Source organism: Paenibacillus paridis (assembly GCF_006345825.1).
In the GTDB taxonomy this organism is placed as follows: Bacteria; Bacillota; Bacilli; order Paenibacillales; family Paenibacillaceae; genus Pristimantibacillus; species Pristimantibacillus paridis.
The window spans coordinates 1-57297 of sequence record NZ_VCIX01000038.1; the positions used below are offsets into that span (position 1 = coordinate 1).

The 57297-nt window shown below is 49.8% G+C and carries 55 protein-coding genes (1 of these 55 only partly in view); 14 read left to right on the forward strand and 41 right to left on the reverse strand.

The genetic code is table 11. The features are described from left to right. Positions 1 to 691: 691 nt before the first annotated feature. From FJQ58_RS00490 to FJQ58_RS00525, 8 genes are all read right to left on the reverse strand, one after another. Complete coding sequence (locus FJQ58_RS00490) at positions 692 to 2647, reverse strand: dihydroorotate dehydrogenase (protein WP_139990502.1); 1956 nt, start codon at positions 2645 to 2647, stop codon at positions 692 to 694. A gap of 206 nt (positions 2648 to 2853) precedes the next feature. Further along, positions 2854 to 3096 (reverse strand): YezD family protein, encoded by a 243-nt coding sequence (locus FJQ58_RS00495; protein ID WP_139990503.1) that lies wholly within the window; start codon positions 3094 to 3096, stop codon positions 2854 to 2856. Between the two features lie 28 nt (positions 3097 to 3124). Next, positions 3125 to 4009 carry a sulfate ABC transporter permease subunit CysW gene (gene cysW, locus FJQ58_RS00500; protein ID WP_139990504.1) on the reverse strand — a complete coding sequence of 295 codons (885 nt, stop codon included), beginning with the start codon at positions 4007 to 4009 and terminating at the stop codon, positions 3125 to 3127. Positions 4010 to 4027: 18 nt separating this feature from the next. Beyond that, a complete protein-coding gene (gene cysT / locus FJQ58_RS00505; RefSeq protein WP_139990505.1) occupies positions 4028 to 4861 on the reverse strand; it encodes a sulfate ABC transporter permease subunit CysT in 834 nt (277 codons plus the stop codon). A 34-nt stretch (positions 4862 to 4895) separates the two neighbouring features. Beyond that, entirely contained in the window at positions 4896 to 6014 is a 1119-nt protein-coding gene (locus tag FJQ58_RS00510) for a sulfate ABC transporter substrate-binding protein (RefSeq protein WP_139990506.1), read from the reverse strand. 572 nt (positions 6015 to 6586) lie between these two features. Next, the gene (dnaI, locus tag FJQ58_RS00515) at positions 6587 to 7543 is read right to left on the reverse strand and encodes a primosomal protein DnaI (RefSeq protein WP_139990564.1); all 957 of its coding nucleotides are present in this window, start codon (positions 7541 to 7543) and stop codon (positions 6587 to 6589) included. 22 nt (positions 7544 to 7565) lie between these two features. Beyond that, a complete protein-coding gene (locus FJQ58_RS00520) occupies positions 7566 to 9098 on the reverse strand; it encodes a replication initiation and membrane attachment family protein (RefSeq protein WP_139990507.1) in 1533 nt (510 codons plus the stop codon). 105 nt (positions 9099 to 9203) lie between these two features. After that, a complete protein-coding gene (locus FJQ58_RS00525) occupies positions 9204 to 9494 on the reverse strand; it encodes a YuiB family protein (protein ID WP_139990508.1) in 291 nt (96 codons plus the stop codon). 164 nt (positions 9495 to 9658) lie between these two features. On the opposite strand from FJQ58_RS00525, the gene hemQ reads away from it, so the two are divergent. Further along, positions 9659 to 10405 (forward strand): hydrogen peroxide-dependent heme synthase, encoded by a 747-nt coding sequence (hemQ, locus tag FJQ58_RS00530; protein WP_139990509.1) that lies wholly within the window; start codon positions 9659 to 9661, stop codon positions 10403 to 10405. A 72-nt stretch (positions 10406 to 10477) separates the two neighbouring features. On the opposite strand, the gene FJQ58_RS00535 is transcribed toward hemQ, so the two are convergent. The 7 genes from FJQ58_RS00535 to FJQ58_RS00565 all read right to left on the reverse strand — a co-directional run bounded on the left by FJQ58_RS00535 (position 10478) and on the right by FJQ58_RS00565 (position 18153). Beyond that, complete coding sequence (locus FJQ58_RS00535; RefSeq protein ID WP_338016113.1) at positions 10478 to 11458, reverse strand: phosphotransferase; 981 nt, start codon at positions 11456 to 11458, stop codon at positions 10478 to 10480. A 226-nt stretch (positions 11459 to 11684) separates the two neighbouring features. Next, positions 11685 to 13280, reverse strand: a complete 1596-nt coding sequence (locus tag FJQ58_RS00540) for a helix-turn-helix domain-containing protein (protein ID WP_139990510.1) — start codon at positions 13278 to 13280, stop codon at positions 11685 to 11687. A gap of 159 nt (positions 13281 to 13439) precedes the next feature. Further along, the gene (locus FJQ58_RS00545; protein WP_139990511.1) at positions 13440 to 14435 is read right to left on the reverse strand and encodes a FecCD family ABC transporter permease; all 996 of its coding nucleotides are present in this window, start codon (positions 14433 to 14435) and stop codon (positions 13440 to 13442) included. After that, positions 14432 to 15382 (reverse strand): FecCD family ABC transporter permease, encoded by a 951-nt coding sequence (locus FJQ58_RS00550; RefSeq protein WP_139990566.1) that lies wholly within the window; start codon positions 15380 to 15382, stop codon positions 14432 to 14434. The genes FJQ58_RS00545 and FJQ58_RS00550 overlap by 4 nt, the downstream gene beginning before the upstream one ends. A gap of 121 nt (positions 15383 to 15503) precedes the next feature. Then, positions 15504 to 16493, reverse strand: a complete 990-nt coding sequence (locus FJQ58_RS00555; RefSeq protein WP_162341224.1) for an ABC transporter substrate-binding protein — start codon at positions 16491 to 16493, stop codon at positions 15504 to 15506. Positions 16494 to 16690: 197 nt separating this feature from the next. After that, positions 16691 to 16960 (reverse strand): hypothetical protein, encoded by a 270-nt coding sequence (locus FJQ58_RS00560; protein WP_139990513.1) that lies wholly within the window; start codon positions 16958 to 16960, stop codon positions 16691 to 16693. Beyond that, positions 16960 to 18153, reverse strand: a complete 1194-nt coding sequence (locus FJQ58_RS00565; RefSeq protein ID WP_139990514.1) for an NAD(P)/FAD-dependent oxidoreductase — start codon at positions 18151 to 18153, stop codon at positions 16960 to 16962. Before FJQ58_RS00565 ends, FJQ58_RS00560 begins: the two co-directional genes overlap by 1 nt. Positions 18154 to 18484: 331 nt before the next feature. Between FJQ58_RS00565 and FJQ58_RS00570 the strand changes: the two genes are divergently transcribed. Continuing rightward, complete coding sequence (locus tag FJQ58_RS00570) at positions 18485 to 19486, forward strand: NAD(P)/FAD-dependent oxidoreductase (protein ID WP_139990515.1); 1002 nt, start codon at positions 18485 to 18487, stop codon at positions 19484 to 19486. 394 nt (positions 19487 to 19880) lie between these two features. On the opposite strand, the gene FJQ58_RS00575 is transcribed toward FJQ58_RS00570, so the two are convergent. The 7 genes from FJQ58_RS00575 to FJQ58_RS00605 form a co-directional block, all read right to left on the reverse strand. Further along, a complete protein-coding gene (locus FJQ58_RS00575) occupies positions 19881 to 20024 on the reverse strand; it encodes a sporulation histidine kinase inhibitor Sda (RefSeq protein WP_139990516.1) in 144 nt (47 codons plus the stop codon). Positions 20025 to 20346: 322 nt separating this feature from the next. Continuing rightward, positions 20347 to 21228, reverse strand: a complete 882-nt coding sequence (locus FJQ58_RS00580) for a metallophosphoesterase family protein (RefSeq protein WP_139990517.1) — start codon at positions 21226 to 21228, stop codon at positions 20347 to 20349. Between the two features lie 27 nt (positions 21229 to 21255). Continuing rightward, positions 21256 to 21597 carry a DMT family transporter gene (locus tag FJQ58_RS00585; protein WP_139990518.1) on the reverse strand — a complete coding sequence of 114 codons (342 nt, stop codon included), beginning with the start codon at positions 21595 to 21597 and terminating at the stop codon, positions 21256 to 21258. Beyond that, positions 21587 to 22381, reverse strand: a complete 795-nt coding sequence (locus tag FJQ58_RS00590) for an HAD family hydrolase (protein ID WP_139990519.1) — start codon at positions 22379 to 22381, stop codon at positions 21587 to 21589. Before FJQ58_RS00590 ends, FJQ58_RS00585 begins: the two co-directional genes overlap by 11 nt. 21 nt (positions 22382 to 22402) lie before the next feature. Next, positions 22403 to 23749, reverse strand: coding sequence for an ABC transporter substrate-binding protein (locus tag FJQ58_RS00595; RefSeq protein ID WP_139990520.1), 1347 nt, complete (start codon positions 23747 to 23749; stop codon positions 22403 to 22405). A gap of 57 nt (positions 23750 to 23806) precedes the next feature. Next, entirely contained in the window at positions 23807 to 24649 is an 843-nt protein-coding gene (locus FJQ58_RS00600) for a carbohydrate ABC transporter permease (protein WP_139990521.1), read from the reverse strand. 33 nt (positions 24650 to 24682) lie between these two features. Next, positions 24683 to 25564, reverse strand: a complete 882-nt coding sequence (locus tag FJQ58_RS00605) for a carbohydrate ABC transporter permease (protein WP_139990522.1) — start codon at positions 25562 to 25564, stop codon at positions 24683 to 24685. A gap of 229 nt (positions 25565 to 25793) precedes the next feature. Between FJQ58_RS00605 and FJQ58_RS00610 the strand changes: the two genes are divergently transcribed. Next, entirely contained in the window at positions 25794 to 26375 is a 582-nt protein-coding gene (locus FJQ58_RS00610; RefSeq protein ID WP_139990523.1) for a GbsR/MarR family transcriptional regulator, read from the forward strand. A 239-nt stretch (positions 26376 to 26614) separates the two neighbouring features. Here FJQ58_RS00610 and FJQ58_RS00615 read toward each other — a convergent pair whose 3' ends face one another. Further along, a complete protein-coding gene (locus FJQ58_RS00615; protein ID WP_139990524.1) occupies positions 26615 to 27286 on the reverse strand; it encodes a YheC/YheD family protein in 672 nt (223 codons plus the stop codon). Positions 27287 to 27546: 260 nt separating this feature from the next. Then, a complete protein-coding gene (locus tag FJQ58_RS00620) occupies positions 27547 to 29721 on the reverse strand; it encodes a DNA topoisomerase III (RefSeq protein ID WP_139990525.1) in 2175 nt (724 codons plus the stop codon). A 244-nt stretch (positions 29722 to 29965) separates the two neighbouring features. On the opposite strand from FJQ58_RS00620, the gene FJQ58_RS00625 reads away from it, so the two are divergent. Further along, entirely contained in the window at positions 29966 to 31114 is a 1149-nt protein-coding gene (locus FJQ58_RS00625; RefSeq protein ID WP_139990526.1) for a metallophosphoesterase, read from the forward strand. Positions 31115 to 31275: 161 nt separating this feature from the next. Here FJQ58_RS00625 and FJQ58_RS00630 read toward each other — a convergent pair whose 3' ends face one another. After that, a complete protein-coding gene (locus FJQ58_RS00630; protein WP_139990527.1) occupies positions 31276 to 31740 on the reverse strand; it encodes a YhfM domain-containing protein in 465 nt (154 codons plus the stop codon). Between the two features lie 355 nt (positions 31741 to 32095). Here FJQ58_RS00630 and FJQ58_RS00635 point away from each other — a divergent pair, with 355 nt between their 5' ends. Continuing rightward, on the forward strand, positions 32096 to 32848 hold the full coding sequence (locus FJQ58_RS00635; protein ID WP_139990528.1) for an MBL fold metallo-hydrolase: 753 nt from the start codon (positions 32096 to 32098) through the stop codon (positions 32846 to 32848). Positions 32849 to 32916: 68 nt separating this feature from the next. On the opposite strand, the gene uvrA is transcribed toward FJQ58_RS00635, so the two are convergent. After that, complete coding sequence (uvrA, locus tag FJQ58_RS00640; RefSeq protein ID WP_139990529.1) at positions 32917 to 35433, reverse strand: excinuclease ABC subunit UvrA; 2517 nt, start codon at positions 35431 to 35433, stop codon at positions 32917 to 32919. Positions 35434 to 35646: 213 nt separating this feature from the next. Between uvrA and FJQ58_RS00645 the strand changes: the two genes are divergently transcribed. Next, positions 35647 to 36369 (forward strand): MerR family transcriptional regulator, encoded by a 723-nt coding sequence (locus tag FJQ58_RS00645; RefSeq protein ID WP_139990530.1) that lies wholly within the window; start codon positions 35647 to 35649, stop codon positions 36367 to 36369. Here the strand turns inward: FJQ58_RS00645 and FJQ58_RS00650 are convergent, their stop codons facing one another. From FJQ58_RS00650 to FJQ58_RS32200, 4 genes are all read right to left on the reverse strand, one after another. Next, on the reverse strand, positions 36370 to 36711 hold the full coding sequence (locus FJQ58_RS00650; protein WP_139990531.1) for a low molecular weight protein tyrosine phosphatase family protein: 342 nt from the start codon (positions 36709 to 36711) through the stop codon (positions 36370 to 36372). A gap of 22 nt (positions 36712 to 36733) precedes the next feature. Then, positions 36734 to 37783, reverse strand: coding sequence for a hypothetical protein (locus FJQ58_RS00655; RefSeq protein WP_139990532.1), 1050 nt, complete (start codon positions 37781 to 37783; stop codon positions 36734 to 36736). Positions 37784 to 37863: 80 nt separating this feature from the next. Further along, positions 37864 to 38982, reverse strand: coding sequence for a saccharopine dehydrogenase family protein (locus FJQ58_RS00660; protein ID WP_139990533.1), 1119 nt, complete (start codon positions 38980 to 38982; stop codon positions 37864 to 37866). 43 nt (positions 38983 to 39025) lie between these two features. After that, entirely contained in the window at positions 39026 to 39175 is a 150-nt protein-coding gene (locus tag FJQ58_RS32200; protein ID WP_162341226.1) for a hypothetical protein, read from the reverse strand. A gap of 141 nt (positions 39176 to 39316) precedes the next feature. Between FJQ58_RS32200 and FJQ58_RS00665 the strand changes: the two genes are divergently transcribed. Beyond that, on the forward strand, positions 39317 to 40387 hold the full coding sequence (locus FJQ58_RS00665; protein ID WP_238403656.1) for a helix-turn-helix transcriptional regulator: 1071 nt from the start codon (positions 39317 to 39319) through the stop codon (positions 40385 to 40387). An 85-nt stretch (positions 40388 to 40472) separates the two neighbouring features. Here the strand turns inward: FJQ58_RS00665 and FJQ58_RS00670 are convergent, their stop codons facing one another. Together FJQ58_RS00670 and FJQ58_RS00675 are read right to left on the reverse strand one after the other, a co-directional pair. Further along, complete coding sequence (locus FJQ58_RS00670) at positions 40473 to 40895, reverse strand: VOC family protein (protein ID WP_139990534.1); 423 nt, start codon at positions 40893 to 40895, stop codon at positions 40473 to 40475. A gap of 117 nt (positions 40896 to 41012) precedes the next feature. Continuing rightward, entirely contained in the window at positions 41013 to 41267 is a 255-nt protein-coding gene (locus FJQ58_RS00675) for a DUF7667 family protein (RefSeq protein WP_139990535.1), read from the reverse strand. 155 nt (positions 41268 to 41422) lie between these two features. On the opposite strand from FJQ58_RS00675, the gene FJQ58_RS00680 reads away from it, so the two are divergent. After that, positions 41423 to 41773, forward strand: a complete 351-nt coding sequence (locus FJQ58_RS00680; RefSeq protein ID WP_139990536.1) for a hypothetical protein — start codon at positions 41423 to 41425, stop codon at positions 41771 to 41773. A 117-nt stretch (positions 41774 to 41890) separates the two neighbouring features. Here FJQ58_RS00680 and FJQ58_RS00685 read toward each other — a convergent pair whose 3' ends face one another. The 3 genes from FJQ58_RS00685 to FJQ58_RS00695 form a co-directional block, all read right to left on the reverse strand. Next, positions 41891 to 42478: an NAD(P)H-dependent oxidoreductase gene (locus tag FJQ58_RS00685; RefSeq protein ID WP_139990537.1), complete on the reverse strand. Its 588-nt coding sequence runs from the start codon at positions 42476 to 42478 to the stop codon at positions 41891 to 41893. Between the two features lie 70 nt (positions 42479 to 42548). After that, positions 42549 to 43391 carry an SDR family oxidoreductase gene (locus FJQ58_RS00690; RefSeq protein WP_139990568.1) on the reverse strand — a complete coding sequence of 281 codons (843 nt, stop codon included), beginning with the start codon at positions 43389 to 43391 and terminating at the stop codon, positions 42549 to 42551. Positions 43392 to 43425: 34 nt separating this feature from the next. Then, the gene (locus FJQ58_RS00695; protein WP_139990538.1) at positions 43426 to 44328 is read right to left on the reverse strand and encodes a LysR family transcriptional regulator; all 903 of its coding nucleotides are present in this window, start codon (positions 44326 to 44328) and stop codon (positions 43426 to 43428) included. A 179-nt stretch (positions 44329 to 44507) separates the two neighbouring features. On the opposite strand from FJQ58_RS00695, the gene FJQ58_RS00700 reads away from it, so the two are divergent. The 6 genes from FJQ58_RS00700 to FJQ58_RS00725 all read left to right on the forward strand — a co-directional run bounded on the left by FJQ58_RS00700 (position 44508) and on the right by FJQ58_RS00725 (position 50634). After that, entirely contained in the window at positions 44508 to 45620 is a 1113-nt protein-coding gene (locus FJQ58_RS00700; protein ID WP_202915177.1) for an extracellular solute-binding protein, read from the forward strand. A gap of 15 nt (positions 45621 to 45635) precedes the next feature. Further along, positions 45636 to 47306 (forward strand): ABC transporter permease, encoded by a 1671-nt coding sequence (locus FJQ58_RS00705; protein ID WP_238403657.1) that lies wholly within the window; start codon positions 45636 to 45638, stop codon positions 47304 to 47306. Beyond that, positions 47303 to 48478, forward strand: coding sequence for an ABC transporter ATP-binding protein (locus FJQ58_RS00710; protein WP_139990540.1), 1176 nt, complete (start codon positions 47303 to 47305; stop codon positions 48476 to 48478). The genes FJQ58_RS00705 and FJQ58_RS00710 overlap by 4 nt, the downstream gene beginning before the upstream one ends. Positions 48479 to 48487: 9 nt before the next feature. Next, the gene (locus tag FJQ58_RS00715) at positions 48488 to 49162 is read left to right on the forward strand and encodes a metallophosphoesterase (RefSeq protein WP_162341228.1); all 675 of its coding nucleotides are present in this window, start codon (positions 48488 to 48490) and stop codon (positions 49160 to 49162) included. A 176-nt stretch (positions 49163 to 49338) separates the two neighbouring features. Beyond that, a complete protein-coding gene (locus FJQ58_RS00720; protein ID WP_202915178.1) occupies positions 49339 to 50103 on the forward strand; it encodes a VCBS repeat-containing protein in 765 nt (254 codons plus the stop codon). A 147-nt stretch (positions 50104 to 50250) separates the two neighbouring features. After that, positions 50251 to 50634 (forward strand): hypothetical protein, encoded by a 384-nt coding sequence (locus FJQ58_RS00725; RefSeq protein ID WP_139990542.1) that lies wholly within the window; start codon positions 50251 to 50253, stop codon positions 50632 to 50634. A 298-nt stretch (positions 50635 to 50932) separates the two neighbouring features. Here the strand turns inward: FJQ58_RS00725 and FJQ58_RS00730 are convergent, their stop codons facing one another. From FJQ58_RS00730 to FJQ58_RS00755, 6 genes are all read right to left on the reverse strand, one after another. Continuing rightward, entirely contained in the window at positions 50933 to 52876 is a 1944-nt protein-coding gene (locus FJQ58_RS00730) for an ABC transporter permease (RefSeq protein WP_139990543.1), read from the reverse strand. Further along, positions 52851 to 53627, reverse strand: coding sequence for an ABC transporter ATP-binding protein (locus tag FJQ58_RS00735; protein WP_139990544.1), 777 nt, complete (start codon positions 53625 to 53627; stop codon positions 52851 to 52853). Before FJQ58_RS00735 ends, FJQ58_RS00730 begins: the two co-directional genes overlap by 26 nt. Positions 53628 to 53751: 124 nt before the next feature. Continuing rightward, a complete protein-coding gene (locus FJQ58_RS00740) occupies positions 53752 to 54840 on the reverse strand; it encodes a sensor histidine kinase (protein WP_139990545.1) in 1089 nt (362 codons plus the stop codon). Beyond that, positions 54837 to 55574, reverse strand: coding sequence for a response regulator transcription factor (locus FJQ58_RS00745; protein WP_139990546.1), 738 nt, complete (start codon positions 55572 to 55574; stop codon positions 54837 to 54839). Before FJQ58_RS00745 ends, FJQ58_RS00740 begins: the two co-directional genes overlap by 4 nt. A 23-nt stretch (positions 55575 to 55597) precedes the next feature. Next, a complete protein-coding gene (locus FJQ58_RS00750) occupies positions 55598 to 56620 on the reverse strand; it encodes a PAS domain-containing sensor histidine kinase (protein ID WP_202915181.1) in 1023 nt (340 codons plus the stop codon). Between the two features lie 88 nt (positions 56621 to 56708). Further along, positions 56709 to 57297 carry the 3' portion of a response regulator transcription factor gene (locus FJQ58_RS00755; RefSeq protein WP_139990547.1) on the reverse strand. Its footprint extends 68 nt past the window's final position, so only the last 589 of its 657 coding nucleotides appear in the window; its start codon lies beyond the right edge, outside the window; the stop codon is at positions 56709 to 56711.

Sequence of the window (57297 nt, forward strand, 5' to 3'; positions counted from 1 at the left end):
ATGGCTGCCTACCATGAATGGCGAAACAACCGTTGATATCCATTCCGATAAGCTAGATGAGATTTTACACACAAATTTGGACTTGACCCCAATTAGCCTGGATATAGCTAGGTTTTTGAGAAATAGATCTAATCTAGCGCAGCGGATCCAAATTACCGGAATTTAGCTGAGTTTTGAGAAATAGATCTAATTTTTAGATCTATTCTGGCGTAAATAGCCCAAACTGATGAAATAGGTCTAAAAAATAGATCTAAACTAGCCCAGTCGCTCCAATTAGCCGGGATATGGCTGGTTTTTTGGAAAATAGATCTAATTTTTAGATCTATTCTGGCGTAAATAGCCCAAACTGATGAAATAGATCTAAAAGTAGATCTAAACTAGCCCCCCGCTCCAATTAGCCGGGATATGGCTGGGGTTTGATAGTAAGAGTAAGTTGAATGATAACTATGAAGAATATGCGAAGCGAGCGGATTGTACGGAATGTTCTAGAGATACGAAGTGTTCGCAATAGCAGCCGGATTCTTACCTTTATCTGTTTTAGACAAGCTAAGAATTTGACTGCAACCGCAGCCCCACAGAATGATCCACTCGCGCAGCCACCAAAACGAGAAACTTTAGTACGGCTTAGTATAGTCACATTATTTTCTCAGACTGAAGCTCGGGAAGGTGTCATTCATTTTTTACTTAGGCTTTAAAAATAACTTCCCTTACCGTCCCTCGAGCTTCTCATCAAATAAGGATACAAGAATATAAGGCCAAGCACATAAAGCAGCAGCGCAAAAAATGCCGGCGATAAATGCCAGAAGTCGATATAGCCAATGGAGAGATGAACGCTTAGCCCTGCATAAAAGCCGGGGATGCCGCCAAGCAGCAACGTCCACCATAGCCACCTTGCCCCTTGTTGAATACCCCATAACGCAATGATGAGTATGGCGAGCGCATCGCATAGAAGCGCGCCGCCAAAGCCTGCCCGATCATGGGCAATAAGCGGGATAAGCTTCGTATTGGCGTCATTAAGCTGCGTATGCGAGGTGTCCAAATACACGAGATCTGTCTGTACAAATACATTCGTAATTCCTACCGCCGAAATGGTCACGCCTCCTGCTGCTAACGCAAACCCCAGTACGACTAAGCAAAACTGCCCCCACATCGCACGGCGCCATACGGAATCATTCGTTAGGTTGACAGGCTGCCGAGAGGGCCGATCCGGGTTACTGCGCATCGAGAACAGAAACATCGGAAGCAGCACAGCTGCGGCGACTGCATGCAGCGGATCAAAATACCCGTAACCGAGATATAAGAAAAAACTTAAAAAACCGACGATGCCGGAAGTAAGCAGCGCGGTCCTTGCCCAGTGCAGACCAAGCCTTAGACCGTGCCAAGCGAGCATGAAGTATAGAATGCCAATGGAAATCATTGTGCCCGATAGCGTTATGCGGTCATGTGACATAAAATGAAGCAGATTATGGTTCGTTAGGTGAAGCTCTTCCAACGTCATATCAATAAAAGATAAATCATACGGGAGCAGCACTGTAGTAGCCGCGATGATCCAGGATAGAATGCCGCCGATAACCATTCCGATGCCGAGCAGGCACATCCAGCCCCAATGTTTCCAAAAGGACGGTACTGCTGGTTCAGGCATTTTTCTAACTTGCTCATAGATAATTGCTTCATTGATCCGTTTAGGCAGTCCCGGCCCGGCATAGACAAGTCCGCTATGAAGCAAAAGCGTATCCGCTCCCGCATGCAGCAGGTCAAGAGCATCCTGCGGCTCATGCACGCCTCCCCCTGCCTTGATCAGCCAATTGGGAGTAAACTGGCTTCGGATCAGCTTGATTTTGGACAACGTATCGCCCTTTGAATTCTTCCCGGTCATGGTGACAGAGCCTCCACCCGCTACCAAGACTGCTCCCTCTCCGATTACGATGCCGCTCCACATCTCTTCACCTGTTACCTTAATCAACGCATGCATATGCTCGTCTGGCAGCCAAGAAGGGATATACAAAAATAAAGGCAGCTCTCGGTAACTGCCTTCGGCAAAAACCTCAGACAACCCCTGAAGAATGGCAATGACATCGTCTAAGCGCTGATCTCCATGCAGCACATCAATATAAAAGCCGGCAGCTCCCGCCTCGCCGAGCTTCGCCATCATGCGCTCAAGCTCGCTTAGAGCTTGCACTGGCGCCGCTCCCGGCATCGGTGAAATGCGCGCCAGCTGTGGCAAGCGATGATTGGGCTTGGCGATTCGTGCTGCAAAGCGTTCCACGCCGTCATTTTCGAAGTAGTCTGGATAAGTTATCATTTCATTTGCGCAATCATTGCGAATGGGCTTATCATTCTGGATCGCATCAACCGTAATGGGGCCATGCTCGATGAATCCGATTCCAAACTGCGCCAACGCGCGATGGGCTATTCCTTGCGGATCAAGCCCTCCGGACAAGCCAATTGGCGAATGGACCGCGATTCCCGCCAAATCCCGCTCCAGCAGCGGCGATGGCTCCATATGACCGAAGGTGCGGATAACGAAGGCTCCGCCAGGTACTTTACTTAATGAACCGATAGCCTTTAAGGTCAAATTCCTGCTCAGCCGGGCTGGAAGCCTGAATAATAAAGGACGAAATAATGTCTGATAAGACCAATCGGGCATTGTCATTCTCCTTGTTTGCTTCTCAGCGTCTTTCCTCCATTCTAGAAAACAAACCCGCATCGTGCAATGATAAAAAGCAATAAACTTCGGGTAATCGCCAATGAAAACACCCCCATGCCTGAACAGGCATGGAGGTGCGGCTTCTTGTATGGCTTGCTGTATGCCGTGTAACCATTGCGCACACGTTTTGCCTCAAGTAAGACTAACTACTGAACAATCCGGAGCTGCTCTCCTTGCGGCAGAGACTCACGCTGCTGAGCTTGCTTCTTAAACTCCGGCGGGTCCTGCTGCTTTTGAGCAGACCCGTCATAGCGGGTTCTCTCCGTCCGGTCGATCTGGACGATCCTGCCGTCATGAACGGTAATCGTCACATTTCCATAATGAAGGCCACTGACTTGCTCCGCAATTCGTTCCAGCCATTGTTGATCCACTTCTAATGGTTTTGCCACGGGCTACCCCTCCATTGTTAACATTAATTCACACTGTTTTTTCTACAGGCTTTTGCTGACCCGACTTCCATTCCACAATGCTTTTTACGATCAACGTAACGACTGCCAGCATAACCAACAGCGAAGCAACTGCAAATGAAGCCGAAAATTGGTATTCATTGTACAAAATTTCAATATGGAGCGGCAGCGTATTCGTCTCGCCACGGATATGGCCGGAGACGACTGACACCGCACCAAACTCTCCCATGGCGCGCGCATTACACAAAATGACGCCATATAACAATCCCCATTTAATATTAGGCAGGGTTACTTTCCAAAAAATTTGCCATCCCTTCGCTCCCAAGCTCGCGGCTGCTTCCTCTTCCTGAACGCCCTGCGCCTGCATAAGCGGAATGAGCTCGCGGGCTACGAAAGGAACCGTAACGAATACGGTGGCGAGCACGATGCCCGGCACTGCGAATATAATTTGAATGCCGCGCTCATCCAGCCACGGGCCAAGAAAGCCTTGCGCGCCGAAGAGCAGCACGTAAATCAAGCCTGAAATAACCGGCGACACGGCAAACGGCAAATCAATAAGCGTAATTAATATATTTTTGCCTCGGAAACGAAACTTGCTGATCGCCCATGCCGCAGCCACCCCAAAGATCGTATTCACGGGAACGGCGATCAAGGCAACGATAAGCGTAAGCTTAAGGGCAGATAGAGCATCCGGCTCCGTGATGGAATCTATGTATACGCCTACGCCCTTCTTGAACGCCTCAACGAATACCGATGCCAGCGGCAATAAAACAATCAGCGCGAGAAATAGTACAGCAATGCCGATCAGCAGCCATTTGACAGGTGCTGACTCTGTAATATGCTTCGGCCGTTTGGATGCTTCTTCATTAGTATGAACGGTTACTGCACCAGCCATAGTCGGTATGCCCCCTTCTTAGTCCGATACTGTGCGGCGATTCATTCGCCACTGCAGTAAATTAATGACTAGCAGCATCAAGAAGGAAACCACCAGCATAACAAGAGCGATGGCCGTAGCACCCGCATAATCGTATTGCTCCAGCTTTGTCATAATGAGCAAAGGCGTAATCTCCGTCTTGAGCGGCATATTGCCGGATATGAACACCACGGATCCATACTCGCCAATGCCCCTCGCGAATGCGAGAGCAAAGCCAGTTAGGAGAGCTGGCATCAGCTCAGGCAAAATGACCTTCCAAAACGTACGCAGCCGATAAGCGCCCAGCATGACTGCCGCCTCTTCGGTCTCTTTCTCCATGTCCTGCAGCACAGGCTGCACCGTACGAACAACGAATGGAAGACCGATAAATATTAGTGCGATCGTGATTCCAATAGGTGAATAAGCCACTTTCACGCCTAGCGGCGCCAAGAGAGAGCCTACCCATCCGTTCGGCGCATAAATGGCCGTTAACGCAATGCCTGCTACCGCAGTAGGGAGAGCAAATGGCAAATCAACCAGACTATCTATGATCTTCTTGCCAGGAAACCGGTAACGCACCAGCACCCATGCGATCAACAGACCGAATACCGCATTGACCAGCCCTGCAAAAAAGGCGGTAAAAAAGCTGATCCGGTAGGAAGCTACGACACGCGCATTCGTAACCGTGCTCCAGAACTCGGACCAGCTGAGCTCTGCCGTTTTGAAGAAAACGGCAGCCAGCGGAATCAAGACGATGATGCTCAGGTAGAACAAAGTGAATCCCAGCGATAAACCAAAACCCGGAAGTACATTACGGGACTTGGAACCTTTCATGTGAAGTCAGCTCCAATCTTGTTCAATTCCTGCATTATGAGCCTGGCGTATAAATTTTGTCGAACACTCCGCCATCTGCAAAGTGTTTGGTTTGTGCTTCTTTCCAGCCGCCAAAGTCTTTGTCGATTGTAAGCAACTCAAGAGCTTTGAACTGTTCCGTGTATTTTGCTGCTACTGTCTCAGAGATCGGACGGTAGTAGTTTTTAGCCGCAATTTCCTGGCCTTCCTCGGAGTACAGATATTTCAGGTAAGCTTCTGCCACTTCACGAGTGCCACGATCGTCAACGATCTTGTCAACTACGGCAACCGGAGGCTCTGCCAAAATGCTCAACGATGGGTAGACGATTTCGAATTTATCCGGTCCAAGCTCATTAATCGAAAGGAATGCTTCATTTTCCCATGCCAGCAATACATCGCCGATGCCGCGTTCTACGAATGTAGTCGTTGAACCGCGTGCGCCGGAATCCAGCACCGGCACGTGCTTGAACAATTCAGCAACAAACTCTTGCGCTTTTGCTTCATCATTGCCGTTTTGCTTTAAGGCATAGCCCCATGCAGCGAGGTAATTCCAACGTGCGCCGCCGGATGTTTTCGGGTTAGGCGTAATGACCTCAACCTTATCCTTGATCAAATCATTCCAATCTTTAATGCCTTTCGGATTTCCTTTGCGAACAAGGAAAACGATCGTCGATGTATACGGGGAGCTGTTATGCTCGAATTTGGACTGCCAGTCTGCGTTGATCAAGCCTGGCTCTACGATCGCATCGATGTCATATCCAAGTGCTAGCGTTACGACATCGGCTTTCAAACCGTCGATGACTGCGCGGCCTTGCTTGCCGGAACCGCCATGCGATTGCTTAATCGTTACTTGTTGGCCGGTTTCAGCCTTCCAGTGCTTCGAGAACGCTTCGTTATAAGCTACGTAAAGCTCACGAGTCGGGTCATACGATACATTTAACAGTTCAACTGGCGGTTTAGGCTCTTCCTTTGCCGGCTCCTGCGTTGCTGCCGCGTTCGTCGCCGCACCCTCGTTAGCGGGTTTGTTCGTTTCTTTGTTGCCTGAGTTGTTGCCGCCTTGACCGCAAGCAGCAAGTACCAGCACTAAAGCCAATAGGATAACTACCGAACGAAAATGAGTCACTTTTTTCAACATTTCATACACCCCTTTTGATTTTTACAGGCTTACAGAAACACTTGCTAGTATGATCCTGACGTTAATCTGCCGCGTTTCTTCGTGATAGGTGTTTACTCCGGTTCGTCCGGTCGGAAACCATTAATCCTACCTGATTAGTTGGTTATGGAAGAATCTTACCAGCGCTCCCTGTATACTGTCAATACTTAATTTCAAAAAAATGATAAGTTTGATAAGAATGCCTTATACCGGAAGCAAATTCACCTTACTTTTGCAGAACCTCTCCATTCTGAAACGTTTACGCGTTCTTCCATACTTCCTTTTATCCGTAACGGGAAAAAGAGCTTGTCCCCCTCGCATATACATAGCTCACGCTCAGTTTGCTAAATACGCTCAAACTCATGCTTAGCGCACGCTGGAAGAACCTATATGCGCTTACAGGCACTCTCCAGCTCCAATTATTCGTAAAGCCTTTAATGGCTTACACAACAAACAGCAAGCGTATCTTCTCCTCCCCACATACGCCCTCTAGAACAAAAAAAGCTTTGACTGCAGCTCCCGTATAGGAGCCTGCAATCAAAGCTTTGCTTTTTTTATTTCCGTCCGCGCTTATTCTCGCCTTTTACCATGACAACCTCAACATAGGGACGAATGCGGTCCATAATACGCTGCCCTTTATGCAATTCATCGCCGTCCTTGCTCGTGAAGCTAAAGTGCTGCTCCAGCGCTTCCAGCTCGTAATTCGAGGTGTAGAACGTCGGCTTGCGCTGCATCCGGTAATTTAAGATCGCTCCAAGCACGTGATCACGAACCCACGGATTCAAATTTTCAGCACCCATATCGTCAAATATAAGCAAATCCGTTTCCTTCATCATTTCAACCGTTTCCTTCAGCTTGCCCGGTTCATGCATCAGTGCCTTCAAATCCTCTACAAAATCAGGCATATAAACGATGACGCCAGAATAACCCGCTTTGGCCAGTTCATGCAGCATGTAGCACATCAGATACGTCTTGCCGGTTCCAAATCGCCCCGCGAGATAAAGCCCTTCCTCTTGCAAGCCGTTCTCCTTCGTACGGTCGATATATCGAAGAATCTGTCCAACCGCTTTTGTCCGCGCGCTGTCACTCTCTAAAATCTCATCTAAGGAGTAGCCGCGCTGCAGGGCTTTCTCGTCAATATAAAAGCTGCGCACCCGGCTGCGAATCTGGTCCTCGGTTTGCCGGGCAATAAATTTCTTGCAGGCTACCTTACGGTCATTTAGCTGAGTAAGACCATTTAACGATTCCGAGCTTAACAACGTATAATGCCCTTCAAAATCATTCGGGCAACGATCGAGACCCGGACAATTCGTACAATTCCGGTACTCTGTCACATATTGGTATACACGGTTCAAATTCAGACGAATCGTCTGGTCATCCAAATCCGGATATTTTAATCTCAGCTTCTCAACAAGCGGCTCCGCAAGCAGTTCGGTCAGCTTAAGCTCCGCTTGCTCTGTAATGGCTTTGCCGGACGGCCAAGCCTTCAGCAAATCGCCCATGGATTCCATCATCTGCTCACACCGCCTTTATCTATGATCCTTTGCCTTCTAATTTACGCGCTAACTTGCGCAGCTCCTCGAGCTCGTCGGCTGACACCTCTGAGGAAGACTGATCCTCCTGCACAATAGGAATCGAAGGCTTTCGCGACGTTCCCCTGCTGCCTGCACGGGACCCGCCCTTCGAACCGTTAAAACCGCCTCCGGCATAGCTGAGCGCCGCTTCCTTGCGGCGTTCTTTATCCTGCTCCACCTGTGCCTGCTCCCGCACATAGAAGACGGCTTTCTCGAAATTGTCGATTTGCTTCACGAGCATATTGGACGCGACCGCATCCAAAAAGGTTTTTGTCACGCGCTGAGACTCGTTCGCCCCTATCACATAATGAATGAGTACATTGATGACCGGCCCTGCTAATTTATAATTAAGATCAATCCGCTCGAACACTCTCTCGATCCAATCCGGTATGGCGCCTGGAAAAAAGCGCTGTAAAAAGCGCGTATGCGGCTCGTTTCTCATCAGCATATTATATTGCTGCACGTCGCAGCGCCCAAGCAGCTGATTGGGCACTTCCAAATAATGCTGCTCCTGCACCTCGAATTCCTCTGTTAGATCGTCCGAATCAGCAGGCTCCTCGCTCGCCATAATCTGTGTGCGTGACAGCGCGCGCTCGCGCTCGCCTTCCCGCTTCTTGTCCTGCCTGTAAAACTGATTAGCCCGAAGCTGAAGCTCATCGATGTTGAGCGTTCCGCCCTCACTGAAAATACCGTCTTCATCCAGCAGTCGGCAAATATCCACGACCACCAAATTGTATTTATACGCGACGTAGTTTACCTGAGCGAGCTGTTCTTCATCGCTGCGAAGCCGCTCAACGAACCGCCGGTTAGCCGAATTTCGGGGGAAGCGCAAAATAATTTCGCCATATGGAATACCTGCGGTTGCTTGTGCTGGCCTTGCTGAAGACTGACGCGATGGCGCCACCTCCGTCAAGGCTTGCTCCAGCTCCGTGTCCACCGACTGCATATTAAGCTTAAACAGCTCGTAAAAAGGCACCGATATATTTTCTTTCGTTAGTTGCGCGCCAGCGAGCTCATCCGGCTCATTCGCGCCAAACGATTCGCGCAGCGAGATAACCGCGTATTTGCCCACCTTGTCGCGCAGCAGCATGGTTAGATGCATATTGCGGAAAAATTCCGCAGGCGATAGCGGCTGAGCTAGCTCATATTCATAAATAACGTCCGCATTATCGGGCAAGCCTAAGCGTGATGTCTGCAGAAGGCCTACCGCCTCCAGCTTCGAGGCCTGCTCAATCAGATGCTTGCGGCTGCGCTCGTTCATCTCGAGCCCCAGTCCAAGGAACAGCTTACGCTGCGGTTCTATTGAAGAATATCCCGATGTCCCTTCCGCTATTCCATGATAAAGCTGCTGATAAAATGCGACAGCAAAAGCGCCAATCATCGGCTGATAGATTAGCGACAGCATTTTGTAGTCCAAGCTGCTTAGCGAAAAATCACGAAATATGTAATATCGATGATGTTCCGTGTATTGCAATATATTATTGATGCGCATAGCATCAGCTCCATCCTTTACAATCATTCTATCATTTTAGCATAAAAACAACGGTTCATGATGGGGAATAAAATAGAAAAATCCCCCGGATGAGGGATTTTTCGATTAAAACATTTTATAGCCGCCCTTGCGCAGCGCCTGAATCGCCCAGCCGCTTACGTAAGCGCCGACTAGCGCTCCAATAACCGGTATGTAGTCTATTATAGTGTAATGGGCGAAGTTTTCGATCGTTGCTGTCGCATTCTTGTCCCAAGGGGCCCATATGCCTAGCGGAATCAAGACGAGAATAAATAAATATATCGGAAACCAAGTTGTTTTTAAGAGCATATTCAGTATAAAACCGATACCGAACATCATAACTAAAAACAGCACTGTTGCAATGACCAATTGAAGCATCCAGACTTCCCCCTTCAGACTCTCGTTTATTAGTTTAATTAATGCCCAAGTGGAAGTCAATCAACTGCAGCCAATTGTCACAAGACCGCCATTTGCTCAGCTTGCCTCCATTACGATACAATGATGAAAGCATCATTATGGAGCTTGAGAGGAGCATTAATTCAATGAGTGAAGCAGCACAAACATTAGAAGGCTGGTACGCGCTGCATGATTTCCGCAGTATCGACTGGACCGCATGGCGCCTTGCCGATGAAAGCGAACGCAGCCGCGCGCTGGACGAGCTGCAATCCTTCTTGCAGCAGTGGACAAGCGTAGAGGAAAATAAAGAAGGCAGCACGGCTGTCTATTCCATCGTGGGACAGAAGGCTGACTTTGTCTTCATGCATCTGCGGGAGACTTTGGAAGAGCTGAACGCGATCGAGACGGCATTCAACAAAACAACGTTTGCCAGCTTTACATACCCAGTGCATTCCTATGTAAGCATCGTAGAGCTTAGCAACTACATGGCACAGCCAGGATCGGACCCGATGCAAAATCCGGATATTATCGCTAGGCTGAAGCCAACCCTGCCAAAAGCAAACCATATTTGCTTCTATCCAATGAACAAACGCCGGGACGGCCAGGACAACTGGTACATGCTGGCGATGGACGAGCGCAAGACGCTTATGCGCAGCCACGGCATGATTGGGCGTTCGTATGCCGGCAAAGTAAAACAAATCATTACTGGCTCTGTCGGCTTCGACAACTGGGAATGGGGCGTTACGCTGTTTGCCGATGACGCGCTGCAATTCAAAAAACTGATTTACGAAATGCGCTTTGATGAAGTAAGCGCTCGTTACGCTGATTTCGGCGATTTCTATGTCGGTAATATTTTGAATGGCGAGAAATTCACTGCTCTGCTTGCGCTTTAAGCAAGGATAAGCAAAGACCGTACCTGCCTCGGCAAGAGAAGGCGTGTACGGTCTTTTTTTGTATAACAATTCTTATGAGGACCTATCGATAAATGCAAGCGCGCTTCGATAATTATGTTCTACAATTTCCCTAGCCAGCTGCTGATTAGGAAATCCGCGATGCAGCAGCTTTAAGCCACCTTCCGTACAAGAAAGATGATGAAACAGTTTATAAAATAACATCCGATTATGATCGAGTCTGCTGCTTCTTAAGTACTCATAAGCATCACCAAATCGGAACTCCAGAAAGCTGTGCTCATACTCCAAATCGTAAAATAGGCTTCCTTCGATATCGATCACGTACGGCTCCAGCTTCTCACTCACCCTGATATGATCAGGCCCAAGCTCCCCGTGAATAAAGCTATAACGCTGTCGCGAACCAATCCGAGCTGCAAGCTCATTTAATTGGTTTAGAAGCTTTTCTTGATTCGTTTCTATTTCGCTGATATAAGCTGCCGCATAGGAGAGTGAGTGCTTTGCATTGGCAAGCTCCTTCAGGTAGCAATCAGTGCTTCTCCTATTGTTGTCTTGTATTCGTCCATACGTAGGGCTCTCCAAGCTATGCATATGCTCAAGCATCGCTCCGATACGTTCGAATACAATTGGATAGCTTTCTGCATCCGATTTCAAATAAAAAGCAGCATCCTGTCCGTCCACATACTCCACTACCGCGTAATCAAACGCATAACGGTTCCGTTCCTTATTTAAATAATAAAGCGCAGGAGTTCGGATGCCATGTCGACCCAAAAAAGCATGGTTGGCTTCAAAAAGTCCGCTTCCGAAAGAACGCTCATCCTCGGGCACCGCTTCGATTTCCTCTTGAAAGTAATTGCTAGCCATATCCCATACATAAAGCATGCAGACAAAGCCGTTCGTACACTCGATTTTGTAGACGACCTTTTGCGCCCCGCCATGCCGATTGACGGCCCGTAGAATTCGATAGTCGGAACCGAACATCTCCATTATTAGCTGTTGCAAATCCTCAAATCGGATATGGCATGGATACTCCATCATTGCAGCACCTCATTCCCTATTCTCGTTGCCGGCCGGCTTCCTAACTATAGGAAAAATAAGGTCAAAAGTATAGACTGTTTCTTTCCGCTCTGCTATGATGTTGAATAAGTTCTTTGTAAAAATAGCGACTCCACATTTCAAGCATCCTGTGCTCATTACGGGGTGCTTTTTTCTATATCTAGGAAGTGGAAATACTGATTTCAACTATTTGCTGCAAGCTCCATTTTTAACTATGCGGCCTCAGCAATTGGCTATTTTCCAGAAGCGCATCCAGTATCGCGTGGCGGCCAAGCGGCGTCCAGCTCATTAAAAACCAATTTGGAATCGTGAATACGGCTTTATTTTTAACGGCAGCAATGTCGTTCCAAGAAGCCGATGTAACCATTCTGGCGTACACGCACTCGCTTCCCGCCCGCAGATGATGCTTATGTACGAATATCCGATTGGTTTCTATGCTTGGCAACGATTCCGGCGGCAATTCGAGTCGCCAGTCATCCGTCGGAACGGGTGAACCCGGCTTCAATCCAAGCTCTGCATGCAAAAGGGTATTGAGCGGATGATTGGTTGTTCCTTGAATGCCTACGCTACGATGGTTCACTTGAATTACGGTTACCTTCTCCTCGCCCCAAACTTCCCTTAGCGTGCTTCTGACATCTGCAATCCTTAAGTCCAAACGGTTTAACACTTGCTCCGCTTCTCTTTCCCGGTCAACAAGCTCAGCCATCGTCATATAAATCACGCGCCAATTCCATTCTGGAAATTCCACAAACACATGAGCTGCAAACGGCTTGAACAGCTCACGGTATTCAATGTGATAATTGTCCCCTATAATTAAGCTTGGCTGCGCCTGTTTTAACATTTCCATTTGCGAATCATACAATTCTTGATATTCCTGATCATCCATGCCCGGATACTTATATAAATCGATAACGGCAACAGGCTCTACACCGATGGCCGCGAGATTGTCTTGAAAGCCAAGCGAAGACGCAATTGCTACTCTCAGCTCGCCGCGTTTCATGTATATGCTCGGCGAAACGCCTACGATGCGATGAAAGGTTCGGCTAAAATAAAACTCGCTTCGAAATCCGGTTGCTGCCGCTACCTCCTTCACCCTGCTATCCTTTTCTCCCAGCAGCCGCTTCGCGGTGTCAATTCGCAATCTGGTCATATAGTCAACAGGCAGCGTGCCTGTCACCAATCGAAACAAGCGCGAAAACAATACCGGAGGAAGCTCGGCTGCCCGTGCCAAGTTCTCTAAACTAATCTTGTCACGGAGATTTTTTTTCATATAGGCAATACTCCGATTTATTCTTGGGTCTCCATCTTCCTTCTGCGTCGACATGTCCTTTATAAGGGTTTGAATCAGCTCTTCAAGCTGTAAACGATGGGAGTAGCCGTTGGTTTCTGTCTTCCCTCTGCTCTCTTCATACATCCTAAGAATGCGGTGAAACACTTCTCGCGTATTCCGAATAAATAATCGTCCAGGCATCAAGCTCTCTGACAGCACGGTTACGGGAGCGACCGAGAAGCTTTCCTCTGCTTTGTGAAGGGTTAATGGCTCAAAGACGACAGCATAATATTCAATTCCCGCCGCTTGCCCCGAAGTCTCGATCGTCATTCCGGGAACAAGCAAATAAAGCTCGAATGGCTCAATGCGGCAGATCGACTGATTAACCAGAAGTGCCCCTTCGCCTTTCGTTACAAAGCACAATATATAAGCAGGAATTTTATAAGTTCTTGTACTCGGCCAACTCGGAAGCTTCCGCTTGTGAACAGAAGAAAACATATAAACGGTATCTGTTTTTCTTTGGTGTACGGCCATCTGTATGGGCACCAACCTTTCCTTTCCTAAAGAAACCTAGTAACGGATTGGGGTAAATTTCTATTTTTGTATGGTCCCAAAAATTTTACAGAAAGAACAGCCTTTTATCAAGCTTCGCATCGTTCAAATCAAATATAAGCAACTTCCCTTCATGCCTGACTAAATATGCTTCTTGCGAAACAAGACATATATCATATAAGGCGCGCCCACGAGAGCCGTAATAATCCCTACTGGAATTTCGTAAGGTTTAAATAACATTCTGCCAAGCAGATCCGCCAGCATGACGATTGCCCCGCCCATCAAGGCAGCTGCCGGCAATAACTTTCGGTTCCTATTCCCAACGAGATGCCTAGCCATATGAGGTGCCATTAAGCCGACAAAAGCAATCGTACCCGCCATAGAAACAGCCGATCCTGCCAATCCTACGCTAACCAAAATGAGCAGCAGCCTCGATAACTCAAGCCGTATTCCGAGAGCTTTGGCCATTTCATCCCCCAACAAAATTAAATCCAATTGCCTCGCGCAATACAGGCTAATGGGAAACAGCAAGAGCAGCCACGGCAGCAGCGGCCAAAAGTGCTCCCAGCTTCTGCCGTAAAGGCTCCCTGCCATCCATATGGATGCTTGAGTCACTTTAAAGATGCCGCCGAGTGTCAGCAAATAAGTAACGACGGCGCCTGCCATCGCTGATATGCCTATGCCGACAAGCAGCATGCGGGTAGGGGAACTGCCTCTTCTCCAGGAAAAAATATAAATAAGAACGGCAGCAAGCAGCGAGCCTCCGAATGCAACAAAAGGCAGCTTGCTTGAAGGAATCGTAGGAAGAAGTACAATAACAGCAACGACAGCTGCGGCCGCTCCGGCATTAAGGCCGATTACGCCTGGGGAAGCAAGCGGATTGCGTGTCACGCCTTGTAAAATCGTGCCTGATAGTGCAAGGCTGCAGCCAACCAGAAACCCAACAAGCGCTCTAGGCATACGCAGCTTCTGAACCGTAAAGCGATACTCCGAACTCCCTTGTCCAAAAGCAGTTTGAATAGCTTCCATAGCCGGTACCGTTCTCTCTCCAAGCATAATATTAAATAGAAACAAAATGATATTGGACAACAGAAGGAGCCCAATGACAAGCAGCCAGCGGTGAGTGGAACGGCTCATCTAAACCCCTCTTTTCTTTGGGCCAAATAGATAAGGAAAGGGGCGCCTAGAAAGGCAGTGACAACACCGGCAGGCAATTCTTCTGCGGGCAGCACAAAGCGGGCGCAAATGTCAGCGGAGAGCAGGAGCAGTGCCCCAAGTCCCGCCGAATACGGCAGTATCCACCTATAATTTACGCCGACCATAAACCGGGCGATATGAGGAACAGCAAGGCCGATAAATCCAATCGGCCCAGCGATCGCAACTGCGCTGCCCGTTAACAGCATGATGATTACAATTAACGACAGCTTCGTTAAAAATAGCCGTTGTCCCAAGCCTTGCGCCACCTCATCCCCTAAACTCAGCAAATTAATTTGCTTGCCCATGGCAAAGGTGAACAATATCCCTATCAACATATAGGGAATTACCTTTAGAAAAAGCTGCAGATCACGTCCGGTAAGCGAGCCTGCCAGCCAGAACCGCATCGTATCCAGCGATTGCTGATTAAGAATGAGCAACCCTTGCGTGAGGGAGGCCAGCAGTAAATTCAAGGTCGCTCCGACAAGCACCAGCTTTACCGCGGTCAACCGCTCTCTTCCGAATGAACCAAGCAAGAAAACGGCTGCCCCAACAAAACCTGCACCGATAAATGAAGACCATGCAAATAAATTCAAGGAGGTATAACCCATGACATAAGAAGCGATAACAGCCGCTAAGGCAGCTCCGTAATTAACGCCAAATATTTCCGGACCCGCGAGCGCGTTACGGCTCAGCGCTTGCATTAAGCATCCGGCAAGAGCAAGGGATATGCCCACCATAACGGTAATCAATGCTCTTGGAAGCCTTACGGAACGTATAATCATATGCTCTCTAGAACCGTCAAAAGATAAAAAAGCATCCAGGATGACCGGCAATTTAATTGTGACAATGCCATATGCGATGCTAGCCCAAAAACCGATAATGACCATGACAAATAAAGCGAAGAGACCTGCTATTCTTACTCTCAGACTAAGCACCTCCAAATCTTGACTATGCACTCACACAGAAAGATTGGGCTGCCTGTAAGGACAACCCAATCTTTGCGCCTGTTTATTGTTCAACAAGATAGTTGAATAAATCATCCAAGACTTTATTGACGGCTTGGATGCCCAGACCGCTCATCCACGTCTCCCAGTCTACCTGATGCACCTGTTTAGCCTGTACGCCTTTTAAAGTCGCCCATAAAGGACTTTTTTCTATCTTTTCGAAGTCGCTATTGCTTCTGGAAAACCAGAACATCACATCTCCGTTCAGGTCTGCGATCTGTTCTTCTGTCAAATCTTTCGAGAAACCCTCCGCGGTTTGCGCTTCCGGCCTCTGAATGCCGGCATCCGCCATTATGAGTCCGCTAAAGGTTTCCTGCAAATAGATTTGAATTTTATCCTCGCGCGGGCGGAATAGAGAAACTTTAAGAGGTGCTGACTTGCTTTCGATCTTCCCTTTAAGCTCAGCAGTTCTTGCTTGATAACCTTCAAGCAGTTGTTTCCCTTCTTCCGCCTTTCCGACTGCGTCTGCATGGACTAATAAATTCTCTTTCCATGTAATGCCTAGCGATTCTACAAAAATCGTTGGAGCGATCAGAGCCAGCTGATCATGAATTTGTTCATGCGTATCCTTGTTCCCAATAATCAAATCGGGCTTAAGAGCATCAATAGCTTCCAAATTCGGCTCGTTCACCGATCCGATATTCTCAATGCCTTCCGTGTTTTTCAAATAGGCTGGGTACGGATCCCCCGGTGCCAGAATGGACGGAGCGCCTACAGGTTTAACTCCTAGCTCTAGCAAATTATCCAGTGCACCAATATCCAATACAACGATGCGCGCAGGCGCTGCCGGCACCTCTACATCGCCGTATGCGTCTTTGATCGTACGGGTTGTTTCTTTTGTGTCAGCTGCCTCTGTTGGCGGTACCGTTGTTCCAGAATTGCCCGCAGCGTTTTCTCCATTACCGCCTCCGCAACCGGCAATTAGCAGTAAACAAAGGACGATTATACCTACACTTGCCATTACATTAAACTTCTTTCTAGCACTTGAAAACATAAAAAAAGGCCTCCCCATTCTCTATCAATAATGATTATCATTCTTAAATAAAGAATATCGCATCCGTATTTTTATGTCCATGCACAAACCTTTTCATCTCATACACTTTTTTTGAATATTATGGATTGGCAACAAGAAAAAAGGCTCTCGCCCCTTGACAGCATCTAAGCTGCTTCCGGTAGCGAGAGCCTTTATGGTTAGTTATCTTCGTCTTCCTCATCATCTTCGTCCAAGCCGAGACGCTTGGCTTCCAGATACTCCTGCGTCGCACGATCGCGTTCACGGCCTTTGTCCTTTAACCGTTCGATGGCCGGCTGAATAAGCAGGTCTACTTCCTTCTGCACCGTATAAGCCAGGTCATAGCGCGTCTGCGACTCAAGAAAAGAACCGACCTCCATCAAAGCGTTATAGCGATCCAGCTCATCCCTTGTCAGCAAACCGCGTACTTGTACGCTGCAGTGTCTCATTACAGGAACTTGCCTTTGCGAAGCACGAGCGGAATACCGCCGATAATGAACAGGTAGCGAAGGTCGATGGCTTTTTTCAGCCAAGCGGCTACGCGGCCTTTGTATTTTTTGCCGAAAGCAATACCAATCGCTTCGCCTTTGCCAAGCGATGCCACAGTACCCTTGTTGCTGAATGTGAAGCTCTTCGGCGGCTGGTTCCGAATCGAAGCAACCAGGTTATGGGCACACACAACGCCTTGCTGCATGGCAATTTGAGCAGTTGGCGGGTACGGACGGCCTTCTGGATTAAACATCAAAGAGTTATCGCCGACAATATAAATATTTTCATTGTTTGGCGAACGAAGGAATTCATCCACCTTAACGCGTCCGCGCATCGTCTCGAAGCCGGCTTCCTCAATCAAACGGTTGCCGCGAATACCGCCGGTCCAAATGACGGTAGCGGATTTGATTTCTTCTCCTTCGCCGACAACAACGCCCTCTGGCGAGCATTCCTTAATTGCCGTTCCAATACGGAACGTTACACCCTTTTTCGTCAACACGTCCATGCCGTATTCCACAAGTTCAGGGTCAAAGCCAGGAAGCGCCGTAGGCGCTGCCTCGATATTGTAGATTTTCACAAGCGCCGGATCGACATCAAACTGCTTGCACAGCTCAGGGATGCGGTCGGAGAGCTCTCCAACGAACTCAATGCCCGTAAAGCCGGCACCGCCAACTACGAACGTCAAATAATCGGTCCGGTGCGGCTCGCGCTTGTAACGTGCAAATTGATACTCGATATGCTCGCGGATCAGACGAACCGAGTTAATGCTGCGAATATTCATGGCATGCTCGCCAAGGCCAGGTATGCCGAACGTTTCCGGCTCTCCGCCAAGACCGATCACCAAATAATCGTAGGAAAGCGTGCCGTCCTCAAGGATAACTTTTTTATCCTGCGGGCGAATTTGCACGACGGTCGATTTCACGAAGTCAATTTTAAATTCATCGATCAGCTTAGAGATGCTGACACGGGCATTTTCCGGATTGTCCGTGCCTGCTGCAGGCATATGAAGATGAGTCGTAATATAATGATAATCATGTTTATTTACCAACGTAACGTCAGCTTCATTGTAATTTAATTCTTTCTGCAGTCGGAGAGCTGTCAAAATCCCCCCGTAACCCGCGCCAAGAATGACGATTTTAGGTATGTTGCTCATAGTATGATCCCATCCATTCCTCTTATCTTTGTCTTTACGGTTTGTGAAAAATTACACAAGCTAAACCGAATATCTATAATTATAAGTTCAGTGTGTTCTAAATAGAGCGGTTTTATCAATGAACCAACCGCTAATAAGCGACAGCTTTCGCCACCGTTTGCAAGCAGTCCCGTGCATAACATACATCAGAAATTTTACATAGTTTTCTTTGAAAGTTCAAGGGCAAAATATACGAAATTGTTTAGAACTCTATACAAATTAATTATTTCCTTCTTCTTCCTCGAAGGACTATAATTGAAATCGTAAAGCTTAAAATGTGGAGGTGGCTACAATGTCTAACTCTGAATTTGCTGTAAGTCCCGTCGATATTCTAATCATCGGAGGCGGGCCGACAGGATTATTCGCGGCTTTCTACGGCGGTATGCGCCAAGCCTCAGTCAAGATTATCGAAAGCATGCCCCAGCTTGGCGGCCAGCTTGCTGCGTTATATCCGGAAAAATATATATACGATGTAGCTGGCTTTCCCAAAGTGACAGCGCAAGAGCTTGTTGACCGGCTGAAGGAGCAGCTTTCTCATTTTCAGCAGGAAATCTGTCTCGAAGAGAAAGTTACCAAAGTCATCAAGCATGACGATCGCCTCTTTGAAATTATAACGGACAAAACCATACATTATGCCAAAGCGGTCATTATTACAGCGGGAGTGGGCGCATTCGAGCCACGGCGATTGGAGCTTCCTGAAGCAGCTGCATTCGAGAAGAGCAATCTGCATTATTTTGTAGGTGATTTACAGCGGTTTAAGGGGCAGCGAGTGCTGATAAGCGGTGGCGGCGACTCAGCGGTCGATTGGTCATTAATGCTTGAACCGATCGCAGAGAGCGTGACTCTCATTCATCGGCGCGACAAATTCCGGGCGCATGAGCATAGCGTAGAAAATCTTATGAATTCTAAAGTAACCGTGCTTACACCATTCGAAATCACGAAGCTTCATGGCGATAAGAGCATTACCCAGGTTACGTTGTCCAATGTCAAAACAATGGAAACAACCGAACTAGAGGTTGATGCCGTCATCGTAAACTTTGGCTTTATCTCTGCTTTGGGTCCGATTGCAGAGTGGGGAATCGATCTTCAAGGTAGCTCGATTATTGTAGACACAAGAATGGAAACGAACATTCCGGGACTCTTCGCCGCCGGGGATATTACGACGTATCCCGGCAAGCTGAAGCTAATCGCCGTTGGCTTCGGTGAGGCACCCACAGCTATTAACAATGCGAAGGTTTATATCGATCCAAGCGCTAAGCTCTCACCTGGTCACAGCAGCAATATGAAGCTATAACGCCGAGGCTTGCTTCTAAATATATCTTTAAAAAATAAACATAAGGGTATCCTAACCTTGGCTTGTTAATCTCAAACACCTACTGCATACATATGCCAGGTGTGCCAAGGAGGATACCCTTATGTTTTGTCCGGTTTGCAACGGAATTCAGTCTCTGCATGTAAGCTGCTCCTCTTGCGCTAGCGCAACTGTGGATTGCGGCCGTTCATCTGATCTGACAGGTCCTTATGCTCCCTATGAGCAGATCAAGGACGAGCCGCTCTTTAGCGATATGCATTTGTGTGATGCTTCATCCTGTAAGCATCTTCTATATTGCTCTACCTGCAATCAAACATCTGAGGTTACGGTTAACGAGTGGTGATCAGGTCATGGTAGCGGGAGCACTGTGTGCGGTTCAAGCGGTAATTTTGACCGCTTCCGGATTTAGACGCCTTCGTTTCATTTCGATTGCTAACATGCGAATGAATTCGGGCTCCAATTCAAACTGAATAGCTGCATAATAAGTGTCTACTAGCATTTCGTCGGACAGTAGCTCCATACTACACACCCTTTCTTCCATCCATTGGTTATTTCTTTATCATAGTAGCATGGCACTATTAGAAGGACAACAGGCCTAGTTATACACAAGATGTTGTGGATACGGTGTGCATAGTGTGTGTATATACGTCGAACAATAAGCAAATTCAGCGTGGATAATGTGGATAGAGTTATCCACAGGTCATTTTCCCGCTCCTCTCTATAAAAAACTTTAATCGAAATCTATAAATCTATTAATGGAATATATTGACTCTCTTAACTAAAACCTTCAAACCTTCCCTTTTACGCAAAAAAAAGCCCGTTTGGGCTATTTTTTGTTCCTTTTACAGCTTCACTTCAAATTCAGCCGACGAAAGCCAAGTCGAGCTTGCAAAATCTCTGCCCCGTACAATGACCTTATCGTTATAAACGTCTACATAATAGCCTTGGCTGCCTTCTTTGTATTCATCCTCGTTCGTCCACAGATAAGCGACGGAAGCAGCGTTAAACATCGTTCCGCTCCCTTCCTGCCCCCTATAGCAGGCAAGTCCCGCTTCCAGTTCCCAATGTGTATGTCCGTTGAACATGATCGCCTGGGGATGCTTCGCCAGAATCGCTTTCAATTCCTCGTCCTGCGTTACGCCATACCAGCCCTGCTCTTCTAGCGAGCCTGCAACCGTATTTTTCAAAGGCTGATGGAGGAATACAAATACCGGCTTCAAGCGCGGTACTTCTTCATTTAGCTTCTCATCAAGCCAAGCTAATTGTTCCTCCGTCAAATAAGCGAAATCTTTTAAGCCTCTCTCCGAGCCCAGAAAAATAAATTGAAAGCCATTCAGCCATACATCGTAATACGGGCCGTTCATCCCCGTAAACCGTTCGTATAGCTTCAGCTGATTGCTCCACTCGCCCAGAAAAATATCATGGTTGCCGTACGTGAACCACATCGGCGGCAAGCTTGCTTTATGCTCCTGCCAAATGCGGGCAAGCTCCTCATACTCTGCCCGAAGCCCGCGATCCGTAACGTCGCCGACATGCATGATGCCTACGCTGTTTGTTGCATGGACAGCGATATCCCGCAGCGCTTGGCCAAAATGCTCATTATGGATATGGTCGCTTTCCGCGGTGACATGGGTATCCGTAATGACCTGAAAGCTAAGAATAGGCAAACTCGATCGCTGCTCCTCACCCAGAGGAGCCTTATCCTCATATGGCTGGTTTTGCATCCCAACACTCCCTTCCCTTTCATCCGTTTAGTGACTTTTCACGCTCATGTTCAAGCCAACCACGCCTGCAACGATCACAACGATCCACAGCAGCGAGGCGAGCGGCAGCTTTTCATGAAAGACCGTAAAGCTAACCAATGTGATCAAAATAATGCCTATGCCCGACCAGATGGCGTAAGCCACGCTTACATTCATATACGCAAGCGCAAAATTAAGCAGCGTGAAGCTTGCGCCATAAAAGATAAACATAAGCACTGACGGCCATAACCGGGAGAAGCCTGCCGAATATTTCATGGACACGGTTCCCGAAAGCTCCAGCACGATGGCCAGCAGCAGAAAGGTCCAGCCCCAGCCCGCATCACCTTTCATGAGCATGCCTCCTGATGGACAGCTGCCCATATCCTTCAATCACTTCATCGGCATTGGGGAACCACGCCGTGGCAGTCCCCTCACGTGCCGCATCTGCGATGCCAATCGTAACGGCAGCCCCTGCCGCCTGCCCCATCCGCATATCTCCGTTCGTATCGCCGATAATCGCGGTGTCCGAGCATGCCAACCCCAGCAGCCGGCAAGCCAGCACCATCATGTCCGGGAACGGTTTTCCTTGCTCGACCTGGTCTGTGCCGATAATGACGTCAAAATAATGCTTAATCCCAAGCCATTCCAAATGCATGATTGCGGCTTCCGTATCGTCTGCGGTAACCACGCCTAGCTTCATGCCGTTCTCCTTGCAGCTTTGCAAGAAATGCAGCGTTCCCGGCAGCGGACGAGCTGGCCGCAAGCGCGCCAGCTCTTGGTCCGCATGTTTCCTCGCATGCTGCACAAGCTCCATCGCTTCCGCCCAGGAGAGACCTGCCAGGTAACCTTGCCAAGCAAGCACGGCGTAAAGGTCCTGCATCGAACCCATTGCAAGCGGACCGTTCCGGTCATAATCAACGATATGGCCTGCCTCGTCATGAATGGAGCCCCACAGCCTTGGGATCACCGCCTGATCGAAGGCCAACCCCCGGGACCGAAGCTGCTCCCCAAACGAATGAAATACCGATTCGCTCCAGCAGCCCCACATCGCAATAAAATCAAGCAGCGTACCGTCTTTATCAAACAAGATGCCTGTCACCTTGTAGGTTTGATCGTTTATGATTAAGTCAGGCATAGTGTTCATCACTCCTGTTTTCTATTTCAAACGGTCTAGCTCCTTCTGCGCGGTTGCCTGGGCTTCCTTAAGCGCCTGCTCCGCCGGTACGTTCGCGATTTGAACCTTATCTGCCGCAATCGTAAGCGCATCGTTGATTTTGCCGCCAGTTGGGTCTTGGAACGGTGCGGATGCGTGAGCAGCCTGCATAAGCGGAATTTTAATTTGCGGGTTTTGCTCGCTAAATGCTTTATAGCTCTCATCCTCAAGCGCGGATGAACGAACGGCGATATAACCCGTGCTGATCGACCATGAAGCGGTATTTTCCGGTTGCGAGAAGAACGTCAGCCACTCGTAGGCAGCTGCCTTCTGCTCGTCGCTCACGCCTGCCGGAATGCCCGCCATAATGGCCGACGCTACCGGTTTCCCTGCGCCAACGCCTTCCCAGCCCGGTTGTTCCATTGCCGCTACGATATTGAAATCAAGATCCCCTTGGTCGCCGCTTGAGCCCGTGTAGCCGGCCGCTTGGCCTTTCATGACATCATCGATCGTTTTGTACCAATATTCCCAGCCTTGTCCGCCGGAGTGAATGGACATGATCTTATCTTCATGAATCCATTTGCGGAACGATTCCCAAGTCTCGATCCATTCCGGCGAATCGATCGTAACGGTTTTGCCGTCTTCGCTAAGCACGCTGCCGCCTTTGCTGAATACCGCATCCATCATATTGTCCTTGCCCCACATCGGTTCCCAACCGAAAAAGGTTGTTTTGCCGCCTTCTTTAGTGGTCATCTTGGCTGCCGATGCTGCAAGGGCTTCCCAGGTCTTGAAATTTTCCGGCGTTAGCCCGTTCTTCTCCAGCGCATCCTTGCGGTAATACATGATTTGGGTTGTCCCGTACATCGGAAGAAAATATTGCTTACCGTCCAGCTGTCCCTGCTCCAAAAAGGTTTGAACGAAGTCTTCGCTATGGAATGAATCATCCGCTGCGATCAAATCGCTCATATCAGCGAACAAGCCTTTGCCCGCCCAATTCATATTAGAGGATAGAACAGCAGCAGGAGCCTGCTTTGCCGCAATGGCAGCCTGAAGCTTTTGCTCCGTTTCGGTATAATCCGCCTGCGCGATTCCTTTAACAATCACGTCTTGCTGCGAGCTGTTGAACAGCTCGATCTTCTCCTTCATCGTATCGCCGAGCTTGCCGCCCAGGCCGTACCAGAATTCGATCGTTACCGGTTCTTTTGGCGCAGAAGCCTCTGTAGGGGCAGCCCCGCCGTTTGTTCCCTCATTCGTGCCAACATTCGTACTGCCGGAAGCTTGTCCACAAGCTGTAAGCACCGTAAAGCACAACACCATCGATACCGCTAATCCCTGCTTCATCTTAACCATCGTTTCTGATTCCTCCACTCTATTTGTGTACTGCTGCAAAACAAGAACGAACCGGGTTTACCCTTTGCTCGCGCCGGTCGACATATTAAAGCTTTTCATAATCGTCTTCTGCGCAAAAAGAAACAAAACCAGCAGCGGCGCGATCGTAAATGAGCTTGCTGCCATAATGAGCGGCCATTTCAGCCCGTAAGCCCCTCCTTCCACGAAGAAGCTTCTGAGCCCCGCCGATACAAGCTGCAGATCAGGATTTTTCGTAATCAGCATCGGCCAGAAGTAGTTGTTATAATGATCAATGAACGTGATAAGAGCGAGAACAACGAAAGAGGAACGCGTGACCGGGACCAGAATCGACCACAAAATCCGCATATGCGATGCCCCATCGATCTGCCCTGCTTCTACCAGCTCATGCGACACCTGCAGGAATGCCTGCCTAATTAGAAAAATCGAAAAAACGCTGACGCAATTGGACAAAATCAATCCCGCATACGAGTCCAGCAAATGCAGCTTGGCCAGAATCATATAGCTGGGCAAGTAAACCGCCGTACTCGGAATCATATAACCAAGCATGATGATTGCGGTAAAAGCTTTTTTTAGGCGAAAGCGCATATGTGTCAAGGCATAGGCCATCATCGCCGAATTCAAGGCCTGAAGCAGGACGATAACGCCAGCCACGACGATACTGTTCGTTAAATACCGCCAAAACGGCGCTTCCAGCCATGCCTCCAAATAGTTGCCCCATTGCGGCGAGCTTGGCCAAAAGGTGGGCGGAAACTGCCAGATTTCATCATTGGTCTTGAGCGCGCTTGTGACCATCCAATAAAACGGGAAGGCCATCGCTCCGCTAAAAAGCAGCAGGAAAACGTGATGAAGTGTCCGGCGAATATGATAAGCTGCTTGCATGCCAGCCATTCTCCTTTCGATGTTGCTTTGCAGCTATGAGCTGTAATGAACGGTTTTGCGACTGATTGCGAAGGACAGGATCGACAGCAGCATGCAGGCGATGACCAGCACGACCGCCACGGACGAGGCTTCGCCGATATCAAACGATTCAAAGGCTGACTGATAGTACATATAAAGCAGCGTTCTCGTGGAGCCTGCCGGCCCGCCCTGTGTCAGGACATTAATCTGGTCGTAAGCCTGCAGCGCGGATATCGTCTGTACGATAAACAGAAACAGCGTGGTCGGTGAAATGAGCGGCAGCGTGATATGCCTCAGCTTACTCCAGCTTCCCGCTCCGTCAAGCTCGCCGGCCTGCAGCAGCTCGCGCGGCACATTTTGCAAAGCCACAATATAAAACACCATCGTCCAGCCGATCAGCTTCCAGACGGTGACGATCAGCACGCCTGCAAGCGCCCATTTCGTATCCTGCAGCCATCCGACCCCCTCCAGCCCAAACCAGCGCAGCGCCGTATTAGCCATTCCGACCTTGGGCTCGAATATCCATGACCATACAATCGATACGGCTACTGTCGGCGTCACCCATGGCGAGAACATTAACGTCCGGTACCATGCCGCCCCCTTTAGGGACCGATTCAGCAGCAGCGCAAGCGCCAGGCCGCCAGCCATAACCGGCAGCACGCTGCCCAGGCAGAACAGAATCGTGACGCGAAGGGATTGATAGAAAGCCGGATTATCGAACAAATAAACATAGTTGTCGAAGCCTACGAATTGTTTGACCGGACTCATGAAGTCCCAATCTGTGAAGCTCAGATAGAAGATGGTTCCGAGCGGAATAATCCAGAACACGATCAACGGAATTATTGCCGGCAGCGTAAAAAGCAGAGCCTTCCATTCCTTAGCCATATCGCGTGTCATCAACTCCTCTATTAGATTCAATTTTCTTTTAACATTTGCTATAATTGTCGTATATCGTACCCCTTCACCTCTATCGTACAAAAATTATTGTACGTTCAGTGTATGATAGTTACGTTATCGCCACGTCAACATTTATTAAATGTCTTGTAAATTTCAGATGAAATACGGAATGGTAAATCGGTACGCGTGTCAGACGAATCATAAAATCCATGTTATGCGGGTGAGAGATGTGAAGAGAGCTTCAAACAGCGAATTAGAAGGAACGCCGGCCACGCAGGAGCAAATCAGAGGCAAAATTATCGATGCGATTGCCCAGACGATGGATCTGTACGGGGCGAACTATTCCTTCGGACAGCTTTACGGGATTATGTTTTTCGAGGACAAGCCGATGACGCTCGAAGATATGAAGCAGCATATGAATATGAGCAAAAGCAATATGAGCTATGCCGTTCGCTCCCTCACGGATTCCAAAATGATCATGAAACTGGATGAAAAGCAGGAGCGCAAGGACTTATACGTAGCGGAAACGAACTTTTTCCAGGCGTTCCAGAACTTTTTCGCTACCAAGCTGCAGCGCGAAATCGATGTGATGTTAGGTACGATTAATGAGGTAATACCGCCGTTGTCGGAAATGATATTGGCGGCGGAAACGCCGGAGGACGAGCGTCAGCTCGGTTTGAAGGATTTGCACAAGCTCCGCCATGGCGTGGAGTATTACAGCTGGCTTCAGCAATTCGTCGATGGTCTGCGGAACGGGGAGTTTTTCCAGCAAAGCAGCGACAAGTCAGGCAGCAAGCCGCCCAGCGGATAGTGTTATCGGGTTCCGTTTAGATTAGTGAACGACAAAAAAAAGCAGAGCAAGGCTCAAGGGTACTCCCCCTGAAGCTCGCTCCGCTTAGCAAAAAACGTGCATTTATTTTATTCTAATCCGTATGGCAAGCTACTCTTCATTCAGACCTGAGCGTTCACCATTTTCGCATTCAGGTCTGAACGTCTAGCTGTTCCGCCATCCCTCTTGCCTGCTGCCCATACAATCCTCGAACCTTGCCCTTATTGAGGCCTCGTATTTACCTCGAATATCCAAATCTTCCCGCTCTTATCTATGCCATAGTCAAAGCCCAGTTGGCCGATCCCCGGGTACTTTGCTTCCAATACGCCCGTGGAAAGTACAGTAAGTTCCCTCATCTTGCCTTTCTTCTCCGCTACCGCTCCAGAGGACAAGGAGCGGCTAATGCCTTGCGCGGCCGTTACGAGAGTGCCGCCGCGGCATAAATTCGTTACAAACAGCCCTTTTTTGGCAATCCGGCCTACGATCGCTCGGTATTTCCAGCCATTTTCCGTTTTCACGTATTTGACGCGGTAATCAATCGGCTTGCCATCGACCGTTGCCAAATGGATGCCTTTTTGAATCAGATAAGCGCGGCCTTTGCGTTTTTTATTAAGCGCAGCTACTAATGCTCCAAAACTAGCAAAACGTTTTGTCTGCGCGTAATAAGTATAGGCATAACCTCCTTCATTACGGGTAACCTTGATGACACCGTGACCGCCAGCGCCAACCACCGGCTTGACAACGACCATTTGATGCGTATCCAGCATGCTTCTGAGATGATTCGCCGTAAATCGTTTTGTGGGAGGAATATGCGGCGCGATGCTAGGATGCGAAAGTAAAATCGCAGTTTTGGCCCATTTGCTAGCCAGCTGCCTTCCTTGCTGTTCACCCAATGCAATCTATCCCCTTTCCTATCGCTTCATCCATAGCATATGACAGAGTGATAGCTGTCTCTTGGATGAATGACGGAGGCTAGAAGCCTTATTTATCAAGCCTTTTAACCGCCACCTGGCGTTTGACAGCAACGATTTCCTCAATAGAAAAGCTAGATTCGGTCGCCGCCTCACTCCACAAAGCAATAGAAGCCTCTCTGATAGAATAAAATAAAAACACCGGCTAGCCCCTAAAGCGGGACATGCCGGTGAACATATCATTATTTCTCGGACAGCTTCTCCATCGCTGCTTTGAGCTTATCGGCCATACTGTTCGATAGCGATGTATTGTCGCTGTACTGCTCGATCAGCTTTTGGTTCTGTTTGCGGTTGACCCTACCGCCCTGCTTGTCGCCAAGCATCTCAATCACGTTGCATGGCTTGCATTGCGCAAACTTACCGGCCTTGCCGTCCTTAATCTCCATTTTCTTATGGCACTGCGGGCAGCGCATGTTGGAGAGCATCGGCTCTGCCGAACGGCGGTAGCCGCATTCGCGATCTGAGCAGACAAGCGATTTGCCGCGTTTGCCGTTAATTTCGAGCAGCGGCTTCTCGCAGTCCGGGCATTTCGAATGCGTCAGGTTATGCGGCTTATATTCCTTCGATTCCGCGATGACCTCAGACACCCATTTAGCTGCCTGCTGACGCACGTTTTTCATAAAGGCCGCCGGATCACCCTTGCCTTTGGCAATGCGTTCCAGCTCCTGCTCCCATTTCGCGGTCAAATCCGGGCTTCTCAGCTCGTTAACGACGAGCTCAATTAATTGCTTGCCCTTGCCGGTTGGCATCAGCTTGTTTTGCGTACGAGTAATTGTATCCGTACCCAGCAGCTTCTCAATAATATCCGCTCGAGTGGCAGGCGTTCCGAGGCTATGCTTCTCCATTCGGGTCAGCAGGGTAGCCTCCGTATACCTGGCTGGCGGCAATGTACGAAGCTCGCGTACCTTCTCCTGCTTTATAGGCAGCGTTTGCCCTACTGTTAGCGGCGGCAGCAGCTGCGCCGGCTGGCGGTCCGCTTTTCCTTGCCCGGAAGCGTTGCTCTCGCCGTCATCCTCATCCTCTTCGTCCATGCTGGAAGCATGCGAGCCGGATTGATAGATTTCCTTCCAGCCCTTCTCCTTTTCGATCTTGCCCTTCGCATATAGACGGTCTTTCCCTGCCGCGAGCACGACGCTCGTCTCATCATAACGGTAAGGGCTGTAGAACAAAGCGATAAACCGTCTGACGATCAGATCGTATAGCCTGCGCTCATCGTTTGTTAAGGCGGATAAATTAACAAATTGCTCTGTAGGGATAATGGCATGGTGATCGGTTACTTTGCTGTCATCGACAATCCGTTTCGTAACCGGAAGCTGCATCCGGACCAGCTTTCTCGCAAGCTGGGCGTAAGGTCCAACCGCAATGCTCTCCAGACGGCCTTTTAAAGTCGGAACCATATCGCTGGACAAATATCTGGAATCAGTTCGCGGGTAAGTAACGAGCTTATGCTGCTCATAAAGCTTCTGAAGCACGTTGGAGGTTTGCTTTGCCGAGAAGCCTAGCCGTTTGTTGGCATCCCGCTGCAGCTCCGTCAAATCATAAGCTTGCGGATGCGGCTCCTGCTTCTCCGTCGTGCGCAGCTTATCCACCTTCGCAGTCCCGCGCTTCAAACGCTCAGCAACCGCATCCGCGTCAGCCTTGCTCCAGATCCGGCCATCATGGCCCTCCTGTTCGCGCCAAACCGCGGAAAACGAACCAAAATCAAAAGATACCGTCCAATAAGGCTGCGATTGGAACGATTGAATTTCCTGTTCCCGCTCCATAAGCATAGCAAGCGTAGGCGTCTGAACGCGGCCGGCGGCCAGTTGAGCGTTGTATTTGGTCGTTAAAGCTCTAGTTACGTTCAAGCCGATAAGCCAGTCCGCCTCTGCACGACATACCGCCGAAGCATACAGATTATTGTAGTCCTTGCCCGGCTTCAGCGTGTTGAAGCCATCTTTGATGGCCTTATCGGTCTGGGACGAAATCCACAGCCGCTTGAAAGGCTTACGCCAGTGGACAAGCTCCATAATCCAGCGGGCAACAAGCTCGCCCTCACGCCCAGCATCGGTAGCGATAATAAGCTCGCTAATATCCTGCCGTTTGCATAGCTGAGCTACCGTGCGAAATTGCTGCGACGTTTCCTTCATCACCTTCAGGTTCATCTTCGGCGGGAGCAAAGGCAAATCTTCCAAATTCCAGGTTTTGTATTTCGGGTCGTATTCCTCCGGCTCCGCCAAGGTAACCAAATGGCCTAGTGCCCAAGTGACCACGTACTTCGGGCCTTCCATATAGCCTTTATGCTTCTGTCCGCAGCCGAGCACACGGGCAATTTCCTTCGCCACGCTCGGCTTCTCTGCCAGTACAAGCGATTTCATCCTGTTATTCGCTCCATTTCTTTTTGATGCGCTCTTTCCTTCAATAGAATGCTGGGAAAGGCATCATTCACTATGACGAAACGATACCATAGGCACGCTGGCATCGCAACGCCTTCTGCGACTTGCGGCTTTAGCCGAACAGGTCCATTCTCCCAATCTCGCAATTTTTGCTGCGGCAACTTCCGTGTGATATAGTAAATTCAGCTTATAAGTAAGCAGATTACTAGCCAGGGAGCGTTGATGAATGAAGCTGCGATTTATTGCTATTATTTTTTCCGTGTTGCTCGTATACAGCGGCATTTCCTTCTATATCGGCTGGAATGGCTGGCTGCTCTTGTCCACGGTGTTCCACTGGGAAAGCGCTGGCTGGTATACGCTCGCCGCTGCCGTCATTGCGTATTCGTATATCATTGGCCGCGCCGCCTATTCTTCGCCGCTGCGTCCCGTTGCCGAAGCATTTAAGCTGATTGGCTCCTATTGGTTTGCTGTGCTGGAATACGCAGTCCTTATTTTGCCGGTTGCCAATATCACCGCTGTGCTGCTTAAGGCAGGCGGAGCCGACAAAAGCGTCTATATCGTTGCCGTGGGCAGCATCGCTGCGCTAGCGATGGCCATCCTGCTGATTCGCGGCAGCTTTAATGCGTGGAGCCCGATCATCCGTACCTACCATGTCCAGATTCCGAAGGCTGCAGGAGACATGAAAAAGCTCCGCATTGCCATGGCGTCCGACCTGCATTTGGGAACGATCGTCGGAAACCGCCATTTGGAGCGTTTGCTGGCTAAGGTTGAGGAAATCCGCCCAGATCTCATCCTGCTGCCCGGCGACATTTTGGACGATGATATCGAACCGTTTCTCCGCAAAAACATGTCCCGCGTGCTCGGCAGGCTGAAAGCGCCGCTTGGCGTATACGCGGTAACAGGCAATCATGAATATATCGGCAAGAAGGTTCCCGAATTCATTGCTGCGATGGATGCCATCGGCATCCGCGTGCTGATGGACGAGAGCGCGCTCATCGCGGACAGCTTCTATGTCGTCGGACGCAAGGACAAAGCCTCGGGCGGCTTTGGCACAGAGCGCAGGCTGCCCATTGAAGAGCTAATCGCTCCGCTGGACCACTCGCGCCCGCTCATTATGCTCGACCACCAGCCATCCGATATCGCGAAAGCAGCGGAGAGCGGCATAGACTTGTCTGTCTCCGGGCATACCCACCGCGGCCAAATGATGCCGAATCATTTGATCACAAGGCGTTTGTTCGAATTGGATTGGGGTTACCTCAAAAAAGGCGGCCTGCACGCCATCGTCTCCTCCGGCTTCGGCACTTGGGGACCGCCTGTACGGATCGGAAGCCGTTCGGAGGTTATCCGGATCGAGGTGGAGTTCGTACCCGCGTAACAGGGCATGTTTCCCATGCCTATGTAAGCTTAGAGTGCAGCAAGCACTCTAACAGCTCCATATGTGGGCTTCCCCCAACAACTATAAAAAAAGCGGCAACTTTTGTACTTGATCGAGCGCCTCGTTGCCGCCACAACCATCGCAACCGCTTCATACAAGGATCAAGGGATGGGCGCAAGCGACAAGCTAATATTGCATTCATCTCTATTCCCGCCCGGCATATCTGTTCCAAAATGAGGATAAGCCTGCTTCAGAAGTTCTTGAATTTTGCTAGTTGATTTTAAGCTTAAGCGATAAATCGTCCCCGAATCCTCCGGCTTCATGAAGTTGCCAGGCTCATGCTTATCCGATATCCATAGCCAGTAGCGCTGCTTCCCCAAATCAACCGAATAAGGCGGCACCGCGATATCCACCTTTCCCTCCTGCTTTTTTCCGAACCGGAAAGCATAGTCGAAGGTTCGAATCGAACCTCGATCCTTCCAGACATAGCTGGAATTGGGCTCTGCCTGCTCAAAATCAATCATACGCATGACGGTTACGCGGTCCCCGCTAACCCTAAATATAAAGAACAAAACAGCGGCTGCAACCACCGCCACAGCGATCACAATCCAAGAACTGCGCTTCATACAATAGCCCCTTTCTTCTTTTTTAACCTTAAAGACGGGTTTCTATGGAAGAAGGTTCCATTCCTTATGAATGGAATATAGCTATTAATCATTTTCACTTCATAAGCCTGAAGAAGCTGCTTGCAGCAAAGGTATGATTCCATCCGTTTTGCACACGCTATTAACCATAATTGCTGTATATCACTGCAATGTGACCTTGCTTTATTAAACATTAAATATTTATTGACAAATAATTATTTATGTGTTATAATAAAATATTTTACTATTTACATAAACTATTAATGCTGTTACTATATATTTTGTCGTCGACGTTGCACCGGTGCCAACCATTCTAACCTAAAAGCGGAGGGTAATGATGAACATTTCTGAAGGAGTTCAAATGCTGCCGATTGCAGCGGTCATGATGGGACGGATGGAAACCGTTTATCCAACTTTGCTATGGGATAACGAAGCAGCCCTATTAATCGATACAGGCTATCCGGGCCAGCTTCCGTTAATCAAAGAACAGGTCGAGAGAGCAGGCCTCTCCTTCGACAAGCTTACCCACATTATCATCACCCATCAGGATATTGATCATATCGGCAGCTTGCCTGCCGTTTTGAAGGAGCTGCCTCATCCTGCAAAGGTGCTGGCAAGCGAGATTGAAGCTCCCTATGTTCAAGGGGACGCGCAGCCGATTAAGCTTACGCCAGAAGCGATCGAGAATGCAATTAACGCCATGCCGGAGGAGATTCCGCAAGAATGGCGGGCTTCCTTCAGAAGCGTGCTGGAAAATCCGCCAAGCGCTCCTGTCGACGTGATTGTCGCTGATGGCGAGGAACTGCCTTACTGCGGAGGAATCATCATTATCAGCACGCCTGGCCATACACCCGGCCATATTAGCCTCTACCATAAAGCCAGCAAAACCTTGATAGCGGCAGACGCGATGGTGGTCGAGAACGACCAGTTGATGGGCCCGACGCCCCGTCACTGCATCGATCTTGACCAAGCTAGGCTGTCCCTCAAGAAATTAACGGAATATGACATCGAGACGGTGATCTGCTATCACGGCGGGCTATATACCGATCATGTAAATGAACGCATTTTGGAACTGGCTGCCGATCAATAGGCAATGGGAGCTGCCTGCGCATCCGGCGCCGTCAGCTCCCTTCTAACGGCTATGCAGGGAGAGATGAATCAGTATCCCCCTGCCAAGGCCGCTTTTAAAAATTGCCCCGTATAGGAAGCTTCAATAGCTGCCACCTGCTCAGGCGTTCCGGCAGCCATCAGCATCCCTCCTGCTTCACCTCCCTCCGGTCCAATATCGATCACCCAGTCTGATTCCCGAATAAGCTCTAGGCTGTGCTCGACGACAATGACCGTATTTCCGGCATCGACAAGTTTATTCAGCAAGGCCAGCAGCTTGCCCACATCGGTTGGATGAAGACCGGTTGTTGGCTCATCCAATAAGTAAAGCGTATGCGTGTTTGATCTCTTGATCAGCTCCTTGGCGAGCTTGATCCGCTGCCCCTCGCCGCCGGACAAGGTTTTTACCGACTGTCCCCATTGCAAATAACCAAGCCCGACCTCACACAGCAGCTCAATCATGCCAGCGATCTTCTCTTTGCCCCTAAACACGGATAAGCTTTCCTGTACCGTCATGTTTAATAAATCCGAAATCGTGTAACCCTCGTAAGTCACCAGCAGCACTTCATCTTTAAACCTTTTCCCTTTGCAGCTTTTGCAGCGTATTTCCAAGTCAGGCAGAAAATTCATATCAACCGACAATACGCCAAGCCCTTGGCAGGTCTCGCAGCGTCCTCCGGGCGTATTAAACGAGAAATGCTTGGAAGTCAGCTTGTTTTGCTTGGCCTCCGGAAGAGCGGCAAATAAGTTCCTCAGCTGAGTGAATACGTCCGTATAGGTCGCAACGTTCGATCTCTGCATTCGCCCAAGCGGCGATTGGTCCACCGTAATCCGGTTGCCAATATGCTCATAGCCCGTCATGCTGCCGCAGCCCTCAACCTGAGGCGAACCTGCCTCGCCTTTGGCTAGTAAATCAAATAGCAGCGTCGACTTCCCGGAGCCGGACACTCCCGTCACCGAAATCAGGCAGCCAAGCGGAAAGGATACGTCAATCCCCTTCAAATTACGGGCGTGCGCGTTGACTACCGTAAGTTGCTTTCCGGTGCCGCGTCTTCTCACGCGCGCGGGAGCGGGCAAGCTCTCCATGCGCAAGTAGGCGCCTGTAACGGAATGCTCGCTTAGCATCAACTGATCCAAGGTTCCTTCTCCAACTAATGTTCCACCCCATAAACCAGCACCTGGCCCGATATCGATAATATGATCGGCTGCTTTCATCACTTCGATATCATGCTCGATGACGAGCACCGTATTTCCCATATCCCTCAGTTGCTGGAGCACGCGGAGCAAGCCCGACGTATCCCGCGGATGGAGCCCCGTCGTAGGTTCATCCAAGATATAGAGCACGCCCGTTAAGCCCGAGCCAAGAAGCGAAGCCAGACGGAGACGCTGCGCTTCACCGCCAGAGAGCGATACCGTTTGCCTACCCAGTGATAAATAACCGAGACCAACGTCAATAATCCGCTCCAAACGGACGGGCATATCCGTCATGACCGGAGCGAGCAGAGCTTGCCCTTCCGGCGGCACATGCCGCTGAAGCTGCCTGCTCCATGAGAGCGCCTCTTCCAGCGACCAAGCGGACACCTCGCAAATCGTAGCTCCTGCTACAAGGGCTGTTCGGCTTGCTTGCTTCAGGCGCTGGCCCTTGCATGCCGGACAGCCCTGCTGCTTGAAATAATCGCCGTCCTTTTCCATTCCGGTTTGTTCGCCGTCCTTCTCCCTATACCGCCTCCATAGGCCCGTTACAATTCCTTCGAACTTGCCGCCGCTGACCGTCTTAGGCGGCTTGGCATCTGGGAAGTGCTTGATGAACGCTTCGCTCTCAACGCCGTAATAAAGCAAATCGCGCTGGACCTCCGAATAATCCTTCAAAGGCAGATTCAGGTCAAATTCGAATCCGTAGTGCTTGCCCGAAGCGACAAGTATGTTTGCGAAATAGTTTAGATACGATTCATAAAGGTAGGTTACTCCGCCATCCATTAAGCTAAGCTCCTGATTGAATACGGCATCGTAATCCAGCGTGGCCACATGTCCAAGGCCGCCGCAGCACTCACAAGCTCCCTCCGGCTTGTTAAAGGAAAAATGGGACATTCCGAGCTTCTCCAGTTCCGTATGACAGTTAGGGCACTTAATTGTATGGCTCTCCTCTTCCTCCTCCGCAGTATTGATTGTCGCGCTTGAAGCCTCAAACAGCGGATGGATCGTTTGCCCACAGGATTCACATGCGCGCTCCGCCAGCCGGGAATAGACAAAACGAAGATATGTATAAATATCAGTCACGGTTCCAACCGTTGAGCGGGGATTGCGGTTAGTCACATGCTGCCCGACACTGATCGATGGAGAGAGTCCAGCGATTGATTCCACCTTCGGCTTGCTGATCGAATCCGATACCATCCCCATGGATTCCATGTACTGCCGCTGGCACTCCCTCTGAAGCGTATCCATCGCAAGCGTTGACTTGCCAGAGCCTGATGGGCCCGTCAAAACGACCAGCTTGTATTTTGGAATGGCAAGCGAAAGGTTTTTCAAATTATTTTCCCGTGCTCCTGTAATGACGATCTGATCCTGCATGTTTGTCCTCCTTCTGGTACTATCCGATCATCGAAATTCGGATGGGGGAAACTGATTGTTTCCTTACCCTATTTCCGATCGCAATACCAGCATACTACATTGATGCAAGTGGTAAGGTTTAAGCAAATTTGAGTTGATTTTATCGTTAATTATTGATACAACCATAACATGGTTGTTTAATGTTTTTTCAGCAGGCTAAGGAGGTGTTTCCCGTTGATTCGACCGATTGATATTGCCAGAAAACTAAAAATCAGCACAACTGCCTTGCGACATTACGAAAGCTGGGAGATCATTCCGCCCGTAGAACGCGGAGCCAATGGCTATCGGATCTATTCTGAGGTGCATATCGGTTATTTCGAGTGTATTAGAGCTATGAATGAAGGTTTTGGAATGTCCCTTACGAGAGAGGTGATGAAGAAGCTGATCAAAGGGGAAATCGACGAGGCTCTATGGGCTATAAACAACGCACAGGCTGCGCTGCACCGCGACAAAACCATCGCCGACAAAACGATTCGTGCGCTGGAGCTTAATGAAATCGATTTGCTGCAAGGAGCAGGAAAGCGGAAAGGGATGTCGATTGGCGAGGTATCCAGAAAAACGACCATCCCAAGCTCCGCCATCCGGCACTGGGAGAAGATGGGGCTGCTTGTGATTGAACGGAATCAAGAAAATGGCTATCGCAGCCTCAGTCCTGCTAACGTGCGCCAGATTCTCATTATCCGCACCTTTAAGACAGCCGTATGGTCGCTGGAAATTATTCAGCAAGTGCTTAAGGAGGTTGACGACAATAAGGTTGAAAATGCCATAAAAATCGCGAAGGAATCGATGCAATTCCTTAACCAGCTCAATAAAAGCCAGCTGCGTGGGGCGCACTATTTGTATGAGCTCTTGCAATTGATTGAGCGAAAAGAGGAAGCTGCGGGAGCCGATTCCTAATCATTCCTCAGGCAAGCTAAGGTGCATACCGATGCCTGACTGAAGCAAGCCGATCAAATCCTCGTTCATATACTCAAAGTCATCCGGAATATGGAGACAGATCAGCCTTTTGCCTGCAAGCTCGCTGGCGAACTTCTCCTGCAGCCTTCGGATATGCTTTTTCTCCATCGCAAATATCAGATCGGCCCAGCCAATATGCCCCGCTGTCACCTTAATTCGGGCTTGGGCTTCGGTGCCTGCCGACCTTACCTCATGGCCGCCGACTCCCTGAAAAATGGTTTCCGCCGTTAAGCTTCGCCACTTATTTCTGCTGCAAATAAATAATAATCGGACGTTCCTCACTCTCCTATGCAAGATTAAGCTGTTACTCTACGATCTCCGCTAAGTTGTAAAGCTCATGATAAAGCCCTAATTCCTTTAACACCCGTTTGCAAAGCCTATATACTCGCCTGTCTGTTAATTTCTTAAGAAACTGCGCTTCACGGACAAAGGCCAGCTTCGCTTCGGCGCTAGCATCTGCAAGATAAGCCTGAAGAGCATGCCTGTCCTCCCAATTTTGCGGCAGCGGCTCGGCGGCAGCTGGCTGATGAGGGGAGCCAGACAGCGATATCACCCCGACCGTATCCTGCGTATGAATGCAGATGGCCTGTTCTCTTTCTTCGCGCAAATCCCGCATATACTCCTTCAAATCTGCTACCTCGGTTAGGCCAAAAACCGCTTTCAGCTTTTGCAGCGCTGGCGAGAGCTCCTCAGAGCCATGATGGAGAATAGAGAGGTCCGTACATAGGATGCGCAAAAAATCATTCAAATTTCTCGCTACCACGCGAATTTCAGATCCAAAATCCATAGGCGATACTTTGGCGATATAAGCGACCTCCAGATTTGTAACCGCTCCAAAATCGGTAACGAAGCAATAATGGATACCGTCTGCCCCGGAGCTGGCAAAGGGAATAAAATCCGGAGGCGTCGAAGGATAACGCCTATCATATCTTTGCCAAGTCAGGCCCAGATCCCTTTCCATGTCTCTGCCTAGTTCTGCCTCCAGCTCATACAAACAGCGGATGGCGAACGGTACCTCGTAACTGCCGTACTGACGGTGAATACGGGGCTCTTCCACAGGACGCTCGGTTTCTGCAAACGCACCAAACGAAATGCGAGACGGCAATTGTCCACTTTCCATGCCAGCATATTTGTCTATGACGTCCGGAACATACAGTCGGGTCAGCCTCATTCCCGACATCATATTGTACAGCTGTTCAAGGTCATGATCGGCCCAGCTAATCAAAGCTTCAGCAGTTACATCACCCTTATAACTAAAAAAACGAAGCAGCCCCGCAGCCAACTGTGCACGAAACCCTTCATCAACCAATCGGTATTCTTCCATAATAAAAGCGATCTTCGCCTTCTTCTCCATCCTGACCTCCAACCTCTCCACATGCTCGTTTGGCCTTATGGTAAATTCAGCCTAATTGTACCAAATAGCGATAGGAGAGACTAGCCTTGAATACGAGACCAGCTCTGAATATTCGCAATCACCGAACCTTTCAGCTCGCTATGCTGCCCTTTTAACCTCAGAACCAACCGATGCTCGTATAGGTCCAGCTCAAACAGCTGCTCTACGTGAAAAATGCCCTGAGGGAGCTCGTTCTCATAGACTGCCTTCGCAACTCCTACAGCCGTCATCGCCGTTATTTCCGCTTCCCTCGCCCCTTGAAGGGCGTACTCGGCTACAACGTCTGCCCCTCCCCGCTTCCCGTATCCGGTCACCTTAACCGCATAACGGGCCGAGCCCAATTTCAGCTTGCCAAATGACTGTATCGTCATGTTCCGGATAGGCTTCATCCCTAACAAACGTCCGAATCCAACGGCTTTCAGCAATCGCAGCAAGCCAGTCACGGGACGGGAGTCGAAGCAAAGCCTCGTTGAAACGGTCGGGATCTTAAGCGTTCGAGCCAACGTCTGCTGGTCGGAGAAAGGAAAGCGATAAGCTGTCCGCTCTCCCAGCTCAAAGCCAAAATCCGTGCTGCTGCCCTCCGTGAAGCTGTTAACCTCTCTGGCGATTCCCCTTTCGGTAATCGCAAAAGAACGTGCCAGGCTGTCTACCGTCCATTCGATAGCGGCTTGGCCATGCGCATCGCCAAGTCCGAGCATGATGGCGATGTCAACGCGACTGGCTACATCCATCGACTGAGCCGCCTTTAGCGCCAGCAAATTGGTAAGGCCAGGTGCAAGGCCGACGCTTAATACTGCCGTTCCTGCCAGATTATTTTCCTGCTGCTTCAAACGCTCCATTGCTGCAAAAAAATCACCATTGGCCGATACGTCCACATAGTCAACGCCAGCGGCCAGGCATGCCTTTGCAAATGAGGTGTCCTCCTGATCCAAGCACATCACGATGAGCTTTGCCTTTTCGATTTGCTTTAGATCTAGCGGCTCGCCAACTGCAATGCGAAGCGGCTTGACCTTACCGTCCAACCGACTGCAAAATTGCTCCGCACGCGCCAAGCTCCGGCCAGCCGCATATACCTTCCCAGGAAAGTATTGCGCCAACTGCTCGCAAATTTGTCCGCCTACATGCCCGTAACCGCCTACCACAATGATGTCTGTTTTCATAGCTGATCTCCGTTCTTTCTCTTAATGGCAAAATAACCATCGATTAATTGTCTAACCCTGCAAGCGTCGCGGACAGCAATCGGTCCATCATGTCATATAAAAGGGGATAACCCGGAATTTTCAACGCTATCGTCTGCCCGTACTTTGCCGCGCTGGGATGGTTCCAGTCCATAGGCGAGTGATCTTGGTTCATCTTGCATGCTCCTCTCCCGTGCGGTCTATTCATCTTTGCTTCCATTAGGTAAAATAAACAATGAATTACTTTTCATTATAGAGATGAGCATAGAAACCGCTATCCCACAAATGTGGGGTTTTGCATAAAGGAGCTCTGTCATTGGTTAACAACAAAGAAGCCATCCGGCGACAATTATTAAAATTAGACGCAGCTCCTATGTCTTCGTATCATTACCGCGAAGCCGCATTATCCATCCTGAGAGAAGCCGTGCCGTTCGCTGCTGCATGCTGTACTTCGGTCGATCCCATCACACTGCTCTCGACCGGCTCCTCGACGGATGACATCATCGAGGAGATCCATCACCAGCTATTTGAATATGAGTATGGTCATGAGGATTACAATAGCTTCGAGCAGTTGATTCATTCAGAGATACTAGCCGCAGCCTTGAGCGGCGCAACGGAAGGCCAGTTGGAGAGAAGCGGCCGATATCGAGAGGTGCTGCGGCCAGCAGGACTTGGGGATGAGCTTCGGGCGGCTTTGGTTTATGAAGAAACGTGCTGGGGCTATGTGACGTTATTCCGGACAATCGACGAGCCGCTGTTTCTGGAAGAGGAGGGCTTGTTTATCGCATCGGTTTCACCTTTGCTCGCAAAGGCCTTGAAACAAAAAAGCTTAGAGCTTCCCTCCATGACTGCCCGCGGAAGAAAGGATGAACCCGGCATCCTTGTGCTTTCGGAGCTGCTTGAGCCTCAATCTCTCAGCGCCCAGGCAGGCTATTGGCTGAAGGAGCTGAGAAGCATGGAGAATATCGGCAGCGACACGCTGCCAAGGCCAATTAGGGCCGTCTGCTCCCGTGTTCTTGGACAGGACGGACCCAAGGCTGATGAGACCAAAGATGCCAAGGTATGCATTCGCATGCCGGACGGCATATATCTATCCCTACGGGCGAGCAAGCTCGAGGGTGCACATGGCCTGATCCAGCTCGCCGTTTCCTTCGAGCCTGCGAAGCCCGCGGACATTCTCCCGTTGGTCGCGCAGGCGTATGGTTTGACCGCACGCGAGAACCAGGTCATTGAGCGGATCATTAGAGGTTTCTCCACGAAGGAGCTAGCCCAATCCCTGCACATCTCCGCTTACACGGTGCAAGATCACCTTAAGTCGATCTTCGCCAAAACCGGCGTTAACAGCCGGCGGGAGCTGCTCTGGGAGTTGTTCTCCAGACATAGCTGATCGTTGTTCAGATTAAGCTTTAGCTACAGCAAAGAGGCTGCGGGGTTCCGCAGCCTCTTGTCGATAGGGGTTCTTGCGTTTGCGATTATTCAGCGTGAGGCGGGACCGCATTTTCATCCATGTGAACAAGCTCCCACAGATGGTCATTGATATCTTGAAAGCTCCAGCTGTACATAAATCCATGATCAATGGGCTCATTGTATGGTTTAGCTCCGGCAGCCAGCGCTTTATTAACAATCTCGTCCACTTGTTCCCTGCTGTCGGCTGACAAAGCGACGATAACCTCCGTCGTTTTTGCCGCGTCGGCAATTTCTTTTTGGATAAACGTTTTGAAGAATGGCTCTACCAGCAGCATAGCGTAAATATTTTCGCCGATAATCATACAGGTTGCATTTTCGTCTGTGAACTGCGGATTAAACTCAAAACCGATCTGGGTAAAAAATTCAACCGTTTTATTCAAATCCTTAACCGGTAAATTAACAAAAATGCTTTTGGACATAAACGCCATTACCTATCACCTCGTCAGTAGATTGGAATCGATTTGATTATAGCTTTATTCTAGCAGGATTTAAAGCGAATGGTTTCTTACGGATTGCTATTTTCATATTATTCGCATGGCGTGGCCTTATTTAAAAAAAGAAGGCCGCTTTCCTGCATACAGGCTTTCCAGCTCGTCAAGCTCCGTTGAGATTTGTTGAAGCCACTGCTCATCCTTCGTCATACTGGCGATGCTTCCGTAATTGTATTGTTCGGCAAGCCTTTGCGCATATTTGGCATTCAGCTTTAAGCAGCTATCCAATTCGGCGTTTTCCTCTGCCGTCAGCCTCCGCTTCTGCTGCAGCAGCCACAGCTCTGCCATCCTCCAATGAACATTCATCATCCCGCATCATTCCATTCGGTCAATATAAGGTTAACTGCCCCTTCTTTCATTCTCTCCTATTTCCCTTCAATTTAGCCCTATTAGAAGCGCTTTGGTTTCATCTCTTTCAAAATGGTGTTAATACATAGAAACGATTCAAATGAGGAGTGAAGGTCATGGCAGAGAAACAAACGTATTACGTATCCATTTCGGGAAAGCGGGTCGAGCCTGAGCCCTCCATTAATGACCAATTGACTGTGACGGGAACGAGAGAAGAAATCAATGAGCTGCAGCAGCTGCTCGACCAAATTCAGAAGGATGACGAACAAACGCAATTTCGCGCGCCTATTCCGTATAAATCGGCTGATCACGACAAAGCCACGGATAAATTCAACGAGGACATTATCAAGGTGTACCACGCCGTTTATCGGCTTGGCACCGACATAACAAGAGACCATATCCGCCAGATGAACATTTTGAACAAGCTTGAGGATACCGACTACAACTACCCTGGTTACGAGCGGTAATCGATCGCATGCAAAAGAGCGCTCCCCCTTCGTTCATGTCGGGGTGGCGCTCTTTTTAAGCATTTGAACGCAATGTTCTCAAGGAAATGATAGCGAAATGCTATGCTTTCCTATATTTTAATTAAATAAATGAATAGCCTTCTCCTTAACTTCCTCCAGTATGTTCTTGCGGGCGGCATCATCGATTTGCGGCACGCTGCCAAAGAAGAGATGGCCTACCGGTTTGATGCCGCAAAACTCATAAATGCCTGTATCCGACGTTATTTTCAGCCCATCGTACATGCCGGTCTTGCTGTAAATTTCCGAAGGCGTGCCATGCGTATTGATAATGAGCCCCTGCTTGCCGTCAAGCAGCTTGCTAATGCTGCCATCCTTGGCATAGGCGTACGCGAAGCCATACGAGAAGACACGGTCGATATAGCCTTTAATTAGCGCGGGCAAGCCCGTCCACCAGATTGGATATACCATCGTGAAGGCATCCGCCCACTTCACATGCTCTTGCTCTGTTTTAATATCCGTCGGCGTATTTCCCTCGCGCATCGCTTCGAAATCACTGGCCTTCAGCACTGGATCAAAGCGCATCGCGTACAAATCACGCACAACAACCTCATGGTTTTGTTCCTTCAACGACCCAATGAAAGCATCGACGATCGCATTGTTAAAGCTGTCTGGATTCGGATGACAATAAACGATTAAGTGCTTCATAAAAAGGCAACACCTCCGCAGTGCAATGATAAAAAATCGCTCCGCGTTAGTGTTGCCCATTTCCTTGGCATTATGTAAGTCCGACCTGCTTCTCGCTCCATGCCCAAAACCTCGCTGCCAGCTCGGGGTCATTCGTTTTGCCTGCGGTCGGTATGATCTTGTTGTCCACGTAATAATGTCCGCTCTGTCGGGTAACCTCTTCGCTGGAGGCCAAATATATCGCTGTCTGAGCACCTTCAAGCGCCGTACGGAAAAAAGGGCGCAGCATCCGGTGTACCGTCTTGCCAAAGCCCGTCTTGCGGTCCACGCCGATGTTAGTAGCAACCGCGCCTGGATGGACGCAATTTACGGTAACCTTCGTATCTGCTAGCCGCTTTGCCAGCTCCTTCGTAAACAAAACATTGGCGAGCTTCGACTGCGCATACCCTTTTACCACGTTGTAGCCCCTCGTTAAGTTAGGATCGTCGAAATGAATTTTCCCCGCTTTGTGTGCGCCTGAAGATAAGTTGACGATCCGCCCCTGCGGCGCTTGCTTAATGTGCCCAAGAAGCTCATTCGTCAACAGGAAATGGCCTAAATGGTTAACGCCGATTTGCGCTTCAAAGCAGTCCGAAGTTGTCTCTCGCTTTAAGGAGACGACTCCCGCATTGTTGACCAGCACATCCAGCTGGCTATATCTGTCCTTAAATGCCGACGCAAAGCTGCGAATGCTGGCCAGCGAGCCCAAATCGCATACCATCAGAACGATAGCCTTGCTGCCGCTTTCCTGCATCGCCTGTTCCAGAGCGCGCTTCCCCCGCTCCTCGCTTCGGCACACCATCACGATGTGGGCGCCCTGCTTCGCCAGCTCTACGGTTGTTGCAAGTCCCATGCCTGAATTAGCGCCGGTAACCAGTACGGTTTTCCCAGACATTTTCCCCATTCATGCACCTCCGTATATTCCATACCTACAGCTTACCACGGGCAAGAAACGTATGTCGCACAAATTCGATAAACGAACGCACATGCGGCGATAATTGATCTTCGTTCCGGTAAGCGAGGCAAATATGCCTTCGGTTAACATACTGCGGCAAATCACGCATAACCAGCTCGCCAGCTTCGATTTCCCGAACGACGCTCCTTCGCGGCAGAATGCCGATACCCATGTTGCATTTTAACGCTTCCTTGATCGTTTCGATCGCCCCAAGCTCCATCACGCTTCCCCATTTCAACCCCGCGCTGCTTGCCCACTCGTCCGACAAGGTGCGGGAGGTGGAACCCGTTTCATGCAGCAGGAAGGTTTCCTCTCTCATGTGCTCGACTTCTATTTTCGAAAGGGCTGTTAAAGGATGTTCGGGCGCAAGCAGCAGCTTTAGTTCATCCTCAATCAACGGCTGAATGATTAACCCTTCCTCAAACGACTCTCCTAGCGATACGATGCCAACGTCAATCTCATAGCTGCGCAGCATCGCAAGCACAGATGCAGCTTGCTTGACCATCAGCATCAAGCTCACCCTCGGATACAGCGCGCGGTATGCCGCCAGATGCGGAGGGAGCACGTAGGTGGCAGGCGTGTAGCTTGCCCCTAGCCGAAGACGGCCTTCGCCAAGCTCGCGGCGTTCAAGCATCGCAAGTCTTGCTTCCTCCATCAGGAAGACGATCCTTCGCGCATAAGGGAGCAGCTCCAGTGCCGCTTCGCTTGGGTGAAGGCTGCGGGATTGCTTGCGGAACAGCTCCACGCCAAGCTCCTCCTCCAGCTTTTTCAGATGAAAGCTAATCGTAGGTTGTTTCAATCCAAGCTTGTCCGCGGCTTCCGCCAGCGTTCTCCCGCTGCATACTTCCATAAACACATGAAGCTGCTGTACGTTCATCCTCTTCCGCCTCCGCCTCTCTTGCTAGTCGCCTAATAATATAGATGAAATCTATGAGTATATCAATATCTATCGAATACATTTAACAATATCTCGACATAGCGTTAACAATCGTCTGACAAACCGTTGCTAAAGTGAAAGAGTAAACAAAACAGATCGCGGAGGGGAAATCAAAAACAATGAATACGAATAGGAAACATTGGATCGGTACGGTTTTGCTTGCTGGGATGGTCGCCTTGACAGCAGCTTGCGGAAACGGAAATGCAGGGAAAGGCAACAACACGGCAGCAGCCAATGGCGGAAACACGGAGACGACAACACCGACCGAAGCGGCACAGACTGAAGCACCAACGACGAAGGATGAAGGGACGCTCACCGTTTACTTAAATGATTTTGACAGCATTATTGCTCCTTTGTTCGAAGAAGCAACAGGTTACAAGCTTGAGGTTGTCGCTGGCAACGGAGCAGAAATTATGTCGCGGGTAGAAGCCGAAAAGGGGAATCCGCACTGGGATGTCGTTTGGCTGGACGCGATGCCGTCCATATATGGACTTGGCGCAAGCGGCCAACTGCTGGAAGGCTGGTCGCCAAGCAACGCGGCTAACCTAACCGATTTTGCCAAAGGGTTTGTTCCCGAGAAGCAATGGTATGTGCCTACAGGCGCTCATGCGGCAGGCGTTATCGTCTACAACAAGGATAAAGTCAAGGCAGAGGATGCTCCAAAAACGTGGGAGGAATTCTCGAACGCCAAATATAAAAACATGATCGGCATGGCTGATCCGGCGATCGCAGCTCCCGCATATCCATTCGTTTCCTTGTTCTTTAAGGAAAAGACCATTGAAGGTGGACAAGCCTACTTCAGCTCGCTCATGGACAATGGCCTGCGCGTCTATCCGAAAAACCCGAACGTCGTTAAAGCGCTAGCCGCTGGCGAAATCTCCATTGCCGCATTGCAGGAGAGCAACGCATACTCCATGAAAAATGACGGCGAGCCAATTGAAATTATTTGGCCGTCCGAAGGCGCACCCGCTTCAGTGCGCGTAGCAGCTATTCAGAAGGATACGAAAAACCCGAATGCAGCCAAAGCATTCCTCGAATTTTTGCTTGATCCGAAAACCCAGCAAGCGCTCATTGAGCAAGGCGACGAAAGCTATTTCCAGCCTTCCGTTAATGGCGTGAATGCGAAGCCCGACCGTTCACCCGATGCGAAGCTCGTTGCAGCCGACGCTTCCTGGGCATCCGAGAATGAAGCAGCCATTAAGCAATGGTTTGCCGATCAGTCCGTTAAATAATCGATGCGCATCTTTATGAAGGATCGTCTGGGATGGTTCGTCAGCATCATTCTATTCGTCCTCGTCCTGTATCCCTTGGCGGCAGTCATTATTCAAGTGCTGCTGCCCGGGGTTTTCTTCGGCAATTGGCAACTCGGGGACCTAAAGCTGCTGCTGGAAATTTTCAACCGTCCCTTATGGCAAAAGTCGCTCGAAAACTCCGTCCTGCTCGGCCTTGGCACAACGCTGCTTGCTACGGTGCTTGGCGGCGTGCTGGCAACCATTCGTTCAAGCTGGTCTTTCCCTACAGCGAAGCTGCTTGACGCTTCTGTATGGCTGCTGATCATTACGCCGTCGTTCATCTTGGCGCAAGGCTGGGTTCTCTTTGCCGCAGGCGGAGGAATTGCCGTCAATGTGCTTGGGTGGCACTGGATCACAGGTGCTATATTCCAGCCTGCCGGACTTATCTTTATCATGACCTTAAGCAAATTTCCATTCGCCTATCTAAGCATCCATGCCGCTATGGAGTGGAAGGTCGACCAGCTGTCTCAAGCAGCGCGGCTGTCCGGGGCGACTGCCTTTACCGTATGGAGGACCATTCAGGCTCCACTACTTATGCCCGCTGTTTTTGCGGGTGCGGCGCTTGTCTTCATGGATACGATCGGCGATTTCGGGCTTCCCGCTTCAATCGCTGCCGTGTACCGTTTTCCTACATTGCCTTATTCGATTTATTCCGCCATTTATACTTCGCCAATCCGTTTTGATATGGCAGGCGTGCTTTCATTCTATTTGGTTTTGCTCATCGGCATAGCGATGTTTGTGCAATTTTATGCGATGCGCCGCTCGCGGTTCGATTTCCTATCGGCACGCGCGGAGCGGTCCATACCGAAACCGGCTGGCAAATACGCAGCTATTCTTACGACACTTAACTTGCTCTTTCTTGCCGTCGTGATCGGCATTCCGATAGGCGCCAACGTGCTGATGTCCGTATTCAAAACCCAATCGGCAGGCCTTAAGCTAAGCAATTTAACTTTGAATCACTACCGTGATCTATTCCATAGCTCCAGCATGCTGCTCAAAGGACTCGGCCACTCCTTGATGATTGCGGGAGTCGCCGCTCTGCTCGGCTTGCTATTTGGGTTATGCGTTGCCTATGTGCTTACTTATTCACAGTTTAAATTCAAACGAACCATTGAGATTTTTTCCATCATCACTCTAGCCGTACCTGGGGTTGTGCTTGGTATCGGATATATCTTCGTCTGGAATCAGAAATGGCTGGATTCCATTGGCCTGCTCCTTTATGGCACGCCTTGGATACTGGTGCTTGCCGCGATTGCAGGCGCTATTCCCGTCATTACGAGGCTCATGGTCGGGGCAATGGCCAAGGTGCCGCACAGCTTACTGACAGCTGCGCAGCTGCAAGGCGACACGTTTATCGGACGGCTGCGCTTGATCCTCATCCCATTAATCCGGGGCGCTCTGCTGTCCGCGGGGCTCGCAGCTTTTGGCTCAAGCGTATTCGATCTGGCCGTCAACTCCATTTTGTTTCCGCCCAGCTTCCTAACGCTGCCGGTTACGATCAACAAAGCCTTCGAGGATCTGGATTTCGGCTATGCATCGGCAGCCACGGTACTCGGATCGGGCATCGTAATTCTAATCATACTGGCGGTTGAGCTGCTGCTCCGCCGCAAGGAGGCAACCGCATGACTTCAACAACTTTATCGAAAAATACAACGTTTTCCCATGGGCAAGTGCTCCCTGCTGCTCATTCCGGCAGGCCCCTGCTTACCGCTAACGCTTTAACCAAAAGCTACGGAGCCTTCCAAGCGCTGAAAGGCATTTCCTTCGATATGCGAGAAGGGGAAATCATTAGCGTGCTGGGTCCCTCCGGCTGCGGCAAATCCACATTGCTCCAACTCGTAGCCGGGCTATCCCAGCCTGACAGCGGCACACTGTCCTTGGGAGAGGAGATTATCGCCTCCCCGTCCGTCATGCTGCCGCCGGAGAAGCGCGGGGTTAATATGGTGTTTCAGGATTATGCGCTATGGCCGCATATGAAGGTGCTTGATAATATTGCCTACGGGCTGCGCAGAAGCAAAATGGGCCGTGAAGCTATCCAGCAGCGCGTTCAAGAACTGCTTGCGATGCTGCATTTGGAAGGCTTGGAGCATCGTCTGCCGCCTCAGCTATCCGGCGGACAACAACAGCGTGTCGCCATCGCCAGAGCGCTGGCGACACGGCCAAAGCTGATGCTGCTCGACGAGCCGCTATCGAACCTTGATATGCGCCTGCGCGTGGAGATGCGAACGGAGATGGCTTATTTGTTTCGAAAGCTCGGAATCAGCGTCTTTCATGTCACCCATGATCCGGATGAGGCATTTGCGATGGCGGATCGTCTTCTTATTCTTCGGAACGGGCAAATCGACCAAATCGGAACGCCTCAGCAATGCTTTACTAGACCCGCCAGCCGCTGGGCCGCTTCGCTGCTTGGAGCGTATAACAACTTGCGGGGGCAAGTCGTTCATCAGGGCCCAGAAACTGCAATCCGCATCGGTTCATCGCTAGTGCAAGGCCTGCTTGCGCCAGGACAACTAAGGCTGCCCGAGCATTCCAATGCCCTACTCATGTTCCGGCCCGATGATATCGAAGTTATTGAACGCTGCGGCGGAGCCGGTTCACAGGACCCAGCCGGCAATATGCTGATCCTTAAGGTGCTTCACTGCACCTTCGAGGGGAATCGCTGGCGCGCAGTCGCACAAACCAACTGCGGCCAGAAGCTGTATCTCGTACTCGCCCTTCCGCTTGAGGCAGACGAGTACGTATCGGTCAGATTATCCGCAAGCTCCGCTTTCATTTATCCGGATGAGGAAGAAAGGTAGTCGATTCATTTGCCCACTCCTACAATAAAACACTCAAGACTTCTGGCAGCTGCCGATATTCATGGTTACAAGGATGAGCTGTCACTGCTGCTTAAAGAGGCAAATTATAACCCGCTCCATGACCAGCTTATTCTTCTGGGAGACTACATTGATGCCGATGATCCGGCTACTTGGGGTACGCTTGACACGGTCCGCCAGCTTGCTGCCGAAGGAGCCCTGGTGCTGCCAGGCAATCAGGAGCTGCGACTATTGGCAAATATGGAGCATCAGCCATCGTTTCCTTCAGGTACACTCCAATGGCTGGAGCAGCTTCCGCTGTACATTGTGGAAGAAAATTTTTTGTTCGTTCATGCCGGTTTGAGGCCGGGCATTCCTTTGAATAAACAAAGCGCAAAGGATCTTACTGAAATCCGCGATGACTTTATTAATCAACCGTTAGCAGAGCATGACGAAGCCCTCGCGTATGTCATCATCTTCGGCCATACGCCTACGTTTAAGCTTGGTGCGCCTGCAGGAGAGTTATGGGCCGGCAACCGCCGCTTGGCCATCGACACGGGCGCCAAGCATGGCTGCCGTTTGTCGCTGCTTGATGTCGGCCAACTGATTCGATATTCATGCTCGACCGCAGCCCATAGCCGCGGTGGCGACCTGCGGCGGGAAAGCTTGTCACATCCATTTTCATAGTCATCAATGATCAAAGAGGCAAGAGGGATAATCGCATGCGGTTATCCCTCTTGCCTCTTGCCTCTTTCCATATCCCAAGTTTTTTTCGGCAGCTTAGGCAACCGCACAGTCCCCCTCCCGCCCACCTGCATAGGTATAGACAGGAGCACAGTTTATTCACGCCTGGAGGAATGGTTATGCACTCGTCTTTCCATATCCAAAAATACCCGTCCGATCGTCAATCCAAAGAGGATTATATGCTCGATATGAAGCGGGGAGATGTTAATGGCGACGGTATACCGGATCATGTCTATCTATTCGGAAACAAGCCTGACGGCCCATCCGGCATATTCGCGCAAAATATAACGCTGGTAATCCTCGATGGCTATTCCCAGCAGCACACCGTCGTTCCTTTGCAGAACAACGCAGGCTATAACGCTTCGCTGTTCCTCGGAAATTTCGACCCCCATAAAGCCTCCGACATCCTGGTGAGCATCGATACCGGAGGAAGCGGAGGGTACGGCATCTTCTACCTTTATTCTTTTGCTCACAATGAGCTGCGCCTGATGTTCGACTCGGAGCAATATAACCAAGCCCATCCATTCCGTGTCCAATATGAAAACCATTATAAAGTATCCGTAGCAAGCCCCGAACTAGATATTCTGTTCATTATTGATCTCAGCAGCCGCGGCTATGACTATCTGTCTGCCTATTACAACGAAGACGGCACGCTCAAAAAACCGGTGCAAGGTGAAGTGCTTGCGCTCGCCGCCTTAAATCCAATCGTATCCAATGAAAACAGCGGAGCTTTTAGCCTTCTCGCCCTTCAACGGATTATCGGTCCCACAAACGCGGATACGCTCGGTTATGTCGAAAATCTGCTGACCTGGAACGGTCAGGCCTTCCAATCCTCCAGATTGACGGTTGCGATACTTGGCAGCAAGCTCATCAGCCATTTCTAACGCTTTGGGCGAAGATGGGAAGCTTGGCTTCCTTCCGCCCCTCTGCCTTAGGCTCGTGTCACAGCAATCTTGCGTACGTTCGCCCAATCCAAGTACTGCGCTACCGCATACGATGCTTTAGCCTAATTCATAAGGAGTGATTTTTTCATGGGATTATTGCCTCCGTTTGGACCACCCGGTTCGATGGGGCCCATGGGACCGCTTGGACCTATAGGACCATTCGGACCAGGACCGCAAATACCACAAGGCCCGCAGGGGCCTCAGGGACCGCAAGGAACGATGGGGCCGACTGCACCTCCCCCTCAGTTTACGCCCCCGCAGCCAGCGGTTACGCCGTTTGCCGTTGATCCGGGTGCCATTTCCGGCTGTCTATTCCGCAACACCTATATATGGCTTGCCAACGGGCAGGGCTTTTGGTTTTTCCCTGTGTTCGTAGGCCGCAACTCCGTATCAGGCTTCCGCTGGTTCGGCAGATCCTGGCTTTATTCGGGAATTGATTTGCGGCAAATCAATTCATTTACATGTTTTTGAGGAAATAATCAAGGTGAAACGGCTGTCGCCGTCCTTTGGCGGCGCGGCGCGTTTCATTCCGAGAAATATAGAGAATGTATTGCGGAATGATATACTTTCCTATATTTCAAGGTGAAACGGCTGTCGCCATCCTTTGGCGGCGCGGCGCGTTTCATTCCGAGAAATATAGAGAATGTATTACGGAATGATATACTTTCCTATATTTCAAGGTGAAACGGCCCCCTCTCGCAAGTCGAGAAGGAGGCCGTTTATTTGTTGTTANCTCTCGCAAGTCGAGAAGGAGGCCGTTTATTTGTTGTTATGCGGTCGCGCCGCGAAGCATAGTTTTCATATAGCTGCTGCAGGCAACCAGGAAATATATCGTCTGCATCGCAATATAAATCCCGATGACGACGAAGGAGTAAATCCAGTTGGAGGAATTCATCATATTATCCAGCGCCTTCATTGCGAACAAGGCATGCAGGATGCCGACGACCACAGGGACAAAGAAGACGATGCCTACCTGCGTGACGACAATTTTACGCATCTCGTTTTTGGTCATGCCAATTCGGGATAATGCTTTAAACTGGGCTTGATCCTCTTGGAGTTCCGTATACAGCTTGAAATAGAGCATGCTGCCCGATGCGATGAAGAATAGAAGGCTGATAAACATGCCGATAAACAAGGTTAACGATACCGTTTCATTCATATCAACCAAGTCGCTTCCCCGGCGGAAATCGATTTGCGGCTGCAGCTCTTCCGGCACCAGGTTTTTCAGCTTCTCTGCCGTAGGAGCGGATTTCTCCCAATTGCTCAGCTCAAAGCCGTACATGACGTTCCATTGGTCTTCAGGAATGCCTGATACCAGCTTCATATAGGAAAAGTCATCCATCACAAACGTATAATAATTGTTTTGCATCGAGTTCATGACCTTTGCGTCAATGACGCTGCTAATCTCAAACTCCTTGTTATGACCATTGATGTCTCCTTTGACATAGCCATGATGATGGTAGATCTCCCCATAGCTCTGCAAGGCAAGCGTTAATTTTCCATACTCCGGAAGGATGCTCGGCTGTCCAGTCATCTCCGCAAGCTTGTTATAATCCGTAGCCGAAATAATGACAGCATCCGAATCGAACTCGCGGTATTCTTCATCATCCCACTGAATGGCGTAACGGCTTATGACCATGCTGACTGCCTTGGCCTCTTTGGTAATCTTGAAGCCGTCCTCGGTGACGATTCGTTTCAGCTCCGCTTGATCAATCACCTCATGCGTATTTAATCCGTTCTCGCTATAGGCTAGCGTAAAAGGAGAATTTTCGAGCAAGCTTTGTTTACTGCCGATTTGCAAAATATAAACCGTACCGAGCGCAGTCATCACAACCGCGCTTAAAATGGATACGATAAACAATATTCGCGCGTTATCCCTAATTTTATAGCCTAGCTGGGCAAACACAATCATATTGGTCCGCTTATAATAAACCGCCGATTTCTTCTGAATAAACGTTAACACCAAAATGCTAAGCTGCGTGAACAGAAAATAAGTCCCTACCACTACGGTAATTAAGATGGGCAGCGAAAATACAACAAACGTATTGCTGTTCATAAAAAAAGCCATGCCGTAAGCGGCGACCAGACACAAGGCGGCAACGAAAACCAACCAGCGCGAGAAGACCAGTTGTCCTTTTGGCTTGCGGGCAGCTTTCAACAAATCAACGATCTCCGTACGGCCGATACGAAGCGCCGTCCACATGGAAATAATCATAAACAAGGCAAAAAAACCGCCTGCCGTTATTCCGATGGCTTTGAGAGGCAGCGCAAACGGAATCGGTGCCTCCAGCTTTAGCAGCACCCCCAGCGCCATAAAGAACAGCTTGCTGAACAGCGTGCCGAGTCCGATGCCTACCGCTACTGCCAGAAAGGCAATAGCCGCATTTTCATAGAGTACCAGCTTGCGAAGCTGTGCCCTGGTCATCCCGAATAGAGAGAACAATCCGAATTCCTGCTGCCTTGTTTTTAGAAAGGCTGAGTTTGAATACAACACAAACAGAAACGAGAAAATGACGATAATATACTCGCAAAATTCCATCCCTTTGCGTATCTTTGAAGCCGCCATTATAAAGCCGCTCTCTACATCCGGATGATACAGAAAGGCAGCATAAATATAAAAGATCATAACGGAAAACACGCTGCTCAGAAAAAATGCGCTGTATGACCGCCAGTTGCCCCGGATATTGCTAAGCGCGAGCGAACGGAACGTCATCGAAATTACCTCCCAGCACGCTGAGAGCGTCTAAAATTTGTTGAAAAAATGCCTGCCTGTTCGTTCCTTTGCGAATCTCCGAGAAAAACTTCCCATCCTTGATGAAGACAATCCGCTGGCAATAGCTCGCTGAGAACGGATCATGCGTAACCATCAATACCGTCGCCTTAAACCGTTCATTCATATCTTTGAGCGAGTCCATCACGTCTTTCGCCGATTTGGAGTCAAGGTTGCCGGTCAGCTCGTCAGCGAGCACAAGCGAGGGCTGGTGAATGATCGCCCGTGCAATGGCTGCGCGCTGCTTCTGGCCGCCTGACACCTCATACGTCCGTTTATCAAGAATTGGCGTGATTTGCAGCAGCTCGGCTAACGGATGCAGCTTCTCTAAAATCTTTTTTGGCGCTATGCCCTCTAATACAAGAGGCAAAATGATGTTTTCTTTAATCGATAGCGTATCGAGCAAGTTAAAATCCTGAAAAACAAAACCAAGCTCGCGGCGGCGAAACAACGCAAGCTTCTTGTCCGTCAGCTTGCTGGGGTTGACGCCGTTAATTTCAATCTGGCCGGAAGTTGGCCGATCAATGGTGGACAACAGATTAAGCAGCGTCGTTTTGCCGCTTCCTGAAGGTCCCATTACCCCAACGAACTCTCCGGCCTCCAGTTTCAGCTCGATATCCTCCAGCGCCTTGTATGCCACGTTTCCTTTGGAACTGTATATTTTGCCGAGCCCTTGTGCTTGTAGTACACTCATTGCGATGTTCCTCCCCAAAATGTCTATATGCTTGTTTCGATAGCCTTAGTATAGACCAGGGGAGAGCAAGGAACCCATCGATTTCTCTTTCAATCATCCGAAGCAAACCTTACAATATTGTCACTTAACCGCCTCTATCCTGTCGCTCGCCATCCATCCGATGAATGCCACGCGGTTCAAACGTTAAGGTGATGCTTGTACCCTCGCCAAGCACGGAAGATATCGTCATCGCATGCCCAAGCCTACTGCACACTTGTTTAGCCAAATAGAGCCCCATACCCGTCGACTCGCCAGCCGTACGCCCATTTTCTCCCGTAAAGAACGGGTCGAACACTCTCGGAAGATCATGCGGGGCGATCCCGATTCCTTCATCTATGACCTTCACCGTGCCGCTGCCGCTGGCAAGCGCCTCCATTTGGAACAAAAGCTTTTTGGAGCCCGGCTTTCTCTTGCTATATTTAATGGCGTTGCTGACGAACTGATTGAACAAAAACGTCATCCATTTCTCGTCCGTCTCCACCCAGGCCTCTCCCTCCACCCGCGGAAAAATGGAATGGCGGATACACAGCTTCTTATGCGCATTAATTACGGTACGCGCAAGCTCATGCAGGGACGTTTGCTTGATATGCAAATCAATTTCAAACTTGTCCAATCGAGACGTATAAAGCATCATCTCCAGCCCACGCGACATGCGGTCCGTTTCTTCTTGAACGCTAAGCGCAAGCAGCCTGTGTTCCTCCGGCGATGGAGCGCTCTGCTGCTGTGCTTGCTGGGCAAGCAAATCGATCACAGACAAGGGGGTTTTCATATGATGAACCCATTGCAGCACAAAGTGGTTATGCAGCTCCTGCTGGCGGCGATATTTCCCAAGCTCATTCAGATACGCTCGATTTTGCTCCTCGAGAAGGCGAGCGACAAGCCTTTGCTCACCTGTAACGGTAGATTGCACGATTTTCGCAGCTTGCAGCTCATCTGATTTTTCAATCGCATCGGTTAACTCTTTAAAGTAGGTACGTTGGCGCAAATAATCAATCGCCAGCCATACGCCTAAAAAAAACAAAGAGAGCACAATAAAATAATAAATTGTCCCCTCTTCAATGTAACCTGGATATCGCTCTCTTTCCAACAGCAGCAAGCTGATGGACAAGCCGATAATGAATAACGCCATAATGATAAACAGCAGCCGGTCACGCAAAAATAACGCCAGCGTCATCGCAGCGTCCCTTCTTCCTTGCCCGCGAGCGTCAGCTTATAGCCTTTACCACGCACTGTCTCGACCGCTTTCGCGAGGCCAAGCTCCTCCAGCTTCCTCCGAAGCCTGGTGACATTGACCGTCAGCGTATTGTCATCCACAAATTGGACATCATCCCAAAGCGCCTCGAGCAGCTGCTCGCGCGTTGCAATTTCTCCCGGCTGCTTCATCAGGCATTCGGCAAGCAATTGCTCGTTTTTGGTCAGCTCGACTCGCTGCCCTTCCCATTCCAGCTCATTGCGGCTTAAATAGAGGCGCAGCCCCCCGGCATTCCGTTCGGCTTGGGCCGACCCTATACTGTCCATAGCTGCTACCGAGCCAGCGGCGTATTCGCCATATGCGCGCCGCAGCGCGCTTTTCACTTTGGCCATCAGCAAATCCAGATGGATGGGCTTGGTAATATAGTCATCTCCGCCATTCTCGATAGCCATTACCTGATCCATCTCGCCTGCCCGCGCTGATATGAATAGAATCGGTACGCTGGAACGCGTGCGGATCTGCCTGCACCAATAATAACCGTCGAAATACGGCAAATTGATATCCAGCAAAACCAAATGAGGCCCGAAGGCCTCCAGCTCGGGCATTATTTCGCGAAATTGCGTGACGCTCTCCGCTTCGAAGCCGTATTTGTCCATATGGCTCTTCAAAATGGACGCGATCTTATCGTCGTCCTCTACGATAAAAATCCGATACATGAAGTGCCTCCTCCTGATGTTCGTTACGCCAACTGCTGTTTAGGCACCACAAAACGCACCGTTGTGCCCTGCCCCGGCACAGATACAAGCTCCAAGTTCCCGCCTACGCTGTGCGCCCTTTCCTCCATGCTGAACAAACCAACGCCGCGCCCGACCCGCTCCGTGTTAAAGCCTTGCCCGCGGTCAATAACAATGACCTCAACCTCATCCATATGTTCCTTCAGCGTCACTTCAGCCTCCGCAACCTCCGCATATTTCGCAATATTTGTCAGCGCCTCTTGAATCACGCGGTAAATAGCCGTTTCTTTCATAATTCCAAGCCTGCTCTTCAATTGGTTCTCCAGCTTCAATTGGATGCCAAAGTGCTGCGAATAATTGTCCACGTAGGTTCTGATTGCCGGTCCAACGCCAAGATCATCCAGTACTGATGGGCGAAGCTCCCATGCCAATCCCCGGATATCCTCCATGATGCCGGATACGTCACCCCGCAGCTCGCTTAGCTCCGTGATTTGATCATGCTCGCCGATTAAACGGTCCAGTTGAATCAGCAGGGTAAATAAGCTTTGGCCGATTCCGTCATGCAGCTCGCGCGAGATTCGTTTCCTCTCGTCCTCCTGGATCTCAATCACCTTGACCATCATTTCCTTCAGCTTCTGCTCCGCCAGCTTGCGCTGGGTCACTTCACTGCGAATAGCCAAATACTGATAAGGCTTACCCTCTTCGTCCAGAAAAGGAACGATCGTTGTGCTTACCCAATAAAAGCTTCCGTCCTTCGCCCGATTTTTGATTTCACCGCGCCATACCTCGCCAATTGAAATCACATTCCAAAGCTTGCGGAAAAAATCACTGCCGTGAAACCCTGAATTAATGATGCGGTGGTCCTGTCCGATCAGCTCATGGCGCTCATATTTGGAAATCTCGCAAAACTTATCATTCACGTATTCGATTTTCCCTTTACGGTCCGTAACCGCAACGATGGAAGATTCGTCCAAAGCAAACTTCACGTCCGCAAGCTGCTTGAGCGATTGGTTCACTTGCGCCAGCATAGACTTGTCATCGATTTCGCCCTCAAGAACAGACAGCAGATACTCGACGTCCGAGCCAATGATTTGCCGGTATTTCTCTCCGTTATGCTTAATCAAATTGCAGCAGTCCTTTCTTCAGCGCGAACTTGATGAGCTCTGGGCGCGTTCGAAGCCCCAGCTTATCCATCAGATGGCTTTTATGCGTTTCCACCGTCTTGACGCTTATAATCAGGTTTTCTGCAATTTCCTTGTTGGCATAGCCTTTGGCAATCCAGCCTAAAATCTCCTTCTCGCGCTCCGAAAGCGTCTCGTACGGACCGCTATCCTCGCCGCCTTGCTTTAGCTTCACAAGGTACTCGCTCATCAACCGCTTTGTCGCCGTTGGGTACAAATAGGCATTTCCTTGCGCAACTGATTGTATGGCTGAAATCAGCTCATCATGCGGTGCGTTTTTCAATATATATCCTGAAGCTCCGATATGAATCGCACGGAACAAATATTCATCATCATCATGCATCGTCAAAATGAGCACAGCTGTATCCGGAAGCAGTTTTTTTAACTCCGTCGTTGCCGTCATCCCGTCCTTGCCGTGCGGCATGCTCAAATCCATCAAGACTACATCGGGCAAAAGCTGCTGCGCCAGCTGGATCGCTTCGTCACCTTCGGATGCTTCCCCCACCACTTCAATATCATGCTTG

What these genes read in the sequence shown, in the direction of transcription:
- FJQ58_RS00490 (WP_139990502.1), bottom strand. Translation starts at nt 2,647, where the DNA reads ATGCCCGATTGGTCTTATCAGACATTATTTCGTCCTTTATTATTCAGG.
- cysW (WP_139990504.1), bottom strand. Translation starts at nt 4,009, where the DNA reads ATGGCTGGTGCAGTAACCGTTCATACTAATGAAGAAGCATCCAAACGG.
- cysT (WP_139990505.1), bottom strand. Translation starts at nt 4,861, where the DNA reads ATGAAAGGTTCCAAGTCCCGTAATGTACTTCCGGGTTTTGGTTTATCG.
- FJQ58_RS00510 (WP_139990506.1), bottom strand. Translation starts at nt 6,014, where the DNA reads ATGTTGAAAAAAGTGACTCATTTTCGTTCGGTAGTTATCCTATTGGCT.
- dnaI (WP_139990564.1), bottom strand. Translation starts at nt 7,543, where the DNA reads ATGGAATCCATGGGCGATTTGCTGAAGGCTTGGCCGTCCGGCAAAGCC.
- FJQ58_RS00520 (WP_139990507.1), bottom strand. Translation starts at nt 9,098, where the DNA reads ATGCGCATCAATAATATATTGCAATACACGGAACATCATCGATATTAC.
- FJQ58_RS00525 (WP_139990508.1), bottom strand. Translation starts at nt 9,494, where the DNA reads ATGCTTCAATTGGTCATTGCAACAGTGCTGTTTTTAGTTATGATGTTC.
- hemQ (WP_139990509.1), top strand. Translation starts at nt 9,659, where the DNA reads ATGAGTGAAGCAGCACAAACATTAGAAGGCTGGTACGCGCTGCATGAT.
- FJQ58_RS00535 (WP_338016113.1), bottom strand. Translation starts at nt 11,458, where the DNA reads ATGATGGAGTATCCATGCCATATCCGATTTGAGGATTTGCAACAGCTA.
- FJQ58_RS00540 (WP_139990510.1), bottom strand. Translation starts at nt 13,280, where the DNA reads ATGGCCGTACACCAAAGAAAAACAGATACCGTTTATATGTTTTCTTCT.
- FJQ58_RS00545 (WP_139990511.1), bottom strand. Translation starts at nt 14,435, where the DNA reads ATGAGCCGTTCCACTCACCGCTGGCTGCTTGTCATTGGGCTCCTTCTG.
- FJQ58_RS00550 (WP_139990566.1), bottom strand. Translation starts at nt 15,382, where the DNA reads ATGGTCATTATCGGTTTTTGGGCTAGCATCGCATATGGCATTGTCACA.
- FJQ58_RS00555 (WP_162341224.1), bottom strand. Translation starts at nt 16,493, where the DNA reads ATGTTTTCAAGTGCTAGAAAGAAGTTTAATGTAATGGCAAGTGTAGGT.
- FJQ58_RS00560 (WP_139990513.1), bottom strand. Translation starts at nt 16,960, where the DNA reads ATGAGACACTGCAGCGTACAAGTACGCGGTTTGCTGACAAGGGATGAG.
- FJQ58_RS00565 (WP_139990514.1), bottom strand. Translation starts at nt 18,153, where the DNA reads ATGAGCAACATACCTAAAATCGTCATTCTTGGCGCGGGTTACGGGGGG.
- FJQ58_RS00570 (WP_139990515.1), top strand. Translation starts at nt 18,485, where the DNA reads ATGTCTAACTCTGAATTTGCTGTAAGTCCCGTCGATATTCTAATCATC.
- FJQ58_RS00575 (WP_139990516.1), bottom strand. Translation starts at nt 20,024, where the DNA reads ATGGAGCTACTGTCCGACGAAATGCTAGTAGACACTTATTATGCAGCT.
- FJQ58_RS00580 (WP_139990517.1), bottom strand. Translation starts at nt 21,228, where the DNA reads ATGCAAAACCAGCCATATGAGGATAAGGCTCCTCTGGGTGAGGAGCAG.
- FJQ58_RS00585 (WP_139990518.1), bottom strand. Translation starts at nt 21,597, where the DNA reads ATGAAAGGTGATGCGGGCTGGGGCTGGACCTTTCTGCTGCTGGCCATC.
- FJQ58_RS00590 (WP_139990519.1), bottom strand. Translation starts at nt 22,381, where the DNA reads ATGCCTGACTTAATCATAAACGATCAAACCTACAAGGTGACAGGCATC.
- FJQ58_RS00595 (WP_139990520.1), bottom strand. Translation starts at nt 23,749, where the DNA reads ATGGTTAAGATGAAGCAGGGATTAGCGGTATCGATGGTGTTGTGCTTT.
- FJQ58_RS00600 (WP_139990521.1), bottom strand. Translation starts at nt 24,649, where the DNA reads ATGCAAGCAGCTTATCATATTCGCCGGACACTTCATCACGTTTTCCTG.
- FJQ58_RS00605 (WP_139990522.1), bottom strand. Translation starts at nt 25,564, where the DNA reads ATGACACGCGATATGGCTAAGGAATGGAAGGCTCTGCTTTTTACGCTG.
- FJQ58_RS00620 (WP_139990525.1), bottom strand. Translation starts at nt 29,721, where the DNA reads ATGAAATCGCTTGTACTGGCAGAGAAGCCGAGCGTGGCGAAGGAAATT.
- FJQ58_RS00625 (WP_139990526.1), top strand. Translation starts at nt 29,966, where the DNA reads ATGAAGCTGCGATTTATTGCTATTATTTTTTCCGTGTTGCTCGTATAC.
- FJQ58_RS00630 (WP_139990527.1), bottom strand. Translation starts at nt 31,740, where the DNA reads ATGAAGCGCAGTTCTTGGATTGTGATCGCTGTGGCGGTGGTTGCAGCC.
- FJQ58_RS00635 (WP_139990528.1), top strand. Translation starts at nt 32,096, where the DNA reads ATGAACATTTCTGAAGGAGTTCAAATGCTGCCGATTGCAGCGGTCATG.
- uvrA (WP_139990529.1), bottom strand. Translation starts at nt 35,433, where the DNA reads ATGCAGGATCAGATCGTCATTACAGGAGCACGGGAAAATAATTTGAAA.
- FJQ58_RS00655 (WP_139990532.1), bottom strand. Translation starts at nt 37,783, where the DNA reads ATGGAGAAGAAGGCGAAGATCGCTTTTATTATGGAAGAATACCGATTG.
- FJQ58_RS00660 (WP_139990533.1), bottom strand. Translation starts at nt 38,982, where the DNA reads ATGAAAACAGACATCATTGTGGTAGGCGGTTACGGGCATGTAGGCGGA.
- FJQ58_RS32200 (WP_162341226.1), bottom strand. Translation starts at nt 39,175, where the DNA reads ATGAACCAAGATCACTCGCCTATGGACTGGAACCATCCCAGCGCGGCA.
- FJQ58_RS00670 (WP_139990534.1), bottom strand. Translation starts at nt 40,895, where the DNA reads ATGGCGTTTATGTCCAAAAGCATTTTTGTTAATTTACCGGTTAAGGAT.
- FJQ58_RS00675 (WP_139990535.1), bottom strand. Translation starts at nt 41,267, where the DNA reads ATGATGAATGTTCATTGGAGGATGGCAGAGCTGTGGCTGCTGCAGCAG.
- FJQ58_RS00680 (WP_139990536.1), top strand. Translation starts at nt 41,423, where the DNA reads ATGGCAGAGAAACAAACGTATTACGTATCCATTTCGGGAAAGCGGGTC.
- FJQ58_RS00685 (WP_139990537.1), bottom strand. Translation starts at nt 42,478, where the DNA reads ATGAAGCACTTAATCGTTTATTGTCATCCGAATCCAGACAGCTTTAAC.
- FJQ58_RS00690 (WP_139990568.1), bottom strand. Translation starts at nt 43,391, where the DNA reads ATGTCTGGGAAAACCGTACTGGTTACCGGCGCTAATTCAGGCATGGGA.
- FJQ58_RS00695 (WP_139990538.1), bottom strand. Translation starts at nt 44,328, where the DNA reads ATGAACGTACAGCAGCTTCATGTGTTTATGGAAGTATGCAGCGGGAGA.
- FJQ58_RS00700 (WP_202915177.1), top strand. Translation starts at nt 44,508, where the DNA reads ATGAATACGAATAGGAAACATTGGATCGGTACGGTTTTGCTTGCTGGG.
- FJQ58_RS00705 (WP_238403657.1), top strand. Translation starts at nt 45,636, where the DNA reads ATGAAGGATCGTCTGGGATGGTTCGTCAGCATCATTCTATTCGTCCTC.
- FJQ58_RS00710 (WP_139990540.1), top strand. Translation starts at nt 47,303, where the DNA reads ATGACTTCAACAACTTTATCGAAAAATACAACGTTTTCCCATGGGCAA.
- FJQ58_RS00720 (WP_202915178.1), top strand. Translation starts at nt 49,339, where the DNA reads ATGCACTCGTCTTTCCATATCCAAAAATACCCGTCCGATCGTCAATCC.
- FJQ58_RS00725 (WP_139990542.1), top strand. Translation starts at nt 50,251, where the DNA reads ATGGGATTATTGCCTCCGTTTGGACCACCCGGTTCGATGGGGCCCATG.
- FJQ58_RS00730 (WP_139990543.1), bottom strand. Translation starts at nt 52,876, where the DNA reads ATGACGTTCCGTTCGCTCGCGCTTAGCAATATCCGGGGCAACTGGCGG.
- FJQ58_RS00735 (WP_139990544.1), bottom strand. Translation starts at nt 53,627, where the DNA reads ATGAGTGTACTACAAGCACAAGGGCTCGGCAAAATATACAGTTCCAAA.
- FJQ58_RS00740 (WP_139990545.1), bottom strand. Translation starts at nt 54,840, where the DNA reads ATGACGCTGGCGTTATTTTTGCGTGACCGGCTGCTGTTTATCATTATG.
- FJQ58_RS00745 (WP_139990546.1), bottom strand. Translation starts at nt 55,574, where the DNA reads ATGTATCGGATTTTTATCGTAGAGGACGACGATAAGATCGCGTCCATT.
- FJQ58_RS00750 (WP_202915181.1), bottom strand. Translation starts at nt 56,620, where the DNA reads ATGCTGGCGCAAGTGAACCAATCGCTCAAGCAGCTTGCGGACGTGAAG.